Origin of the sequence: Acinetobacter sp. CFCC 10889 (assembly GCF_003268395.1) — a bacterium.
GTDB lineage: Bacteria > Pseudomonadota > Gammaproteobacteria > Pseudomonadales > Moraxellaceae > Acinetobacter.
In genome coordinates this window covers 1-56991 of the sequence record NZ_LQXQ01000017.1, presented here as the reverse complement: position 1 = coordinate 56991, position 56991 = coordinate 1, and the positions used below count along the sequence as shown (strand labels likewise).

63 protein-coding genes and 4 pseudogenes (1 of these 67 only partly in view) are annotated in these 56991 nt (G+C 39.1%); 27 read left to right on the top strand and 40 right to left on the bottom strand.

What is annotated here, in order from left to right; genetic code table 11:
- The 5 genes and pseudogenes from leuA to AVJ19_RS08400 form a co-directional block, all read left to right on the top strand.
- On the top strand, positions 1-1661 hold the 3' portion of the coding sequence (gene leuA, locus AVJ19_RS08420; protein WP_087552384.1) for a 2-isopropylmalate synthase. The gene continues 37 nt to the left of window position 1, outside the view; only the last 1661 of its 1698 coding nucleotides appear in the window; the start codon falls outside the window, past its left edge; the stop codon is at positions 1659-1661.
- 112 nt (positions 1662-1773) lie between these two features.
- A pseudogene (gene metX, locus AVJ19_RS08415) lies at positions 1774-2932 on the top strand (homoserine O-succinyltransferase MetX).
- Positions 2932-3525, top strand: coding sequence for a methionine biosynthesis protein MetW (gene metW, locus AVJ19_RS08410; protein ID WP_111859301.1), 594 nt, complete (start codon positions 2932-2934; stop codon positions 3523-3525). The pseudogene metX and the gene metW overlap by 1 nt, the downstream one beginning before the upstream one ends.
- Complete coding sequence (locus AVJ19_RS08405; protein ID WP_111859300.1) at positions 3522-4115, top strand: tetratricopeptide repeat protein; 594 nt, start codon at positions 3522-3524, stop codon at positions 4113-4115. Before metW ends, AVJ19_RS08405 begins: the two co-directional genes overlap by 4 nt.
- A 217-nt stretch (positions 4116-4332) precedes the next feature.
- On the top strand, positions 4333-5517 hold the full coding sequence (locus AVJ19_RS08400; RefSeq protein WP_111859299.1) for a zinc-binding dehydrogenase: 1185 nt from the start codon (positions 4333-4335) through the stop codon (positions 5515-5517).
- A gap of 114 nt (positions 5518-5631) precedes the next feature.
- Here the strand turns inward: AVJ19_RS08400 and AVJ19_RS08395 are convergent, their stop codons facing one another.
- A complete protein-coding gene (locus AVJ19_RS08395) occupies positions 5632-5868 on the bottom strand; it encodes a hypothetical protein (RefSeq protein ID WP_111859298.1) in 237 nt (78 codons plus the stop codon).
- 284 nt (positions 5869-6152) lie between these two features.
- On the opposite strand from AVJ19_RS08395, the gene rdgB reads away from it, so the two are divergent.
- A complete protein-coding gene (gene rdgB / locus AVJ19_RS08390; protein ID WP_111859297.1) occupies positions 6153-6779 on the top strand; it encodes an RdgB/HAM1 family non-canonical purine NTP pyrophosphatase in 627 nt (208 codons plus the stop codon).
- Positions 6780-6907: 128 nt separating this feature from the next.
- Here rdgB and AVJ19_RS08385 read toward each other — a convergent pair whose 3' ends face one another.
- Positions 6908-7783 carry a permease gene (locus AVJ19_RS08385; protein WP_111859322.1) on the bottom strand — a complete coding sequence of 292 codons (876 nt, stop codon included), beginning with the start codon at positions 7781-7783 and terminating at the stop codon, positions 6908-6910.
- Positions 7784-7955: 172 nt separating this feature from the next.
- On the opposite strand from AVJ19_RS08385, the gene tatA reads away from it, so the two are divergent.
- From tatA to AVJ19_RS08365, 4 genes are all read left to right on the top strand, one after another.
- Positions 7956-8174, top strand: a complete 219-nt coding sequence (gene tatA, locus AVJ19_RS08380; protein ID WP_111859296.1) for a Sec-independent protein translocase subunit TatA — start codon at positions 7956-7958, stop codon at positions 8172-8174.
- A 16-nt stretch (positions 8175-8190) separates the two neighbouring features.
- Complete coding sequence (gene tatB / locus AVJ19_RS08375) at positions 8191-8658, top strand: Sec-independent protein translocase protein TatB (RefSeq protein WP_111859295.1); 468 nt, start codon at positions 8191-8193, stop codon at positions 8656-8658.
- The gene (gene tatC / locus AVJ19_RS08370) at positions 8655-9437 is read left to right on the top strand and encodes a twin-arginine translocase subunit TatC (RefSeq protein ID WP_111859294.1); all 783 of its coding nucleotides are present in this window, start codon (positions 8655-8657) and stop codon (positions 9435-9437) included. The genes tatB and tatC overlap by 4 nt, the downstream gene beginning before the upstream one ends.
- A gap of 149 nt (positions 9438-9586) precedes the next feature.
- Positions 9587-11776, top strand: a complete 2190-nt coding sequence (locus AVJ19_RS08365) for a PhoX family protein (RefSeq protein ID WP_111859293.1) — start codon at positions 9587-9589, stop codon at positions 11774-11776.
- A 57-nt stretch (positions 11777-11833) separates the two neighbouring features.
- Here the strand turns inward: AVJ19_RS08365 and AVJ19_RS08360 are convergent, their stop codons facing one another.
- The gene (locus tag AVJ19_RS08360) at positions 11834-12616 is read right to left on the bottom strand and encodes an NRDE family protein (RefSeq protein WP_111859292.1); all 783 of its coding nucleotides are present in this window, start codon (positions 12614-12616) and stop codon (positions 11834-11836) included.
- Positions 12617-12721: 105 nt separating this feature from the next.
- On the opposite strand from AVJ19_RS08360, the gene lgt reads away from it, so the two are divergent.
- Positions 12722-13540: a prolipoprotein diacylglyceryl transferase gene (gene lgt / locus AVJ19_RS08355; protein ID WP_111859291.1), complete on the top strand. Its 819-nt coding sequence runs from the start codon at positions 12722-12724 to the stop codon at positions 13538-13540.
- Between the two features lie 60 nt (positions 13541-13600).
- Here lgt and AVJ19_RS08350 read toward each other — a convergent pair whose 3' ends face one another.
- The gene (locus AVJ19_RS08350; protein ID WP_111859290.1) at positions 13601-14431 is read right to left on the bottom strand and encodes a YwqG family protein; all 831 of its coding nucleotides are present in this window, start codon (positions 14429-14431) and stop codon (positions 13601-13603) included.
- A 100-nt stretch (positions 14432-14531) separates the two neighbouring features.
- Here AVJ19_RS08350 and AVJ19_RS08345 point away from each other — a divergent pair, with 100 nt between their 5' ends.
- Entirely contained in the window at positions 14532-14915 is a 384-nt protein-coding gene (locus AVJ19_RS08345; RefSeq protein WP_111859289.1) for a hypothetical protein, read from the top strand.
- A gap of 2 nt (positions 14916-14917) precedes the next feature.
- On the top strand, positions 14918-15289 hold the full coding sequence (locus AVJ19_RS08340; RefSeq protein WP_111859288.1) for a hypothetical protein: 372 nt from the start codon (positions 14918-14920) through the stop codon (positions 15287-15289).
- 77 nt (positions 15290-15366) lie between these two features.
- Here AVJ19_RS08340 and AVJ19_RS08335 read toward each other — a convergent pair whose 3' ends face one another.
- On the bottom strand, positions 15367-15915 hold the full coding sequence (locus AVJ19_RS08335) for a hypothetical protein (protein ID WP_111859287.1): 549 nt from the start codon (positions 15913-15915) through the stop codon (positions 15367-15369).
- 333 nt (positions 15916-16248) lie between these two features.
- A pseudogene (locus tag AVJ19_RS08330) lies at positions 16249-17057 on the bottom strand (YwqG family protein).
- A 146-nt stretch (positions 17058-17203) separates the two neighbouring features.
- Here AVJ19_RS08330 and thyA point away from each other — a divergent pair.
- From thyA to msrA, 5 genes are all read left to right on the top strand, one after another.
- Positions 17204-18046: a thymidylate synthase gene (gene thyA / locus AVJ19_RS08325; protein ID WP_111859286.1), complete on the top strand. Its 843-nt coding sequence runs from the start codon at positions 17204-17206 to the stop codon at positions 18044-18046.
- A 109-nt stretch (positions 18047-18155) separates the two neighbouring features.
- On the top strand, positions 18156-18668 hold the full coding sequence (locus AVJ19_RS08320; RefSeq protein WP_111859285.1) for a dihydrofolate reductase: 513 nt from the start codon (positions 18156-18158) through the stop codon (positions 18666-18668).
- Between the two features lie 28 nt (positions 18669-18696).
- The gene (locus AVJ19_RS08315; RefSeq protein WP_171334182.1) at positions 18697-19764 is read left to right on the top strand and encodes a DUF4105 domain-containing protein; all 1068 of its coding nucleotides are present in this window, start codon (positions 18697-18699) and stop codon (positions 19762-19764) included.
- A gap of 94 nt (positions 19765-19858) precedes the next feature.
- A complete protein-coding gene (locus AVJ19_RS08310) occupies positions 19859-20284 on the top strand; it encodes an META domain-containing protein (RefSeq protein WP_111859284.1) in 426 nt (141 codons plus the stop codon).
- 101 nt (positions 20285-20385) lie between these two features.
- Complete coding sequence (gene msrA / locus AVJ19_RS08305) at positions 20386-20907, top strand: peptide-methionine (S)-S-oxide reductase MsrA (RefSeq protein ID WP_111859283.1); 522 nt, start codon at positions 20386-20388, stop codon at positions 20905-20907.
- A 71-nt stretch (positions 20908-20978) separates the two neighbouring features.
- Here the strand turns inward: msrA and AVJ19_RS08300 are convergent, their stop codons facing one another.
- The 6 genes from AVJ19_RS08300 to AVJ19_RS08280 form a co-directional block, all read right to left on the bottom strand.
- Entirely contained in the window at positions 20979-21383 is a 405-nt protein-coding gene (locus tag AVJ19_RS08300) for an ExbD/TolR family protein (RefSeq protein ID WP_111859282.1), read from the bottom strand.
- Positions 21383-22003, bottom strand: coding sequence for a MotA/TolQ/ExbB proton channel family protein (locus tag AVJ19_RS08295; RefSeq protein ID WP_111859281.1), 621 nt, complete (start codon positions 22001-22003; stop codon positions 21383-21385). Before AVJ19_RS08295 ends, AVJ19_RS08300 begins: the two co-directional genes overlap by 1 nt.
- 33 nt (positions 22004-22036) lie before the next feature.
- Entirely contained in the window at positions 22037-22411 is a 375-nt protein-coding gene (locus tag AVJ19_RS22515) for an energy transducer TonB (RefSeq protein WP_228203323.1), read from the bottom strand.
- Positions 22363-22866: a hypothetical protein gene (locus AVJ19_RS22510; protein ID WP_228203322.1), complete on the bottom strand. Its 504-nt coding sequence runs from the start codon at positions 22864-22866 to the stop codon at positions 22363-22365. The genes AVJ19_RS22515 and AVJ19_RS22510 overlap by 49 nt, the downstream gene beginning before the upstream one ends.
- Before the next feature lie 213 nt (positions 22867-23079).
- Positions 23080-23946: a formyltetrahydrofolate deformylase gene (purU, locus tag AVJ19_RS08285; RefSeq protein WP_111859280.1), complete on the bottom strand. Its 867-nt coding sequence runs from the start codon at positions 23944-23946 to the stop codon at positions 23080-23082.
- Positions 23947-24031: 85 nt separating this feature from the next.
- A complete protein-coding gene (locus AVJ19_RS08280) occupies positions 24032-24724 on the bottom strand; it encodes a TetR/AcrR family transcriptional regulator (RefSeq protein ID WP_111859279.1) in 693 nt (230 codons plus the stop codon).
- 112 nt (positions 24725-24836) lie between these two features.
- Between AVJ19_RS08280 and AVJ19_RS08275 the strand changes: the two genes are divergently transcribed.
- The 5 genes from AVJ19_RS08275 (at position 24837) to AVJ19_RS08255 (ending at position 29137) form a co-directional block, all read left to right on the top strand.
- Positions 24837-26285 carry a coniferyl aldehyde dehydrogenase gene (locus tag AVJ19_RS08275; RefSeq protein WP_111859278.1) on the top strand — a complete coding sequence of 483 codons (1449 nt, stop codon included), beginning with the start codon at positions 24837-24839 and terminating at the stop codon, positions 26283-26285.
- 165 nt (positions 26286-26450) lie between these two features.
- Entirely contained in the window at positions 26451-26687 is a 237-nt protein-coding gene (gene rpmB / locus AVJ19_RS08270) for a 50S ribosomal protein L28 (RefSeq protein WP_000048256.1), read from the top strand.
- 12 nt (positions 26688-26699) lie between these two features.
- Positions 26700-26855 (top strand): 50S ribosomal protein L33, encoded by a 156-nt coding sequence (gene rpmG / locus AVJ19_RS08265; RefSeq protein ID WP_003654787.1) that lies wholly within the window; start codon positions 26700-26702, stop codon positions 26853-26855.
- A 159-nt stretch (positions 26856-27014) separates the two neighbouring features.
- Positions 27015-28733: a cation:proton antiporter gene (locus tag AVJ19_RS08260; RefSeq protein ID WP_111859277.1), complete on the top strand. Its 1719-nt coding sequence runs from the start codon at positions 27015-27017 to the stop codon at positions 28731-28733.
- A 161-nt stretch (positions 28734-28894) separates the two neighbouring features.
- Positions 28895-29137, top strand: coding sequence for a hypothetical protein (locus tag AVJ19_RS08255; protein ID WP_111859276.1), 243 nt, complete (start codon positions 28895-28897; stop codon positions 29135-29137).
- 62 nt (positions 29138-29199) lie between these two features.
- Here AVJ19_RS08255 and AVJ19_RS08250 read toward each other — a convergent pair whose 3' ends face one another.
- The 8 genes from AVJ19_RS08250 to AVJ19_RS08215 all read right to left on the bottom strand — a co-directional run bounded on the left by AVJ19_RS08250 (position 29200) and on the right by AVJ19_RS08215 (position 35073).
- Positions 29200-29478, bottom strand: coding sequence for a hypothetical protein (locus AVJ19_RS08250; RefSeq protein WP_111859320.1), 279 nt, complete (start codon positions 29476-29478; stop codon positions 29200-29202).
- Between the two features lie 113 nt (positions 29479-29591).
- Complete coding sequence (locus AVJ19_RS08245; protein WP_111859275.1) at positions 29592-30095, bottom strand: DUF6586 family protein; 504 nt, start codon at positions 30093-30095, stop codon at positions 29592-29594.
- Between the two features lie 75 nt (positions 30096-30170).
- Positions 30171-30533 carry an ASCH domain-containing protein gene (locus AVJ19_RS08240; RefSeq protein ID WP_111859319.1) on the bottom strand — a complete coding sequence of 121 codons (363 nt, stop codon included), beginning with the start codon at positions 30531-30533 and terminating at the stop codon, positions 30171-30173.
- Positions 30534-30601: 68 nt separating this feature from the next.
- Positions 30602-30853 carry an RNA recognition motif domain-containing protein gene (locus AVJ19_RS08235; protein WP_111859274.1) on the bottom strand — a complete coding sequence of 84 codons (252 nt, stop codon included), beginning with the start codon at positions 30851-30853 and terminating at the stop codon, positions 30602-30604.
- 29 nt (positions 30854-30882) lie between these two features.
- Positions 30883-32874 (bottom strand): ATP-dependent helicase, encoded by a 1992-nt coding sequence (locus AVJ19_RS08230; protein WP_111859273.1) that lies wholly within the window; start codon positions 32872-32874, stop codon positions 30883-30885.
- Between the two features lie 107 nt (positions 32875-32981).
- Complete coding sequence (locus AVJ19_RS08225) at positions 32982-33494, bottom strand: hypothetical protein (RefSeq protein ID WP_111859272.1); 513 nt, start codon at positions 33492-33494, stop codon at positions 32982-32984.
- Positions 33495-33560: 66 nt separating this feature from the next.
- Complete coding sequence (locus AVJ19_RS08220; protein WP_111859271.1) at positions 33561-34706, bottom strand: glycerate kinase; 1146 nt, start codon at positions 34704-34706, stop codon at positions 33561-33563.
- An 88-nt stretch (positions 34707-34794) separates the two neighbouring features.
- Positions 34795-35073, bottom strand: coding sequence for a hypothetical protein (locus tag AVJ19_RS08215; RefSeq protein ID WP_111859270.1), 279 nt, complete (start codon positions 35071-35073; stop codon positions 34795-34797).
- Between AVJ19_RS08215 and AVJ19_RS08210 the strand changes: the two genes are divergently transcribed.
- Positions 35072-35521, top strand: coding sequence for a carboxymuconolactone decarboxylase family protein (locus AVJ19_RS08210; RefSeq protein ID WP_111859269.1), 450 nt, complete (start codon positions 35072-35074; stop codon positions 35519-35521). The genes AVJ19_RS08215 and AVJ19_RS08210 overlap by 2 nt on opposite strands.
- Positions 35522-35625: 104 nt before the next feature.
- Here AVJ19_RS08210 and AVJ19_RS08205 read toward each other — a convergent pair whose 3' ends face one another.
- The 7 genes from AVJ19_RS08205 to AVJ19_RS08175 form a co-directional block, all read right to left on the bottom strand.
- On the bottom strand, positions 35626-36189 hold the full coding sequence (locus AVJ19_RS08205) for an HdeD family acid-resistance protein (protein ID WP_068973691.1): 564 nt from the start codon (positions 36187-36189) through the stop codon (positions 35626-35628).
- A gap of 130 nt (positions 36190-36319) precedes the next feature.
- Positions 36320-37078, bottom strand: a complete 759-nt coding sequence (locus tag AVJ19_RS08200; RefSeq protein ID WP_111859268.1) for a hypothetical protein — start codon at positions 37076-37078, stop codon at positions 36320-36322.
- A 143-nt stretch (positions 37079-37221) separates the two neighbouring features.
- Positions 37222-37674: an NUDIX hydrolase gene (locus tag AVJ19_RS08195; protein ID WP_111859267.1), complete on the bottom strand. Its 453-nt coding sequence runs from the start codon at positions 37672-37674 to the stop codon at positions 37222-37224.
- Between the two features lie 94 nt (positions 37675-37768).
- Entirely contained in the window at positions 37769-38809 is a 1041-nt protein-coding gene (locus AVJ19_RS08190) for a DNA cytosine methyltransferase (RefSeq protein ID WP_111859266.1), read from the bottom strand.
- Between the two features lie 3 nt (positions 38810-38812).
- Positions 38813-39667 carry an NgoPII family restriction endonuclease gene (locus AVJ19_RS08185; protein WP_111859265.1) on the bottom strand — a complete coding sequence of 285 codons (855 nt, stop codon included), beginning with the start codon at positions 39665-39667 and terminating at the stop codon, positions 38813-38815.
- 4 nt (positions 39668-39671) lie between these two features.
- Positions 39672-42314, bottom strand: coding sequence for a type I DNA topoisomerase (gene topA, locus AVJ19_RS08180; protein WP_111859264.1), 2643 nt, complete (start codon positions 42312-42314; stop codon positions 39672-39674).
- Positions 42315-42342: 28 nt separating this feature from the next.
- On the bottom strand, positions 42343-42792 hold the full coding sequence (locus AVJ19_RS08175) for an ammonium transporter (RefSeq protein WP_111859263.1): 450 nt from the start codon (positions 42790-42792) through the stop codon (positions 42343-42345).
- 343 nt (positions 42793-43135) lie between these two features.
- On the opposite strand from AVJ19_RS08175, the gene AVJ19_RS08170 reads away from it, so the two are divergent.
- Positions 43136-44038, top strand: coding sequence for a peptidase (locus tag AVJ19_RS08170; protein WP_111859262.1), 903 nt, complete (start codon positions 43136-43138; stop codon positions 44036-44038).
- 24 nt (positions 44039-44062) lie between these two features.
- Here the strand turns inward: AVJ19_RS08170 and AVJ19_RS08165 are convergent, their stop codons facing one another.
- Together AVJ19_RS08165 and AVJ19_RS08160 are read right to left on the bottom strand one after the other, a co-directional pair.
- Positions 44063-45070 carry a hypothetical protein gene (locus tag AVJ19_RS08165; protein ID WP_111859261.1) on the bottom strand — a complete coding sequence of 336 codons (1008 nt, stop codon included), beginning with the start codon at positions 45068-45070 and terminating at the stop codon, positions 44063-44065.
- Positions 45071-45188: 118 nt separating this feature from the next.
- Positions 45189-45434 carry a SlyX family protein gene (locus tag AVJ19_RS08160; protein ID WP_111859260.1) on the bottom strand — a complete coding sequence of 82 codons (246 nt, stop codon included), beginning with the start codon at positions 45432-45434 and terminating at the stop codon, positions 45189-45191.
- Positions 45435-45470: 36 nt separating this feature from the next.
- On the opposite strand from AVJ19_RS08160, the pseudogene AVJ19_RS08155 reads away from it, so the two are divergent.
- Both AVJ19_RS08155 and AVJ19_RS08150 read left to right on the top strand, forming a co-directional pair.
- Positions 45471-47374, top strand: a pseudogene (locus tag AVJ19_RS08155) (ATP-binding cassette domain-containing protein).
- Positions 47375-47694: 320 nt separating this feature from the next.
- Positions 47695-49302, top strand: a complete 1608-nt coding sequence (locus AVJ19_RS08150; protein WP_111859259.1) for a purine-cytosine permease family protein — start codon at positions 47695-47697, stop codon at positions 49300-49302.
- Positions 49303-49418: 116 nt separating this feature from the next.
- On the opposite strand, the gene AVJ19_RS08145 is transcribed toward AVJ19_RS08150, so the two are convergent.
- The 11 genes and pseudogenes from AVJ19_RS08145 to AVJ19_RS08095 form a co-directional block, all read right to left on the bottom strand.
- Positions 49419-50027, bottom strand: coding sequence for a HupE/UreJ family protein (locus AVJ19_RS08145; protein ID WP_228203321.1), 609 nt, complete (start codon positions 50025-50027; stop codon positions 49419-49421).
- Positions 50028-50037: 10 nt separating this feature from the next.
- Positions 50038-50652: an urease accessory protein UreG gene (gene ureG, locus AVJ19_RS08140; protein ID WP_111859258.1), complete on the bottom strand. Its 615-nt coding sequence runs from the start codon at positions 50650-50652 to the stop codon at positions 50038-50040.
- Positions 50653-50756: 104 nt separating this feature from the next.
- Complete coding sequence (locus AVJ19_RS08135) at positions 50757-51422, bottom strand: urease accessory protein UreF (RefSeq protein ID WP_111859257.1); 666 nt, start codon at positions 51420-51422, stop codon at positions 50757-50759.
- A complete protein-coding gene (gene ureE / locus AVJ19_RS08130) occupies positions 51409-51921 on the bottom strand; it encodes an urease accessory protein UreE (protein ID WP_111859256.1) in 513 nt (170 codons plus the stop codon). Before ureE ends, AVJ19_RS08135 begins: the two co-directional genes overlap by 14 nt.
- A 27-nt stretch (positions 51922-51948) precedes the next feature.
- Positions 51949-52527 carry a histidine phosphatase family protein gene (locus tag AVJ19_RS08125; protein ID WP_111859255.1) on the bottom strand — a complete coding sequence of 193 codons (579 nt, stop codon included), beginning with the start codon at positions 52525-52527 and terminating at the stop codon, positions 51949-51951.
- A gap of 15 nt (positions 52528-52542) precedes the next feature.
- Positions 52543-54243, bottom strand: coding sequence for an urease subunit alpha (ureC, locus tag AVJ19_RS08120; RefSeq protein WP_111859254.1), 1701 nt, complete (start codon positions 54241-54243; stop codon positions 52543-52545).
- Between the two features lie 11 nt (positions 54244-54254).
- A complete protein-coding gene (locus AVJ19_RS08115) occupies positions 54255-54593 on the bottom strand; it encodes an urease subunit beta (protein ID WP_111859253.1) in 339 nt (112 codons plus the stop codon).
- 9 nt (positions 54594-54602) lie between these two features.
- Positions 54603-54905 carry an urease subunit gamma gene (gene ureA / locus AVJ19_RS08110; RefSeq protein ID WP_111859252.1) on the bottom strand — a complete coding sequence of 101 codons (303 nt, stop codon included), beginning with the start codon at positions 54903-54905 and terminating at the stop codon, positions 54603-54605.
- A gap of 47 nt (positions 54906-54952) precedes the next feature.
- Positions 54953-55579 (bottom strand): hypothetical protein, encoded by a 627-nt coding sequence (locus AVJ19_RS08105; RefSeq protein ID WP_162626567.1) that lies wholly within the window; start codon positions 55577-55579, stop codon positions 54953-54955.
- A 90-nt stretch (positions 55580-55669) separates the two neighbouring features.
- On the bottom strand, positions 55670-56545 hold the full coding sequence (locus AVJ19_RS08100) for an urease accessory protein UreD (protein WP_111859250.1): 876 nt from the start codon (positions 56543-56545) through the stop codon (positions 55670-55672).
- 80 nt (positions 56546-56625) lie between these two features.
- A pseudogene (locus AVJ19_RS08095) lies at positions 56626-56991 on the bottom strand (acyltransferase); the annotation flags it as partial.

The window sequence follows — 56991 nt, the reverse complement described above, 5'->3', positions numbered from 1 at the left end:
TGTACCAACGTGTAGACTTGCCTGACCGTCAATGGCCAAACAACGAAATCAATAAAGCGCCGATTTGGATGAGCACGGATCTTCGTGATGGTAACCAAGCGATTTTTGAACCGATGAACATTGAACAAAAATTCAAAATGTTCCAAATGTTGGTGAAAATTGGCTTTAAACATATTGAAATTGGCTTTCCATCTGCATCACAAGTGGATTTTGATTTCACTCGTAAATTGATCGAAGAAGGTCATATTCCTGATGATGTTTATATCGAAGTTTTGGTTCAAGCACGTGATCATTTGATTGCACGTACTTTTGAATCTTTACAAGGTGCAAAACGCGCGATTGTACATATCTACAACTCAAACTCGCCAACCTTCCGTCAGAAAGTGTTGAATGTTGATGTTGCAGGTGCAAAACAATTGGCAATCAATGCTGCAACCAAAGTCAAAGAATATGCAGCAAAACAGCCTGAAACAGATTTTATTTTCCAATACAGCCCTGAATGCTTTACTGCAACTGAATTAGAAGTTGCGAAAGATGTGTGTGATGCTGTGACTGAAATTTGGGAAGCATCACCTGAAAATAAAGTGATTTTAAACTTGCCTGCAACCGTTGAAGTTTCTGGTCCTCACGTTTATGCCGACCAAATCGAATGGATGCACCGTAACATCCAACGTCGTGATGGCGTGATCATTTCAGTTCATTGTCATAATGACCGTGGTTGTGGTATCGCAGCATCTGAATTGGCAATCATGGCAGGTGCAGACCGTGTTGAAGGTTGTGTGTTTGGGAATGGTGAACGTACAGGTAACGTCGACGTTGCTGCGATTGCGTTGAACATGTATACCCAAGGTGTACCATGTGAATTGGATTTCTCAAATATCAATGAAATCATTGCCACTGTTGAAGAATGCACAGGCTTGCCTGTACATCCACGTCATCCGTATGCAGGTGATTTGGTCTTCACAGCATTCTCAGGTTCACACCAAGATGCGATTAAAAAAGGTTTCGAGTTCCAAAAGAACGAAGAAATGTGGGATATGCCTTATTTACCAATCGACCCACGTGATTTAGGTCGTGACTACGATGCAGTGATTCGTGTTAACTCACAATCAGGTAAAGGCGGTATTGCGTACTTGTTGGAATCGAACTACAACGTGGTATTACCTCGTCGTTTACAAGTTGAATTCTCGCAAGTGGTTCAACAAGTGGCTGATGATGAAGGTGTAGAAGTCACTGCACAACAAATTTGGACATTGTTCAAAGACACTTATGTTGCTGCCAAAGATGCGCATTATTCAGCGAAGAACTATCGTTTGTCGGATGAAAATGGCAACCAAGTGATTGAACTTGATATTGAAGTGAATGGTGAAACTCAGCATTTACGAGGCGAAGGTAACGGTCCTATCTCTGCAATCTTGAATGCACTTCAATTGCCGATTGATGTCTTGAACTATGAAGAACGCAGTATTAGCTCAGGTGCACATGCAAAAGCTTTGGCATTGATCGAATTACAAGTTCAAGGCAAAGGCAAGTCTGCATTCGGCGCAGGGGTTCATGACAACATTGTCACCTCATCTATTGAAGCGATTATTGCAGCAACCAACCGCTTGATTGATCAAGGTGTACTTAGCACAGACCAAGTAATTGCGGCAGCTGTATAAGCTGAAACTATATCAGCCATATCAATTAAAAGACTTTAGAAAGGATGCCCCAAGTGGTATCCTTTCTTTTATTCATCTATCCTCTTTTTATATTTCAAGGCGAATTATTCCTGTGTCCTTTCCTGCTGACTCGGTGGGTCTTGTTACCCCGCAAAAGTTTGAATTTGAAGAACCTTTAGAACTTGAATGTGGTCGTGTATTACCACTTCGAAATCATGGTCGAAACGTATGGTGAACTGAATGCAGATAAATCGAATGCTATTTTAATTTGTCATGCCCTATCAGGTCATCATCACGCTGCGGGTTATCATCATGAAGATGATAAAAAAGCAGGTTGGTGGGATGCATGCATTGGTCCAAATAAAGCCATTGATACCTCAAAGTTTTTTGTTGTTGCATTGAATAATATTGGTGGTTGTAGTGGTTCTACAGGACCAACTTCGCCAAATCCTGAAAATGAAAATCGTCCTTATGGACCAGATTTTCCTTTAGTTACTGTACGAGATTGGGTCAAAACCCAAGCAATGCTGTCTGATCGTTTAGGAATTGATGTTTGGTATTCAATTATTGGCGGTTCATTGGGTGGTATGCAGGCTTTGCAATGGTCGGTGGATTATCCAGATCGTTTACAAAAATGTGTGATTATTGCTTCTGCACCAAAACTTTCTGCACAAAATATTGCTTTTAACGAGGTGGCACGTCAGTCGATTCTGTCTGATCCTGATTTTCACGATGGACGTTATCTGGAAAATGACAGCTACCCAAAACGTGGTTTAATTTTGGCACGAATGGTTGGTCATATTACCTATCTGTCTGAAGAAGCGATGAAGCAAAAATTTGGTCGTGACTTAAAGTCTGGCAAATTTATGTATGGTTTCGATGTCGAATTCCAAGTTGAAAGTTATTTACGTTATCAAGGTGAACAATTCAGTCGTAACTTTGATGCCAATACCTATCTGATCATGACCAAAGCCTTGGACTACTTCGATCCATCTCGTGAGTATGGACAGTCACTCACCAAAGCCTTATCCAATACCAAATGCCGTTTTATGGTGGTGTCATTCACCACAGACTGGCGTTTTAGCCCACAACGTTCACAAGAAATCGTGGATGCTTTAGTATCAACGCATAAACCCGTTAGTTATTTAGACATTGATGCAGAACAAGGTCATGACTCATTCTTGTTCCCTATTCCTTTATATGTCAAATCATTACGTGCATTTTTAGGTGGTGAACAACATCTTCAAGCAACACCGAAGGAGATTGTATAATGCGTATTGACCATCAACTTGCTGAAAAATGGATTCAACCCGATTCACGTGTCCTCGACTTAGGTTGTGGCGATGGTGAGTTACTTGCACACATGAGTAAAAAACATAATATTCGTGCATACGGACTCGAAATTGATCAAGAAAAGATTGCAATTGCGGTCAGTAGAGGGTTAAATATTATCCAACAAGATTTAAATCTTGGTTTAGGTCGTTTTGCAGATCAGTCTTTTGACTACGTGGTCATGGCTCAAGCATTACAAGCCGTGGATGCACCCGATGTGCTATTGCGCGATATGGTGCGTGTGGGGAAACAAGCAATTATTACTTTTCCTAACTTTGCGCATTGGAAGACACGTTCTTTCCTTGCCTTAAAAGGGATGATGCCTGTTTCAAATGCATTACCGTATATGTGGTACAATACGCCAAATATCCACCTATGCACCTTTCGTGACTTTGAAGCACTGTGTGCTGAAAATCATATTCGTATTATTAATCGACTCGCTGTAAATGGGAACCAACAAGGGAGCTTACTGAGTAAGTCGATCCCAAATTTGTTCGGCGAAGTCGCAATTTATCGAGTGAGCGCTCTATGAAAAAATTATTATTAGGCAGTACATTATTTTTTGGGCTGCTGAGTTTTCAAGCCCATGCGGACTATATCCCGCAACAACAAAAATCAACTGCTGCACTCGCTGCACAGTATGCACAAATGAATGTAGCTGACTTAAGCAAAGCAGCTAAAGCAGGACAACCTGCTGCACAATTCTATCTTGCGACACGTTACCAATCAGGTAATGGCGTTGCTAAAGATTTAAAAGAGGCTTTTAGTTTATTTAAATCTGCGGCTGATCAAGGCATTTCTGCGGCACAACTGAATGTGGGCCGTATGTATGCAGACGGGATCGGAGTATCTAAAAATGAAGCATCTGCTCGTCAATATTTTGAAAAAGCAGCAAGTCATGGCGATAACCGTGCAAGCTTCAATCTAGCTGTGATGGAAGAACAAAAGAAAAATTACATCGGTGCTTATCAGTGGTATGAACTTTCTACCCGTGATGGCATGTTAGACAATAAAGTCATTAACATGTCTGAAACTAAAAAAACTGCATTGGCTGCCAACTTAACACCTGAACAAATCCGTACTGCACGTGATCGTGCTGACCGTTGGATTCAAACCCAATAATTTTTATTTTTGATTTGAGATTATATGAAGGAAGCACCATAAGGTGCTTTTTTTATGATTGCTACAAATTACAGTAAATTTCTAAATCGATCAGTCAATTTATTTTCTTACATCTTTCGCAAATCAGAAGTGTATTACTAACATTCAGGTCATATTTTTATACAATAATAACTGCGATTATCAAAATATATTCAAAACAACAATTAAGGATGATTTGATGAAATCAGTAGTCTGTCAAAATGCCGAATTAACAATAGAAAGCCTAGCACCACTTGTACCATCCAAAGGACAAGTTTTACTTGAAGTCATCCGTTGTGGAATCTGTGGTAGCGATTTACACATGCAGCATAACTGCGACCATATGCATAATTTGGCTGCAAAAGTTGGCTTTCAAGGCTTAGCTAGAAACTCAGATAAATTTGTTATGGGGCATGAATTTTGTGGCAAAATTTTAGATTATGGTCCAAAGACGCGTAAAAAATTTAAAACCGATACCCTTGTCTGTGCCATGCCTTTATTGCAATTGGATGAATTAGGCTATCAATCTACAGGACTGTCACCGAATGCATCGGGTGGCTATGCAGAACAAATTCTAGTTCAATCCAGCCTGATGTTTGAAGTTCCCAATGGTCTTGATGCAGACAATGCAGCTATGACTGAACCGATGGCTGTTGCTTTGCATGCTGTCCGACGCAGTCGAATCAAAAATAGTGAACCCGCTATTGTGATCGGATGTGGTCCTGTAGGGCTCGGTATTATTTTAATGCTCAAGGCGGCAGGCGTGAAAAAAGTCATTGCCAGTGACTACTCAGCCAATCGTCGTAAACTGGCTGAACGTTGTGGTGCTGATGTGGTGATTGATCCTGCACAAAACTCCCCTTTTGAAAATTGGAAAGAGCTTGGATTGTTGGGTGATGCTGGTGCTGCACTGAATATGGGGATGGACATTTTTACCAAAGTACAAGCCACAGGTATGCCTTGGTGGCATGCTTGGCGTGTCGCAGATAAACTGGGAGCTTTACCAAAACGTCCTGTTATTTTTGAATGTGTCGGTGTCCCTGGTATCTTGCAATATATTATTGATGGTGCTCCATTATTTTCCAAAATCGTGGGTGTGGGTGTCTGTATGCAAAGTGATCGTATTGAACCTGCATTGGCAATCAACAAAGAAATCGAAATGCAATTTGTTTTGGGCTATACCCCACTCGAATTTCGCGATGCTTTACACATGATTGCCGAAGGGAAAATTGACTGTTCGCCACTGATTACAGGCATCGTGGGCTTAGATGGTGTAACCAATGCATTCTCCGCACTGCGTGACCCAGAAAAACATGCCAAAATTTTAATTAATCCTCAACAGCAAGGATCAGAAATTCTGACCAAATCATCCACATCAATATGAGAATAAACATCTACATAATTAAATTTTTTATAATCAAGATCAAAGCATAAGTTGATGCTTTGATCATCGCCCCAATTTATCCAGTGCTATAAGATAAAGTGTATTAAACCATCATCAGATCAGTCGAATCTGCTCTAAAATCACGCCAAAATTGGGATTATCTGCATAATGAGCATTACGGTCTTCAATTTTATGAATCAGACTGTTCTTCTCTTCCTCATTAACGATTAACTGAATAATGGCTCTCGTGCGTTCCTGCAAATCATGCTCAGAAATACTGTCACTGCAAGCCAATTCAATCAATAAACATTCGGCAATGGTGATTACATAGGATTGTGTTGGATTTACCATATAGCACCTACAATTCATGGACTTATTTATATCCTAACTTTTTTGTCTATCTTTAGTAATCTCATTTTCGACCAAAGGTTAAATATTGATTTATTTATTGACATGAATTGATATTTTAATAATCACTAATAATATTATGTATTTAAATTGATCAATAATATCTGCAAACAAGGTCATTCAAAAATCATGTGTGCATTGGTCAATATCAGGTGACCACCGAATTGCAGGTCGCTCTGTTGACCAAAATCGACTAACATATACTTTTTTAAAACAGAGCAAAAATCATGTCTGCACAAGATTGGTTATCCCAAGGAACATTGGTACTCGCAAGCAATAACAAAGGCAAAATTGCTGAATTTGAAAAAATGTTTGCTGAGTTAAAACTGCCTGTCGAGGTTGTTCCACAAGGAAAACTTAATATTGAAGATGCGATCGAAGATGGTTTAAGCTTTGTTGAAAATGCCATTATCAAAGCACGCCATGCCTCTAAAATTTCAGGAAAACCTGCGATTGCAGATGACTCAGGGATTTGTGTCCCTGTTTTAGGTGGTGCGCCTGGCATCTATTCTGCACGCTATGCAGGTGAACACGGCGATGATGCTGCAAATAATGCAAAACTGCTGGAAAATTTAAAACCTTTACGCAAAGATGATCAACCGATCCAAGGCATGTTTGTTTGTGTATTGGCTTTGGTACAACATGCCGAAGATCCATTACCACAAATTTTCCAAGGCATTTGGCAAGGTGAAGTTTTGGAGGCTCCACGTGGAGCGAATGGCTTTGGTTATGATCCTTTATTTTGGCTGCCTGAACTCAACATTTCGAGTGCTGAAATGAGCAAAGATGAAAAAAATAAAATCAGTCATCGTGGACAAGCGATGCAATTATTTAAAGCGAGTTTAGAGAAGTAAAATCCTTACATGTCCCCTCCTTTTTCAAAGGTGAGAAACATCGTTTCGCAAGAGGGAGAGGTAATTTCGCTGAAATACCTCCTCTCTCAAATACAAAAGAGAAACTGATTTCAGTCATTGAAGCATCACTAAAATAAATGCACCACTCCCCCATAAATCACACAAACCACCACACTGACAATCGTGCCTGAAGCAATATATTTCGCTGAAACACCTGTACCTTGATAATGGGTTTCCAAAGCCACGATATTGGCAGCAGGCGGTAAACAGAACAATAAAAACATCACACCAATATAGGTATTAATATTCGGAAGTGGCAGCAGAACATAAGCCAATCCACACAAAATCAAACCACAGAACATTTTCAATACTGCAAGTTTGGCACTGGTTTGTATGTCTGCCCAATGGACTTTGGTTTTCCGTAGCCACATGCCCAAAACACACATGCCTGCAAAACTCATACTCCATTTTGCCAAGGTATAAACCCATTCCACGAGTTGTGCATTTTGAAAATGTTGCACATCAAAACAACGTAAAACACCTGCAACAATCAAGGCAATTACAGGTGGAGATTGCAGCATTTTTTTAAATAAATATAACTTTGGCTGCGGTTCCGAACTGACTGAAGTAACCGCCCAAGAATTACCGAAAATAGATACACCAATATACAAAGGAATCATCGCCATACTATGCTCAGTTCCAAAGATAGCAATGGCAATCGGAAAACCTAACCAAGCCATATTGGTATAGCTGAAACACAATGCAGCCAAGCGATCTTTAGACAGTTGCAGATAAACAAAGAACAGAATAAAACAGGAGAAAAAAGCAAATAAAATTAAAGTGATGCTGCCCGATTTATAAAATACCATATTGTAAATAATCACAATCGGGATAAAAATTCGTGCTAGACATAAAGATAATAATGGTTTGAGTTGCGCTGAAAATTGATCATTTGCCAGTATCAAACCACAAATAAAGGATAAAACTGGAAATAACAACGCCATCATCGCACACTCGATTCTCAAATCATGACTATAGTAGCACTTTAAAAATTGATGCATTTAAGCAATTGAAACTATTGGTGAGCAGTTCCTTGTCTTTAAATTGAAATATAGATGTCACTTTTTTGTCACAGATACCTGTTGAGATAAGCCCTAATGAAACAGGAGATTTATCATGGCTGGATTATCGATTTGGCACGTACTGATTTTTGCAATTGTGGTACTTTTATTATTCGGTACATCAAAACTTAAAAACTTAGGTAAAGATGTCGGTGGGGCGGTAAAAGACTTCAAAAAATCAATTAAAGATGATGACACAACAACTGCACTCAATGAACCTCGTACCTTAGAACATCAAAATACCAATGATGTGAACTCGACCATAAAAAACTGATACGGGAAGGTAGATCATGCTCGATGTTGGTTTTTCTGAATTACTGGTCTTTGGCATTATTGCTTTATTGGTCTTAGGTCCTGAGAAGCTCCCTGTCGCTGCACGTTTTGTAGGGAAATGGTATGCCAAAATCAAACGTACTGTCAGTAATGTACAGAATGACATTGATCGTGAACTTCGTCTTTCTGAATTGCGTGAGCAAATGCAGCTTGAAATGCAACGCATTCAAGAGCTTGAACAAAAAATGCAAGCGCAAATGCATGAGCTGCAACAAAACAAACTTGCTGAAGAAAAACAAAACAATGCAGCAAGCGCAAGCATTGCACCTAAATCCAGCAACATCACGTACCATTTTATGCAAGCATCAATTCCAACAGTATATCTTTCCCGTATTTGGCTGAAAAAGTTAGCAACATCCGTACATTCAGTTCAACGAGTTAAGCCACTTACGGTTGAAACAAAGCACTTAGAGGTTGCGGTATGAACAGCTCTTTTACCCCACAAGTTCACTCCGCTGAGCCCAATCCACAACCTGAATTAGAATCAATGCCGATCACCAAACATTTGATCGAATTAAGACGGCATTTGTTTAAAATTATCGGGGTGTTAATCGTACTGTTTTTTTGTTTACTGCCTTTTGCCAACAAAACCTATATTGCTTTGTCGGAACCATTAAGAGCACAGTTACCTGTCACATCAACCATGATCGCCACGGATGTCACAGCAACATTTATGGCACCATTTAAACTCAACTTTTTTATTGCTCTAATGTTGGCAATGCCTTTTATTATTTATCAAATTTGGGCTTTTGTGAAACCAGCGCTGTATGCCAAAGAGAAAACCTTGGCACTTCCCTTACTGATCGCAAGCATCAGTTTGTTTTATGCTGGCATTGCCTTTGCCTATTTTATTGCCCTCCCCTCAATTTTGCATTTTTTTATCAGTGTTTCACCAGAAACAGTAGCACCGATGACCGATATCAACAGCTATTTGGCTTTTTGTTTAAAGTTATTTTTGGTCTTTGGGCTGACTTTTGAAATACCAATTATTACCTTATTGCTCATTTTGATCGGGGTCGTCTCTACACAAGATCTTGTGGATAAACGTCGTTATATTATTGTGGGCTGTTTCTTTATTTCTATGTTTATCACACCACCTGATGCTATTTCGATGATTATGCTTGCGATTCCAATGTGGTTGCTGTTTGAACTCGGCTTATTATTTGGCAAAATTCTGGAAAAAAGACGCCTGAACGCAAGCTAAACTCTAAAACAGAAAATCATGCTGCTTCTTTCACAATTTTGACATTTTTTATTCATTAGACTGTCACCTGACTGTCAAAGCTCCGTCATATTTATTCTCTAAGTTAATAACAACTTTTATCACCATTGATTAACTTTAGGGAACCTTCCATGACCGAGCTGACGCCATATCATGAAGATCAAGAACTTGATAATAATACTTCTGACAACATCCATTTTCGTGACATTTTAGAACAACATATTACCCGTCGTAGCTTAATTGCAAAAACTGCTAGTGGTGCTGCTGCATTGGCTTTAGCCTCTACTCTCACAGGCTGTGGCGATGACAAAGACTCAGAAACAAATGTTACCCCTCCTACACCAACACCTGTTGACCCAAATAAAAAACCTGAAAAATTAACCTTCAAACCTGTCGCTAAAAATCTGAATGACATCGTGACTGTACCTGAAGGTTATGAAGCTACTGTGCTATATGCTATGGGTGACTCTATTAACCCTGCATATCCTGAATGGAATGATAATGCGGTTCCATCAGGTCCAAGCTTTCAATATCGTTCAGGTGACTGCCACGATGGCATGAGCTATTTTGGTTTAAATAAAACCAATAAAAACTATGACCCAAGCATTTCAGAAAGTGGTTTATTGGTCATGAACCACGAATATATCAACCCAACATTTTTACATCCAAAAGGACCAACAAAAACGGCTGATGGTCGTCGTCCTGAAGATGAAGTGATCCGTGAAGTCAATGCACACGGTGTTTCAATCATTGAATTGAAAAAAGACAAAACTACACAAAAAGTTGAAATTGTTAAAAACTCGATTTTCAATCGTCGTATTACAGCATCAACGGTGATGGATTTTGCAGGTGTGGTTGCAGGCTCTGACTTACTGGCAACCAAATATTCATCGGCAGGCAAACAAACTCGTGGTACCCACAATAACTGTGGTAATGGTTATACGCCATGGGGCACTTATCTAACCACTGAAGAAAATTATATTGGTTACTTCGTCCGTGCTAAAGGTGATGATGAAAAGCGTACCCCTGCAGAAATTATCGCATTAAAACGTTATGGCTTAAAAGATGGTGCAAGCTCACGTTATCAATGGGAAACTGCGGTTGGAACGCTGGAAAGCCAAGACCTTTATGATCGTTGGAATGCTTCTGTAACCGCATCTACGGCTGCACAGGACTATCGTAATGGTGCTAATACCTTTGGTTGGATTGTGGAAATCGATCCATTTAGTAATTTATCGAATCCTGTAAAACGTACTTCTCTTGGTCGTTTTGCCCACGAAGACTGTCGTGCAAGCCGTTTGATCGAAGGTGAAAATCTTGCGTTCTATATGGGTGATGACTCTCGTGGTGAGTATATTTATAAGTTTGTATCCGATGCCAAATGGTCTGCAAAAGACATCAATGGCGGCTACAAAGCAGGTGATAAATATATGAACTCAGGCAAATTATATGTTGCCAAATTTAATGCAGATGGAACAGGTCAATGGATTGAATTGGCATATGGTAAAAATGGTTTAGATGCCGCAAACAAAGTCTATCCATTTAAATCACAAGCTGAAGTAACTACCTTTGCTCGTCTTGCTGGTGATGCAGTGGGGGCGACCAAAATGGACCGTCCAGAATGGGTTGCTGTCAACCCTGAAAATGGTGAAGTTTATGTGACACTGACCAACAACTCAAACCGTGGTACAACACATCCACTAGATGCTGCGAATCCTCGTAACTACGAAGATCCTGAGGGCGGAAAAGGTAATGTGAATGGTCATATTATTCGCTTCCATGAAAAAGATAACAAAACCACTGCTGAAACATTTACATGGGATATTTACCTATTTGGTGCTGAAGCGAAGATGGCGAGTAACATTAACCTGTCAGGGCTGAATGACAATAATGACCTGTCTTCTCCAGATGGTATGTGGTTTGACCCACGTGGTGTGTTATGGATTCAAACTGATGATGGCGCATATACAGATACCACCAACTGTATGATGCTTGCTGCACTACCAGGTAAAGTCGGTGATGGTACCAAAGCAACCACATCTTCAGGTCAGGAAACCATTGTCGGGGCGAAAATGACTGATGATAATTTACGCCGTTTCCTTACAGGACCTACAGAATGTGAGATTACTGGTGTGACCATGACTCCAGACCACAAAGCGATCTTTATCAACGTACAACATCCAGGTGAAGACTCTGCAAGCTATGACAAACCAACAAGTCATTGGCCAGCAACACAAAAGGATGCTAGCAACAAAACTGCACGTCCACGTTCTGCAACTGTGGTCATTACCCGTAAAGATGGCGGTACGATTGCAGGCTAAATCTGCAAGCTACTGATCATTTATAAAAGCCACATGTATTTCGGTACATGTGGTTTTCTATTTGCAAATCAGTCTATTCACTTTCACTACATCCCCAACTTTTTCGCCCTGTTGAGTTTTCTCAAACCATTGAATTTTATCATTGTGAACAGTTAAGAAATTGGAACAACGGGTACCATATACAGGGCTTTGAATAAAGGTCGAAGACAATAAATGCTCCATTTCAGTATTGATGCCTGTATTTGGTAATAAATCTGGAATAATTTTGCGCTCATCTTGCAAAATATCCCACGCAGCATGCTCTAAGTCCTGCTCAGGTGTCGATGACAATTGCAACATCGGTAAAAACTCTTGAGTAAAACGTTTACGCAAATGTTTGGTCTTTTCCCAATCTTCACTGAGTAAACCATTAGACACCACAAAAACACCTTTGGCTAAGACCTGAGGAGCTTCACCACGATTACTCATATATACCGCTTGATTTTGATCTCCAATAAATAGGTTAAATCCTGCATAGTCACATTGCTGTTTTTCTAAGTCTTGTGCAAAACGAATCGGAGTTTGTGTTGACGCTAAAAATGCTTGAATCAAATGCCCTCGTGAGGTGGGATAAGTATTTTTATCATGACCATCCCGATGGTTGGTGACAATCGCCCAACGTCCCTGCTCCGTCACCCCCATCCATGTGCCACCTGATTGTAAATCTTGCCCTGCAATAATTGGACTATTTTCCCAATGATGCAGTTGTGAAGTAGGGCGATGATAAAATTCATCTCGATTTGAAATCAAACATAATGGCATATCTTCAAGGACTTGCCATGCCAAAGCCACAATACACATATTTTTATTCCATTTTGTATTACTTTAAGTTTACACATTGAATGTACAACATTTTTCATATCTTTCAGCTAAAATCTGTGCAAAACAGAATACAAAGGAATTTTGATGCTGACCTACCCAAATATCGATCCAGTCGCAATCGCACTGGGTCCACTGAAAGTACATTGGTATGGAGTCATGTATCTACTGGCATTTTTATGTGCTTGGGGACTGGCAACCTATCGCGCAAAACAACGTACCAACTGGAATTCAGAAATGGTTTCCGACCTTGTATTTTATGGGGCTTTAGGTGTCGTACTTGGTGGACGTATTGGTTACGTATTATTTTATGAGTTCGACAAATTTATTGCTGATCCAATCTGGTTATTTAAAGTCTGGACAGGCGGCATGAGCTTTCATGGTGGCTTCCTCGGTGTCATGGTTGCGATGTTGTTATGGTGTCATAAATACAAAAAGACATGGTTTGAAACTTTGGACTTTATCGCACCCTGTGTACCCACAGGTTTAATGTTTGGTCGTTTTGGTAATTTTATCGGTGGTGAATTGTATGGTCGCCAAGTATCTGATCCAAACTTTGCATTGGGCATGATTTTCCCAACTGACCCGTTACACTTAGTTCGCCACCCATCACAGCTCTATCAAGCCCTGTGTGAGGGTTTATTACTCTTTATCATCTTATGGTGGTTTAGTTCAAAACCTCGCCCACGTTATGCTGTTTCAGCGATTTTCTTAATGGGTTATGGCTGTGCTCGCTTCTTTATGGAATTCTTCCGTGAACCTGACGCAGACCAAGGTTATATCTTATTTGGCTGGATGACCAAAGGACAAATTTTATCATTCCCAATGATTTTGATTGGCTTATGGATGATTTGGTATGCCTATCAAAAGAAAATCTTTGATTGGGGACCACAGAAAAACACCTAATGATTTAAAAACTAAAAACCACTCAAAGCGAATATTTAAATCAAATATTCGCTTTTTTCTTTAATGACACGCCCACAAAAACACAACTTTAGAGAAATCGCATTGTTTAAGATCATCGGGGTGAATATACCATTGTGCAATACCACTATCACACCACTCCAAACCTTCATCTGTATCTAACTGCATTAACAACAGATGATCTTCGATGCCAAATTCAGTTCGGTGATCTGTGGAATGTAGATAATTTGCATAACCACCTATTCGATGCCCACCCTCACTTTGAAAATCCTCAGTATAAGGCATTTGATAATGCTGATAGGCATGTAAAATATCCTCATAATTCGAACTGACATATACCTCTTGACGGTTAAAAAGTAGTGGTGCAAAACGGTAGTCAAAAAAGGTCATATATTGTTGAGCTTTGTTAAATGCTAAAGCACTCCCATCCACCCATAATTGTGCCTCATCCTCAGAAATTTCCGAAAAATTTCTCAGTGTTTCACGAGTTTTAAGTAAGGATTCATCTTCATTCACCTCTGGAAAATACAGCACACGATGATTCAACTGTACATGTTCAAGGCTCTCATCCATGCCCAAATCCCACGCTTTCATATTGAGATAGAACTGCACAATTCCCTTTTCAGGAAAACCATCCAACTGAGGAATTTCTGAAAAATTAATTTGCGCCAAAAATTGCAAAGGTTCATTACTCACCTGAGAGCAAGGATATTCACTCTCCAAAGGAAAATAAGGATACATCCCCAAATTACTTTGCCATAAATGCACATGACTTTTTTCTTCCCGATCAAATTCGACACATGTCTGTAAGGTTGATTCGATGGTTTTGATTAAAGGGCGAAATTGTTCTGGTAATTGTGCTATTTTTGACATTTCTCTATTCCATCTTATTTTGGATGACTACGTAACTAAAACTCTTCTTTTCAACAAGTTCATTTATACTAAAAACATCCTTTGAACATACACACATATTATGCTTGAATTTTGGTTTGATCCACAAACACCTGTCTTTAAAAAATTTCTGATCTTGATTGTGATCGCCATTGCCACTGTATTGCTCTATCGCATGCAACCTTTGGCATATACAGCGATCTTAATGTTTGTTGCAACGGGAGTAATTTTTCTCATCTGTCGTTATTGTAAAATACATTTTGCAGCAAAAAATCCCACAGGTATTGTGTATCGCATACTGACATGGATTCCAATCGCACTGTTATTGGCATTGATCTTTAAAAATATGAATCAAGGAGAAATTTTAATTCCGGGTGCTCAAGGCATTGGCTTTATGGCATTGGCAGTGTGTTTATTTTCACCCTTGTCATTACTTCATCAAAATAAACCAACACAAGCGCCTTAACCATGCTAGATTTTTGGTATTCCGAACGCTGCACACGACAAGTTAAATTAATCGTCAGCATCATGCTATGTATAGCAATTTATTATTGTTCAAGTATTGCCAAACTTAGTCCATTATTTGTCGCAATCAGTTTAGCAATAGGCATTGCTTTACATGTGTTAAAACAGCTCAGTTTGAAAATATTGGCATCCAGCATTCAGGTTAAACTTTTGAAAATATTGACTGCGCTATTCCCTATTTTCGCTTTGGCAATCATGACATGGTTTCTACCAAAGCAAGACCTGATTTACCTGATCTTGCAATGTTTTGGCTTTATGGCACTTGGCTTCATTCTCATTGCAAATTATGAAAATCGTGCCAAACGTACGGATTAAAAAGGAAGATTTTCCCGAATAAGCTTCCTTTTTAATCTAGCCATTTTCATCTAAAAATGTCTTTGAAATCAAGATGATTAAGCTTGTAAACGATAATATTTATAAGTCACATCGCCTTTGTAAACATCATAGCTACGTTGTTTAAAGTCCGAAACCCATTCCGTACCTGTATAACCTGCAATATGCCCATAACGATGTTTACGGGTACGATCGATAATATAAATATCACCTTCTTGCGGATTATCAAAAGCGGGTTGAATTTGCTTATAACCGATTTCTTCGAGCGTTCCGCCCCAATCTGCTGCAGCAACAGGATGATTGGTAAATTTAGCACCTGCCGTTTGCAAAGCGATACGAATACTTCGTGCACAACGTGCTGAACTGGTACGTGCAGAAATACTGTCTAATTTATTAATAAATTTATCAATATCAATTTGAAATGCATTGCTCAATGAAAACTGATTGGCTTGTGCAACTTTCAATTTATTTTTTTGAATAATTGCTGTTGGGTCAAAATCCTCTTGCTGAGGATAGAAAGAACCATGTTCAAGTTGAAAAATAAACTGACTCGCAGTATGGCTTGCGTGTACATCTGATACGGGTTGAGTATTTAAATCGACGATCATTGCTCAACCTCATCCTTGTTTCTTTGAACCTGTCCTACCATAAAAAGACCAATACACTCATGAAAGAAGCAGTGATACTAGCCATAGATTCTTAAAAAGTGGTTAATGTAAATGTAATAAAATTTGTGAATGTAAATGAGAATAGTTTAAGTTGCTCTTTCTACGCTCCTTTTTCGGAAATATTTTCTATATCAATTTTAAATATATTATTATCATTTTTTATGCAATAAAAACTTATTGTGAAACATATCACAAAATAGACCTATCCCTTAATAGGTCTATTGAGCTGCATTCCCTCAACCTGATCTCCCTCATACCATTGAGTTTAGATCATTAAGAACAATCCCAGTTATACATTACTTTGGAAAAATCACGCTTTTTCAAATCATCAGGATGAATGAAGAAATTGGCAACACCACAATCTCCCCATAAAATTTCGACATCTTCCTGTCCCGAACTATCAAGCTGAAATAGCAAAACATAGTCTTTAAAACGCTCATCATTACCACGAGGATCATCTTGTGTGAAGTAAGGATAACCGCCTAAATGATGACCACTCGCACTAAATGTCTCATCATACTGATCATAGATTTCTTCTTCATCCACCTGTTCACCCTCTAAGCCATAAGGATCAAAGATGGTCTCAGCAAAAGCATGATCACCTATTGAAATATAACGTTCATCTGCCACAAACTGTACAGCATACTGCCCTGTCACAGGGTTCATGTCCTGATCCAAATCTTGTATCGGAAATTCCTGCAACAATTGTGCAACATCTTGTGTAACTTGTTCATGAAAAATGATACGGAAATTATTTTGATTTTGTGGCTCATCAAAATCTAAACCCCATAAATCATCTTCAATATCAATAAAAAATTGCAAAATACCTGCACTTGGATACACCGTATTTTCAGGTAATTCAGCAAAATTAATCTGTGCCAATAAAACTAAAGCTCGACTTTCTTCATTCTGTGGATAGTCTAGACTTAAAGGAAAATACGGATCACCACCCACTTTACTTTGCCATACAGTCAAATCCTCAGCAGGTGTTAAATTTAACTCAATCACAGACTTTTTTGTTGCCAAATCTGTGGCTTATATTGTTGAATAAATTCAGGAAGCGTGTTCCAGCTGATCTCCATTGTTTTTCTCTCTTGTTATCACTATTAAAATAAAAACAACTTTAGTATAAACTGCTCAGTTAAGCAAAAGTATGACACGCTCAACGCAAAACGCCATGAAATGTCGCTGAACATTTCAAAGCGCACGAGCCTAATCTGGAATCAATATGAAAGCGTATTTAGACCTTCTACAACACATCCTCGACAATGGTGGCGACAAAGGCGACCGTACAGGCACAGGAACACGTTCTGTATTTGGTCATCAAATGCGTTTTGACCTATCTAAAGGCTTTCCACTACTCACCACCAAAAAAGTCCATTTCCGTTCGATTGTGATTGAACTGTTATGGTTTCTTAAAGGTGATACCAATGTTCAATATTTAAAGGACAATAAAGTATCGATTTGGGATGAATGGTCGACTGCTGAACAAACTGCACGTTTTGGTCGTCCTGAAGGTGAGCTTGGTCCTGTCTATGGTCATCAATGGCGTAACTTTGGTGCAACCAAAAAAGCCGATGGTTTGTATGAAAATGATGGTTTTGATCAAATCAAATGGTTGATCAATGAAATCAAAACCAATCCAAACTCTCGTCGCTTAATCGTGTCTGGTTGGAATCCGAATGAAGCGGGTAATGTTGCATTGCCACCGTGTCATACCTTGTTCCAGTTCTTTGTACAAAATGGCAAATTATCTTGTCAGCTCTACCAACGCAGTGCCGATGTATTTCTCGGTGTGCCGTTTAATATCGCAAGCTATGCCCTGCTCACACACATGATCGCGCAAGTGTGTGGCTTAGGTGTGGGGGACTTCGTTTGGACAGGTGGCGATACACATTTATATGCCAACCATTTTGAACAAGCACAATTACAATTGAGCCGTGAACCATTGCCTTTATGTCAATTAAAACTCAATCCTGAAATTACAGACATTTTCGATTTTAAATTTGAAGATATTGAAATTGTAGGTTATGAATCACATCCTGCAATTAAAGCACCTGTAGCAGTTTGATTTTAAAATAATGTATTGATAAATTCCCTTCCTCCTTCTAGCAGTTACTTCCTCTAAAAAGATGAGCTGCATTACTGTGTAAGTGGAAGGGATTAAAAATGAGTTTACTATGACATTTAAAAATTTAGAAGTTGTACATGTCGTTGCAATGGATCAGCAACATTGTATTGGCAAAGGTAATGATCTTCCTTGGCATATTTCAGCCGACCTAAAACACTTCAAAGAAATCACCCAAGGCGGTGTAGTGGTAATGGGACGTAAAACCCTTGAATCAATGGGACGTACCCTGCCAAAACGTGTCAATTGGGTGATTACCCGTGATCAAAATTGGTCATTTGATGGTGTAAAAACAGCACACAGTATTGAAGATGCTTTAGAACAAGCCATTCCCGATGTATTGGCTTCAGAAAAACCTGATACGATTTTTATCATTGGTGGTGGTGAAATTTTTAAACAAACCATTCACATGGCAGATCGTTTAGAACTTACCCATGTTGAACTCGATGTACAAGGTGATGCACATTATCCTGCGATTCCTGCTGAATTTAAAAAAGTCGCATCTGAATCACATATTGATGACAAAACAGCTATTGCTTTTGAGTTCGCAACTTATCGAAAATAAGCATTAATTCAAATCATGACTTTGAAATATGCAAGAATTCCAAAAAAAATCAATTTTTCATCGCTTTGGAATGGGATTACTCCATTCCATTTTTAGCCTTTTTGTGGTCATTTCTTCTCTTTGGCTATGCGGTGTCATTTGGTTTCAAGAACCTTTGGGGATGCTATTTAGTCGTGTTCTTATCGGAATTTGGATTGTATTTTCACTCAGTATTTTAGGCATTTATATTCGACAAAATATTTTTAGCCGATTTAAAGATATTCTCATTTATGTGGTGGCTTTTTTACTGAGTTTACTGTGGTATTTTAATATTCCTGCCAAACAAGATCGTGACTGGAATCCTGAAGTAGATCGCTTATTTACCTATAAAAAACAAGGGGATATTGTCACTATTCAGAACGTTCGAAATTTTGATTGGAAAACTGAAGATCAGTACGATGCTCACTGGGACACACGAAGTTATAACTTAAATAACATCACAGGGGTCAATATCATTACCTCTTATTGGATGGGTCCACAAATTGCGCATACTTTAGTGAGTTTTGATTTTTCGGACCAAAAACCCTTGGTCTTTTCGATTGAAATCCGTAAGGAAAAAACCGAAAGTTTTTCAGCAATTGGTGGATTTTTCCGTAAATACGAACTAAGTCTGATTGCCGCAGATGAAAAAGATTTGATTTATACACGTAGCAATGCACGTAATGAACAGGTGTATTTTTTCCCAATCAATATGCAAAAAGCTGAAACTCGTGCTTTATTCGAAGAATATTTGAGTAAAACCGATGAGTTAGCACAACAACCAAAATGGTATAACACCCTAACCAGCAACTGTACCACTTTGGTTTTTGACATGATCCAAGCCATTTCACCAAAAGAATTACCGATTGATTATCGCTTGCTGGCATCAGGTTATTTACCAAATTATCTCTATGACTTGGGGGCTTTGGACTCTCAGTGGAATATGAAGCAATGGTATCAGCATGCGCATGTCAACCCACGTACAGATCAGTTTAAACATTTTAAATATCAAAGTAGTGAGAACTATTCCAAAGTCATTCGTGCAGGCTTAGTAAAAACCGTCACAAAGGGTTCATAATTCAGCAATTTTTTAACGCTTAGATACATTGTCAAGCTAGTGATTTGCATGATTTTTTGTTTATATAGAGGCAATCTATATTTTTGAGAACATCATGCTAAAAAATCTGTTATGGGTTGGTCTTGTATCTGCAACAATCGTAGGCTGTTCAACCACACAGTCCCTACAACAACAAGAAAACTTAGCATTATTGCAAAATAAAACTTGGGTCATGACCCATATCGGTGCAACTGAATTTGCAAAAAAAGCCGAGACACCCATCATTCAATTTGGCAGTGATTTACGTATCAGTGGCTCAGATGGTTGTAACCGTGTCATGGGCAATTATGCAGTCAAAGATCACCGTTTAAACCTCGGTGAAATCGCTTCAACTAAAATGCTCTGTCAAAATAATATGGATGTTGTTGCAAAATACAATACTGCCCTAAAGCAAGTCATGGGCTATCAAGTCTATAATCAAACCTTAAAGTTATTGGATAAACATGGCAATGTTGTTCTGCAATACCACACTGCGCCATAATTTTGGACATATTCAAACAGCATCAAAATTTGCATTGTTAGGTTTTTGTGCTGTTTCATTTTTCTTTTTGATCTAGAAAATAAAATAGAAAGGAGATCGTGATGCAACAAGCATTATTGGGTGGTGGGTGCTTTTGGTGTACTGAAGCCGTATTTTTACAGCTGAAGGGCGTAGAAAAAGTCATCAGTGGTTATGCAGGTGGCGATACCATAAATCCAACGTATGAGCAGATCTGCACAGGTAATACCAATCATGCAGAAGTGATTTTGATTGATTTCGATGAGCAGCAAATCAGTTTTAAACAATTACTGAATGTTTTTTTCACCACTCACGATCCAACAACACTGAACCGTCAAGGCAATGATATCGGTACACAATATCGCTCAGTGATTTACTATTTTAATGATGAGCAAAAAGTACAAGCTGAAGCTTATATTGCAGAATTAACAGCGCAAGATTTAGATATTGTCATAGCGCTTTCTCCTGTGCCAACGTTCTACCCTGCTGAAGATTATCACCAGAATTATTATGCAAAAAATCCTTCACAAGGTTATTGTAACTTTGCGATTCCACCCAAGTTAATGAAACTACAAAGTCAGTTTAAAGATTTACTTAAAGCCTAATTTATCTTCATCAGCAATAAAAAAGCGACCTTTGAAAGATCGCTTTTTTATATTTTACGCTATTTAAAGACTTAATTATCACTCATAAAGGCAAGATCGTTCAGTCCGGCTTCACTGGCACGAGACATGACTTGAGCAACAGTATCATAACGTGAATCTTGGTCTGCTCTCAATTGAACCGCAGGTTTTACAGGTTTTGCAGCTTCTTCTTGGAAACGTTTTTCCAACTCTGGTAAACCAATCACTTGATCATTCCAAGCCACTTCACCTTCTTTGTTAATGCTGATGGTGATCGCTTCTGGCGGCGGTTCAATAATTTCCGCAGTGGTTTTTGGTAAGGTTAATGGTATTGATGGGTTAGCAACGGTTGCAGTCACCAAAAAGATGATCATCAATACCAACATAATGTCGATGAGTGGAATGAGATTCATCTCATTCATGCCAGCATCGTTGTCTTCACCCAATTGAAAAGCCATTAAGCTTGACCTCCAACTAAACCTTTTTGTGTTGCTTGGTTTTCAACTTTCGCAGTTGAATCTTGTTGCAACATAGTATCAATCAATAAACCGTGTGCTTGATCTTGTAATTCATTTGACAATGTACGGTTGAAACGTACACAAATGTTATATGCCAATACCGCAGGAATCGCAACAGCCAAACCTAAACCTGTCATGATCAATGCTTCACCTACAGGTGTTGCCACTTGTGCTAAACCTGCTTGACCACTTTTACCGACAGCAACAAGGGCATGGAAAATCCCCCAAACTGTACCAAACAAACCTACAAATGGTGCAATTGATGCGATCGTACCTAAAACTGAAACACCTTTTTCAGCATTTGATTTTTCAACTGAGATTTGACGCAACAAAGCTTGTTCTGCAACGGCTTTACGTTGATCAAAACCCAAAGGAGCAAGTTTTGCTTTCAGCTGATTGACTGCTTGCGCAAGATGCGCTTGTGCTTGTTGTTTAAGCTGACGTGTACCCATTAAACGTAAAATGAATACTGTCCATGTGGCAATCGACATTGCCAATAACACGAAATACAGTGTTTTACTGACTGCATCCGCATGTTGCCAATAAACTGAAAAGTTCATACTCGAACTCCTGATAAGGTTAGCCGGTTAAATTTATTGTCCAGAGGTTTTCAAACTTACAGGTAAATCTGCAATCATTGCACGTCCATCATTGGATGGATTCATTCTTGCAGCACGTACAGCACTACGCACTTCACGATCAAGGCTAGGTAAGCCACTTGATTTTAGGACAGTGACGTTGGTGATTTTACCTGTAGGATTGATTTCAATACGAACAACTAAAGATCTGTCTTGATTTTTCAGTAAGTCATCATCGAACTCAAACGATGGTGCTTTTTTCCAAGAAATTTCGCCTGCACTCAACTTACGCGGTTGCTGTGCTTCTTGTTGGCGACGTTGTTGCTCTTGACGCTGTTGCTCTAAACGTTGTTGCTCTTGGCGTTGCTGTTCCTGACGCTGTTGTTCCAACGTTGTTGCTCTTGGCGTTGTTGTTCTTGACGCTGTTGCTCTAAGCGTTGCTGTTCTTGTTGGCGCTGCTCTTGCTCACGTTTAATTTTTTCATGATCAATCTTAGGTTCTTCCTGTTGGATCGCTTTCTTTTCTACCACAGGTTTTTTCTGGGTAATCAGCTTTGGTTTTTCAACAGGCGGTGGTGGAGCTTTTTTCTCAACCACAGGCTTTGGCTCAACCTTCGGTTTTACTGGAGGTGGAGGCGGCGGCGGTGGAACAACCTGCTCTTCTTTGATTTTAACAAATTTGACTTGAATCGGTTTCTTTTCGATGGGTTTTAATTCAGGCGTTTTTAGATGACTCAATGCCCATAATGCGCCCATATGCCCTACAAGAACGGCAATTACAGCAACAATGACCTTTTGCTTCATCGAGTTAGGTGCCTGCATATTTGAAGTGGAAGATTGACTCATACGAATCTAAATACCTAAATCTGAGAAAATCTATACACAAGATAGCTTGTTTAGATTGAACTCATCGGATAGAACAATGAAAGTGCGCTAATAATAAATGAGAAGTGTTTTCATTTGCAACTACTTTTTGGTTGCTTTTTAACGTTTTATAAATCAAAAATAAAAAAAGGATGCCTATTTGCATCCTTTTCCCACTTAAAAAATAGCTATATCTTATTGAAATACAACGGTCTTATTACCATCAACAATAATGCGATCTTCTAAATGCCATTTTACTGCACGAGCTAAGACATTACGTTCTACATCTTGTCCAAGCTCACGCAATTGTTCAACTGTAAAATCATGGCTCACACGCTCTACATCTTGCTCAATGATCGGACCTTGATCAAGGTCAGCAGTCACATAGTGTGCTGTTGCACCTATCAATTTCACGCCTTTCTCATGTGCTTGTTTATATGGATTTGCACCCACAAAAGCAGGTAAGAATGAATGGTGAATATTGATAATTTTCATTTCCCATTTTTGCACAAATTCTTCATCTAAGATCTGCATATAACGAGCAAGCACCAACAAATCATTGCCTTGCATTAATTCATCGATTTGAGCATAAGCTTCACGTTTGTTCTCTTTATTCACAGGAACAACATGGAATGGAATACCAAAATTTTCTACCGCTTCTTTTAAGTCGGGATGATTTGACACAACTTGGGTAATTTCACACGGTAAACCACCACGTGCATGACGCCATAAAAGCTCAAGCAAAGCATGATCAACTTTCGACACCAAGATTCCGACTTTTTTAACATCACTGACCAATGCCAAACGCCAATGCATTTCATAACGTTCTGCAACATTTGCTGAAAAAGTCTGTAACAAAGTTTCACGACGACTTTGTAGATTCTCAAGTTCAAACTCAACACGCATGAAGTAACGTCCGCCCTGAGCTTCAGTTGCATATTGATCAAGCGCAGTAATATTTGCGCCTTGATGATACAAAAAGCTCGATACAGCTTGCACGATCCCCGGTTTATCTTCACAAGTAATCAGGAGACGTGCTGTGTTGGCAGTGGTCATGTTCATGTTAATAGGTATCACTTATACGTTAATTTGAAAACAGCCGAATATTCTAACGCTTTTTACACAGCTTTCAATCATCGAACGCAATTCAATCATGTTTTAACGTCGATAAACTGGCAAATAATTCGGAAGACCCAAAACTTTCAAGCAAGCGTTCATAAGTTTCACGGCTCTCTCCACGCAAATATGGACCTTCTAAAAACACCATTTGACGTAATGCTTGCCACATCCATTTTTCATCCAAATGATTGGAATTACTTAGATGTCCAGACATATATAAAAAATTCGTCCAGTTGGTCAGCACGATCCAAATATTAATAATCAAAGCTTCAATCTCAGATGCTGTCATTTGCATCAACCCAGCATCAACAAAGGCATGATAAATTTTTTGCCCTTGCTGCATGACTTTACCTGCAAAACGTGGATAAATTTTTCTAAAGTCATCATTATTTTCAATCAAATGATAAACATCACGATGTAAGAAGCGATATTCCCAAAGTTGACTACTCAAAACTTGGAAATAACGGATTTTATCATTTGCATTGACTATCCGGTCATCGGGCAATGCAAGCATCTCAAGCGTTTCTTTTTGATAGCACTCCATCAGCTCCTTGATGATCTCTTGTTTGTTACGAAAATGGTAATACAAATTACCAGGACTGATCCCAAGCTCAGCCGCAATATGGTTTGTGGTGATTGAACGCTCACCACGCTCATTAAAAAGTTGCAAGCTAATTTGCAAAATTCGATCTTTGGTTTTTACCGGTTTGGTGTGCGACATCCTAATACCATATTTCAGTGTTAGCTTAGACTAACATATAAAGTAACTTGACTAATTAGAGCTTTTACTCTAAAAATTATCATAAATCAGCTCCTCTCTAAAGGTGTTCGAGATGAACAGTCAAACAAAAACAAATCCAATGACTTCTTATTCCCCTGAAGTTCAACATTTACATGATACGCTTGCGCAACAGCAACGAGCTTATCAACGCTATCCAGTACCTACTGCAAAAGAGCGTATTGAGCGTTTAGCACGTCTTAAAAAAGTGTTACTAAAATATCAAGATCAAATTGCAGAAGCAATCAATCAAGATTATGGCAACCGATCCATCACAGAAACTAAAATTGGTGAATTGGTGACCTGTTTAGAGCAAATTAAATATTATAGTAAGCATTTAACCGCATGGATGAAACCTTCTAAACGCCATGTTGGCATCATGCATCAACCCTCTAAAGCATGGGTACAGTATCAACCGCTTGGTGTGATTGGGATTATTGCGCCGTGGAATTACCCATTGGTACTTTCTGTTGGTCCACTGATCTGCGCGCTAGCCGCTGGCAACCATGCCATGATCAAAATTTCAAGTTCATCTATGAACTTTGGTTATGTCTTAGAAAACGCCCTTGCAGAAGCTTTTCCACGTGAACTCGTTGCAGTCATTACAGGCGGTGGTGTAATTTCCGATGCCTTTAGCCATTTGGCTTTTGACAAAATGATTTTCACTGGCTCAACCAATGTTGGCAAAACGGTTATGGCAGCAGCCTCAGAAAACTTAGTGCCTGTGATCTTAGAACTGGGGGGTAAATCCCCTGCAATTGTTCATCCATCTACAGAAATGAAAGATGTCGCACAACGTTTGGCATTTGGTAAATTATGGAATTCAGGTCAGACCTGTGTTGCGCCTGATCACTTATTCTTACCAAAAGGCAAAACTGCTGAATTTGTAGAACAATACAAAGCTATCGTGACAGGTATGTATCCCAACATTGCCAATAACCAAGACTACACCTCGATTATTAATGATAAACAATATCGACGTGTACAAGGCTATTTAGAAGATGCTCAAGCACAAGGTGCTGAACTCATTGAAATCAATCCTAAAAATGAAGATCTCAGTCAAGCACGTAAAATTGCACCGACTTTAGTGACAGGTGTCACGACTGACATGGATATCATGAAAAATGAAATCTTTGGTCCAGTACTACCGATCATGGAATATGATCAAATCGATGATGTCATCGACTTTATTAATAGCCGTCCACGCCCACTTGCATTATACTATTTCGACTTTGACGATGCGCGAGCACAATATGTCGCTCAGCGTACTCATTCAGGGCACTTCGGTCAAAATGCGTTATTGACCCATGTTGCACAAGATGACTTACCTTTTGGGGGCATTGGTGCATCAGGGATGGGGAAATATCATGGTCCAGAAGGTTTTTTCAGTTTATCGCATGAACGTTCAATGATGTCTATGCCTAAACTCTTTAGTGTAAAATTCATCCTACCGCCATTTGGTGGAGCTGTTCATAAAATTTTAGAGAAAACTTTTATCCGCTAACTGATCAAGGCATGATCTATCGTCAAAGATCATGCAGTGTTTTCATCAATTCCGCTTGTCTTTTAAGCGGAATTTTGGTATAAAACGCCCCTTGAAAGAATTCAATCCGTTTTATTTTGACTGGCCATACAGATTTGCTGTTGGCTAAATCAATGGAGTTACACCATGTCTAAGGTTTGCCAAGTTACCGGCAAGCGTCCAGTCGTTGGTAACAACGTCTCACACGCCAACAACAAAACTAAACGCCGGTTCGAGCCGAACCTGCACCACCACCGTTTCTGGTTAGAAAGCGAAAAACGTTTCGTACGTCTTCGTTTAACCACTAAAGGTATGCGTATTATCGACAAATTGGGCATTGAAAAGGTTGTTGCTGACCTTCGTGCTCAAGGTCAAAAGATCTAAGGAGTCTGAACCATGCGTGATAAAATTCGCCTAGTTTCTACTGCTGGTACAGGTTATTTCTATACCACAACTAAGAACAAACGTACTATGCCGGAAAAAATGGAAATCAAAAAATTTGATCCAAAAATCCGTCAACACGTAATCTTCAAAGAAGCTAAAATTAAATAATTTTAGTTTTCTAAAAAACACGACCCTTTTGGGTCGTTTTTTTTGCCTTTTTTTTACTCATATTGTTAAAATTCTCACAGTTTTGCTTTTGGCACCCTTTGTGCTTTGTTTGTACATTGCGATGCCTTATAAATTTCTCCACCGTTTAAGGAGTATTGAGTGCCACATGATGTAGATTTGATTATTTTACTTGCAGTTGGTTTTGGTATAGCGCTCATCTTTGGCTATATCGCTGCTCGTTTGCGCTTACCCCCATTGATCGGCTACTTAATTGCCGGAATTATTATTAGCCCCAATACACCAGGTATCGTGGGCGATATTACCCTCGCTAATCAACTTGCAGAACTCGGTGTGATGTTCCTCATGTTTGGCGTGGGGATGCATTTTTCTTTAAATGATTTGATCCAAGTACGGCGTATTGCATTACCCGGTGCGATTTTACAAATTACTGTTGCCACTATTTTAGGCATGATCGTGTCACACTTTTGGGGCTGGTCTTGGGGTTCTGCACTCGTCTTTGGTTTAAGCCTGTCCTGTGCCAGTACGGTTGTCCTCCTTAAAGCATTAGGCGATAAAGGTCTTCTCGATTCCGTCAACGGTAAAATTGCTGTAGGTTGGCTCTTGGTTGAAGACCTTGTGATGGTTTTGGTTTTAGTTTTACTGCCTGCAACCGCAGTATTACTCGGTGGTCAAGCACTTGCTGGACATGACAGTGATCAAAATATTTGGCTAACTTTAGGGATTACCCTACTCAAAGTTTCAGGCTTTATTGCCTTTATGCTGATTGTAGGTAAGCGACTTGTACCGATGATCATGCAATATGTGGCTCGTTTAGGCTCTAGAGAGCTTTTCACACTCACAGTCGTTGCCGCTGCTGTTTCTATTGCATATGGCTCATACGCGATCTTTGGCGTATCTATGGCGCTTGGTGCATTCTTTGCGGGCATGGTGGTAAAAGAGTCAGACTTTAGCCATCGTGCTGAAGAGGAAACGCTTCCTTTACGTGAAATTTTCTCGATTTTATTCTTCGTTTCTGTCGGGATGTTGTTCGACCCACGCATTATTGTGGAACAACCACTCCATATTCTCGCTGTTATTGCCATCATTATGATTGGTAAAACCATTGCAGCGATGGCACTGGTGTTATTTTTCCGCTATCCACTCAATACAGCGTTGACAGTTGGTGCAAGTTTGGCACAGATTGGGGAATTTTCATTTATTTTAGCGACACTTGGTTTGTCTTTAGGTTTACTCACACCTGAAGCACAAAACTTAATTTTAGCAGGGGCTTTATTTTCCATCACACTGAATTCATTTTTATTCTCTGCAATCGAACCTGTACAAAACTGGATTCGTGAACGTTCACATTTGGCACGTTTACTCGAACGTAGTGGCGACCCTCTTGCCATGTTGCCTGATGAGGTTTCGCAAGATTATTTGCGTGATCAAGTGGTAATCGTCGGTCATGGTGAAGTTGGGCGTAGACTGACCAAAACTTTAATGGATGATGGTATTAAGGTTGTCATCGCTGAGGAAAATCGTGAAATTGTGGAAAATCTGCGTGAAAAAGGCATTGCTGCGGTTTCGGGTCGTGCGACAGAACCGAGTGTATTGATTCAAGCACATATCCAACATGCTCGACTATTGGTCCTCTCCCCGATGGATATTTTAGATATTCATAAAATTGTCGACACGGCAAAATTGCTCAATCCACAAATACAAGTCTTGGTTTGTGCGGAAAGTAAGGAAGAAGCTGAAGTCATTCGTAGAGATCAAATTGGTGAAGTGTATTATGCAAAAGAAGAAATGGCGAAAAATATGAGTAATCATATTTTAAATCAGATCCAAATTGCACATCATCATGAACCAACACATTGATTCATTGATCATTCCAAACAGACTCGCAAATATGCTAGTCTGTTTTGCTTTATAGAGCGATTTAAAAAGAAGCAATATTAACAATTGGACAAGATGTGCTTTTCATTAAAAAATTTAAGCATAATTTATTGAAATACATAAAAGACAAATAAGAGGACTACATGTTTCTATTTTATTTTGGGTTACTTATTTTGCTGATCGCCTCAATTGGCTTTCTCATTGCTGCATTCAAAGAAAGTATTTGGTGGGGTATTGGTTGTTTATTACTTTCTCCAGTGTCATTGATTTTTCTCATCATGCATTGGAATGTAGCTAAAAATCCATTTTTCCTACAATTGATTGGCTTGGCGATCATGTTTGTCGGTGGATACTTTTTTGCACCACAGCCTTTACCTACACATTAAAACTCTAGATTTAAATATAAAAAAACGCACTTCAAAGTGCGTTTTTTATTGAAAATAAGCATTTAACTCATATATTTTGGTTGCTCATCTAGCACTTCTGCATTGAGTTGATTCACTTGATTTTCCATCAATGCGTACAATGCCGCTTGAATCATATGCTGTGCAATCGCAGGCGTTTGATCCCCTAATAATGCTTTTACTTCGTCATTAAACTGAATCGTGACCAAGGGTTCTTGTTCTGAACCTGCATTGCGTAGCGCCAACTCTCCACCTTCAAGCTGCACCAACTCTAAAATCGCTTCTTGATTTCCAAATAACTCTTTTAACTGTTCAATCGACATATCAATCACCCTCCATGCTCAACATGGGGCAAAATGCTGAATGCATTTTGCATCTTGTAACTATTGTATATAGTCATTCACTATCAAATTTCAAGTAAAACCAATCAAAAAGATCAGAATTCCACCATTTCATTGCGAAAACCATCAATCAGTTGCGTTAAATCTCGGTGCCATTCTCTTAAAATCTTCGTATCAGGCAACCATGCTTGTGGGGTTTGTGTCACTTTGATAATGAGATTCGATGATGTTTCATCTTCAGGTTCTGGCGCACTCGGCTCAGGTGCATACTGACATGAACGATATGCACGTTTAAGTTCAGCAATAAAACCACTTTTTGCTAATTGTTGCATCACCACGACTTCAGGAGAAACCTGTCCTTTTTCTGCCATGTGTTCTTCAATGGATTTAAGGGTTGGTGCAAAGTCATTGAGGCGATAGTAGCGTACCAACTCCTGCAAAAATGCCAAAACAGCACCATGTAAATGAAAAACTGCTGCTTCACGCTGTGCCTGTGCTTGTTGTACATTTTCAGACTGCTCTGCTTGCATACAAGAAAGTCGAGCAAAATACAATTTTTGATTGGTGCGGTCTGCATGAAAGCGAGCAACTCGTGACATGATTTTTATTTCCTGATTTTGGCAACATTTACCTGACTAAGATTAAACTTTCTTGGTATAAATGCACAACAAAATTTATAAATGATCAATATCAATGCAATAGATTTTACGCTTTGCAGGCACATCCAAAGGCTGTGTAATGGGGCGAACATTATGGATCACCCAAGCAAAATAGCCTTCCGCCCAATAGTTCGCACACGCTGCGGCAAATTCATCCTCTCGCCAAGGATGAACTGATTCAATATCAACAATGGCAACAGCTTTGCCCATTTCTTCTGTATATTCAGCACTTAAAAATTGCAAATTTTCAACAATGATTAAATCTTTCAGGGGTAATTGTTCAGGCGTCCATGAACGTATTTCCAAAGTTTTTAAGCCTTGTGCAATTTTCAATCCATTTGGTGCAACGATAGAGAGAGCAGAATACCTTTTTTTCATATATTCCCAATTCAACATTTTCAAACATAAAAAAGGAGCCATTTCAGCTCCTCTTTTACTCAGTATATTTAAGCTTGTGGCTTATCTTCCGCAGCTTTGACACGAATACCCGCACCTTTTACTTTTAAAGTATTTAAGCCTTTGATCGCCTTGATCGCTTCACGTGGATTTGGCATTTCGATAAAACCAAAGCCTTTCGACTTTTTGGTTTCAGCATCCATCACCACAACCGCAGACTCAACTGTGCCATAAGGTTTAAACAATTCAAGCAATTCTGCTTCTGTGACTGAACGCTCTAAGTTACGTACTAAAATTTTCATGGTCAAACCTACTTTATCTTCGCTATAGTTTAATCCAGATCAATGCCAAAATCTAAATTAATCCGCTTACGTGCGATCAAAGCACTTTTTACCGTTTGTTCACGCTGACGATAATGGGTTTCAGTGGTGCATAAATTCCGAGTTAAATCATTAAGAAAATAGCTTTCCACTTTACGACCTTTTTCATCAGTTTGAGTATGCGCCCAAAAACTTAAATTTTGTTTGGTTAATATCAACTCATTTTGCGCACGGGTTAACGCCACATACAACACACGGCGTTCTTCTTCCACTTCATCAAAATTACCTTGTGCACGTGCGTGTGGATATTGCCCTGCTGAAACATTCGCCACATAACAGACTTTTTGCTCAGTTCCTTTTGCGGAGTGAATGGTAATCAACGTCACCACATCGTCTTGTGACTGACGCTCTATTTCAGAAATAGACACAGGATCAAGTACATATTCTTCTAAAAACTCACTCAGTTGTGAATGTTTAGAAGCCAGTTGTTTCACAAGATCGAAATCACCCACTCGTTTATGCCAATCTTTCTTGGCATAATTTTCTTCAAGTTGATTGAGAATGGCTTCGACACCGAGTTTGACGCAAGCTTCTACTTCGGTTTTGAGTACTGACATTTGCTTCATAATCAGCAGAGTATTGTCAGGAATTCGCCCAAACTTTTCTAATTTCTCAAATAGTTTATCAAGGTCGGATTCAAGTAAAAGTTGCTGTGCAAGCTTACTTGCACCGACATCACCGACACCATTCCACAGAGTTAAAAAGCGCATCCACGCAATATCATCCATTGGATTGGCAATCACACGGAGTAAACTCAGCAAGTCTTTAACATGCGCTGTTTCAAGCAGTTTCATCCCACCAATAAAACGATATGGCACATTGGCTTGGATAAATGCTGCTTCGATATGACGTGCAGCAAAGGCTGAACGCACTAACACCATGTGGTCATTCCATGCAGCAGCTTCAAGCAAATGCCGTTCTTTGATGTCGATGGCAATCCATTTCGCTTCATCAAATTCATTGGGAAAGACGTGCATTTTCGGTTTAATGCCATCGCCACGATAGGCTTCTAATTTTTTATCATAGTGAATTTCGCTTTGATCAAGCAACCAATTAGACAGATCTAAAATTTCTTGGGTGGAACGATAATTTTTTTCGAGTTTGAAAATTTCTGCATCAGGCACACGCTCTTTGAAATGGTGAATATTTTCAAAGTCCGCACCACGAAATCCATAAATCGACTGTGCATCATCCCCCACACAGAACAATGAAGTTTTATCTTTCAGTGGTTCCAGAATTGCCCATTGCAATGGATTGGTATCCTGCATTTCATCCACGAGCATGTGTTGACACAACCCTGCCACATAATCAGCCAAGCCCTCAGACTGCGCCAAACCTGAAGCCACCACAGCCAAAATATCGTCATAATCCAGAAAATAACGAGTACGTTTTCGGCTTTCGTACTCTTTCATAATCTCAGCAATTTGATCTTTATATTCTAAAAATTCAGGCAATTGTTTTTCTAAAGCCAAACTGAGTTTTTGGCGGGTATTGCGCGCGAATGAATAGAGGTCGCAAAGCTGTTGTGGCTTCGGCAATGCATTTGGATTTTTCTTATCATCTTTGCCACGGATTAAGCGGAATAACATCAGTTGATCATCACGATCAATAATTGAAAATTGTTCTAATCCAAAGGCTTTTGGCACACGGCGCAAGAGGTACATACAAAAGGTATGGAATGTTGAAGCGCGTAAACCTTTGGCTTGATCACCCAAAGCGAGTTCCACACGTGCGACAATTTCACTTGCTGAACGACGAGTAAATGTCAGAATTTGGATTTGATTGGCAGGCACACCTTGATCAATCAAGTACGCTGCTCGTGCCACGATGGTTTTGGTTTTGCCACAACCTGCCCCTGCAAGTACTAAACTGTGTTTTGTTTCAGTCGTAGCAGCTTGTTTTTGTTGAGGGTTTAATTCATTGATCAGGTTGGCTAAACTCATATTTACTCATCGTGTTATGGATGGGTGTAGTTTAGCAGACTCTATTAGACAGTAAGACTATAAATAAACGACATTACTTGTAATTAAAGATTATCAAAATCATACTATTAAATATTTGTTAAACATTTTTTATAATCAACATCTTCTACAGCACTTTCCAATCTCGTCCTCTCAACTTGTAGTGATGATAAATTTGAGAACTTCGGATTAGCTTTTTGATGAATATATAAAGCTAAACTTAACTCTAAATTAGGACACAAAATTTCATCAATTTTTGATTTTATTTCAGCTAACTTTAAATTATCACGTTTAAGTTTATCTTTATATTCATTTCTAATTTCTAAGGTTTTTCCTTTTTCCGCTATAGCTTTATCTGTTGAAACAACGACCTTCTGCATTGCCAAATCAAGCTTATAACCCATTAAATCCACACTTAAACCATAATTTTCATGAGTAATTAATTCATGATTTTTTTGTGCAAACTCAAGTTTACTCGCAACCCAGTTTCGCTCATCATTTACTTTCTTAACTACAATTTTTTCAATATCATCAGGTAGCGCAAATGTTTGAGTAGCAATCAATCCACATAATAACACTATAATTTTTTTTATATTTAACATATAAATTACCAAGGCTCCCTAATTTATAAAATCATTCTAATTTAGATAATAAAATAATCAATTAAATTAAATACATTTTTCTTTATTAATCAACCTCACCACACTCTCACAGCACCTTTCCAAATTCTTCTCACCATTTTTTAAAGCTGTAGTTAAATCACAAGCCCCATCCACAATCCCAAAAATCGCAGTAAATCCCTCATCATACAATTCTTCAACACCTTCACCGACATAGCCTGCAAAAGCGATCACAGGCTTATTCAAACGCTTCGCCACTTGCGCCACACCAAACGGGGTTTTACCAAACTTGGTTTGAAAATCTATGCCACCCTCACCTGTAAAGACATAATCTGCTTGAGCAATTTTTTCAGCAAGCTGAGTTTCTTCGATCACGATTTCCACGCCTGAACGAATACTTGCACCTGCAAAAGCCATCAGTCCAAAACCCAAACCACCTGCTGCCCCTGCTCCTGCTATATTTTGTTTTTCAATGTTTAAAGTAGATTCAACCAAATCAGCAAACTGCTTTAAGTTCTGATCTAAAGTTTTGACCATTTCAGGGTTTGCACCTTTCTGTGGTGCAAACACATAAGACGCACCATTTTCGCCACACAAAGGATTATTCACATCACTCGCAATGATAATCTCAGTCTGTTTTAAACGCGCATCCAATTCCGAAAGATCAATGCTTTGAATCTGATCAAGCTGACCACCGCCCAATGCAACGGATTGACCATATTCATCCAAAAACTTTGCCCCTAAAGCCTGCGCCATGCCTGCACCTGCATCATTGGTCACACTACCACCCAAACCAATAATGATTTTCGATACACCCAAGTCCAATGCAGCTTTAATCATTTCTCCTGTACCCAAAGTTGAAGTGAGTAATGGATTGCGTTGCGACTTTTCGATCAGATGAATACCATTGGCAAGTGCCATTTCGATCACAGCCGTTTGATCATTTTCAATCAAACCGAAATAGGCTTGGACTTTTTTCTGTGTAAATGGTCCTGAAACTTCGATGTAAACTTTGCGCCCATTTCGTGCAGAAACCAAAGCATCAACTGTTCCCTCTCCACCATCTGCCATCGGTACATGGATAATCTTTGCATCAGGTATAACTTTTTCGATACCACGTTGCATAGCCAAGCAGGCTTGTTCAGCGGTCATACTTTCTTTAAATGAATCAGGGGCAAGGATAAAAGTCGTCATGTTCCATCATGTAAGTTGTTGGTCTAAGCCTATTATTAACATGATTTTTTCAATCAATTGGCTTATTTTATATCTTTTTATAATTTGCTTATTTTTGTTTCACTTTTTTATCCTCACTACGAAAATATAGCCAAATAAAGAACAGCAAAAGTGCTACGACTATTGCCAAAATAATGCTAACTCCTGAATCTATTTGAATTCCATCTGCTTTTAACTCATTGATCATAAAATATAAAACTGATCCAATCGCGGTAAGCGTAAATGAAATTTTATAAGCTTTATTCATCATTTTTATAAAATCTAAACAGTGTTTGAAAATTTTAGCGATAAAATAAAGTATACCCAATAATGAAAGTGTAAATCCCATGTCACGTGTCAATCTCGGTAAAACCGCACCTGAACTGTATAAAACAGTGCTTGAACTTGAAAATTTATCCGTGCAAAAAGTGAAACAAGCAGGTTTAGATCTTGGTTTTTCACATCTGTTAAAGCTACGTGCCTCACAAATTAACCAATGTTCTTTTTGTGTACGTATGCATACTCAGGACGCAATCAAGGCAGGTGAGTCTGTAGATCGAATTGCTTTGATCAGTGCATGGCGAGAAAGTCAGTATTTTTCAGATAAAGAACGTGCTGCCTTAGTGTTGATTGAAGAAATCACATTGATTGCACAACAGCATTTTCCTGATGAAGCCTATGCAGCCGCAAAAGAAGTATTGAATGATGACGAAATTACGGCGATTGAATGGATTGCAATTGTCATTAATACGTGGAATCGTATTGCCATTTCAAGCCAATATAAAGTGGCGCCTTGAGCAAAATAATACAATCTTGAATTTTAAATAAACTTAAATTTTTCAAAGCTAAAACAAAAATGCCCAACATATTGATTGGACATTTTTATTCATTTAAAAAATAATCAATGACTTGCAGGTGGTATCTGCTTAATTGCTGCTGCAAAAGTCAGATAATTGACACCTTGGAATAAAATATCTACACCAAGAAATAATCCTAAAACCCAAAACGGAGCATCAGGCGAAGCTAAAATAATTGCACCTGTCGCCAAAGTCAGTAAACCCGAAAATAATGTCCACCCCCAACCTGACATCGGTTTCAACATAAAGGCATTAAAAACTCGAATAAAACCGCCAATTAATAAAGCTATCGCAAGCAGATTGGTCAACACCACAGCCGTAGTAATCGGAGATTTAAACGCATAATAACCAGCGATCAAATACAATATTCCGAACAATGCCCAAAGCCAACGAAAGCCGCCATCAAAGATTTTAAAAGCAGCAATTAAATGAATCACCCCACCGATCATCATCAGGACACCAAACAAGACGACAACTGTTAATGTTGCCATACCCAATGAGGCAAGTAGTACCAAGCCAAAGATGACCAAGACCGCACCCAACAACAAATACCATTTCCGATTTTCATGCAATTGATGACGGACTATATCATTTCCCACAGTACGCATATTTGTTCTCTTGGTTGTTATTGATTCATTTGATTTTTAATCCGATTCAATTTTTTGTCTGTATAAGATATGCATCTGACATGTGGATAGATTCTATCTTATCCACAGTTCTGAGCATCATGAATACTTCTTATTTAATCCACCCAATTTCTTGTGCTGTTAAGTCACTCATCATAGTGTCTTGCAAACTATTTGGAATTTTACTTTTGCTTGCAGAAATTGGTACATAGCCCCCCATAATTTCAGCATATTGCTGTGGATATAAAGGTTTTTGTGCAGGATGTGCATAGCCTAATGGGAAAATGGGCTGACCTGTCATTAAATCATATTTATCTTTTGCACCAAAAGTATGTAATAACTCATGTACCAAAACCACTTTATTTTGGTCACTTTGCTTTTGTGAAGCAAAAAGATTCACTGTACCAATACGACCACGTTCCAAAGCAGTGGAATGTTTCACTTGTTTGGTCAATTTAGGATCGTAATAATTTAAATAAAGTGTGACAGCAGGTGCACCATCACCACTTTGATGTTGTTTCCATGCATAAAAACGGAACTTTAAACTCCAAAGCATACTCCTTAAAGCACTACTCTTTTCAGAAACTTGTGGTGGTAATTGTTTTAACTCACGTCCAAGTTGGAAATACAATTGAATCGGCTGTCCTCTAAATTGTTGCGATTGCTGTTGTAAATATTGTTGAGAATCACCCAGACTATCTATCGAAAGTTGCTGAATATACTTTTCAGTCGCAGCTTGCCCATCCGCATTGATTGGATGTAATAACACCACGATTGGTTTTGTCCAATCCTGATTCATGTCTCGCCATGCATTGACTACAACGACCAATAAAATCGCCAACAAAATAACGACTCGGATTTTTTTCCACATATTTATTTTATTCCAAATTAGCCGTGCAAAGTTAAATGACAATATTGAATCCAATCACGATTCTCGAATCTACAAATTTTCAAATATCCAACAACAACTTCCAGTCTGTCTGAAAATACAATGTTTTTGAATTCTCTTTTCAGTTATTTTAAAGCTATTTCCAACAAACTTTCAGGCTTATTTTCTACAAAATTTTCCCAAACAAAATCATATAGTTTTCTTTGATTTGAAAATACCACCAATGCTTTTGCATCAGCCAAATTACACCAACGATATTCGGTATGTTCATCATTTAAAACAACAGTTTGCTCATCACTACAAATCCCCACAAAAGCAGGAATCATTTCAATCACATTCAAACTCGCTTCATAAAATTGTTCAATATAATCAGCACTAAAAAGTTGCTTGACTTGAATCTGCGTTTCTTCCTGTATTTCTCGGAGAATAGCTTGAGTTGCTGTTTCATTGGCTTCAACTTTTCCTGCCACATGACACCAAAAATCACCTTTCACTCGTTTCATCAACAAAATTTTCATTTCACCATCCACTTTAGAAAGTAAAATACTAGATACAATAATGGAACGGATCGGAATCATGTTAAATCTCTGTTTATATAAAATTTTAGAGCATAAAAAATGCTAACCGAAGTTAGCATTTTTTTATTCAAAAATTTCAGTAAATTTATGATCATTACGCACAAATTTTTTCACTTTTTTTTGAATATAAACCACTTTTTTCATCTAAATATTGCTTTATTTGTTTTGCAACAACATAAGCTAAATGTACTGGAACAGCATTTCCAATCATTTTATAAGCATTCTGGAGAGCGTCATAAATAAACTCAAAATCATCAGGAAAACCTTGAATCCTTGCACATTCTCGAATAGATAAACGGCGATATTGTTCTTCTTTCCCAAAAGAAAACTCAAACTTATTCTCTTCTATTTTAATCATCTTAGGCGCTTGAGGATGTTGTGGCGCTTGCCTACCGCTTGCCTGTATAGTGAATGATGGCTCATCCCAACCACGCACACGATTTCGACTCATATAAATGGTTGAATAACTACCTGTAAAATATTCATGATTAAGAATCTTACAAGCATTACCATTCGTTTTATTCTTATCTAAGGCGGGAATAGCCAAGTCCTTAATATCATCAATCACTTGACGTAAATGCTGTTTTTGTTCTGTAGCTATAGGCTCAGGAAACTGAAAATTAGTAATATTTAAGTCATGTCGGAAGCCAATATAAAACACACGCTTACGTGTCTGTGCCACCCCGAAATCATAAGCGTCTAGCATTTTAATAAATACGTGATAGCCAGACTGTTCAAACATATCAATAATATTTTGAACAGCTTCATTATGCCTTTGAGCTAACATACCAGATACATTTTCAGCAACAAAAAATTTGGGTTGTTTTGCTTTTAAAATACGAATGTAATCAAAGAATAATTGACCACGTGCATCATCTATACCACGTAATGCACCTGCCTCACTCCAACTTTGACAAGGAGGCCCGCCAATAATTCCATCACAATCATTAGGGAAATCATCTTCAGAAAACTGACGAATATCTCCTTTTAATAAGTGTGCATTATGGTTTTTTTCATAAGTCGCCCAAATCGTTTTATCATATTCATTAGCAACTGAAATTTCAAAGCCAGCTTTCTGAAAACCTAAATCCATACCGCCTGCCCCTGAGAACAAACTAATAATCTTTGGTTTCATTAACTAAACTCCTGAAATAAAAAAGCTGATAAGTTTAGCAGATTTAAATTGAGCTGGATTATTTGGATTTCTAATTTGTACATTTTCTATGGTTGCATTTGGTGTATCTTCAATTAATTCAATCAATTGTGATGCATTTTCAAACATTGACCATTTATCATCATTAATAATAGCCATAAAGTTAAATTGATGGTTTAAATTACGCTGATAAATTAAAGAAAAAACTTTGAAAGGATTTTGAATCCCCCACATCCCTCTAACCCGTAAATATGTAATACCTAAAGGATCTATTTTATTAATTTTCCCCAATTCTTTGGTTGGTGTAAATTCAATACCCTCAATAGTTTCTACACCTGACTTGATCCGCTCTCTAACAGCATTATATATTTCTTCATCTGCTGCATAATCAATACCATATACAAAAGATAAAGCCTGTAATTGATCTTTTTCAACAACACCAACCGCATATAACATATCTTTTTGTGTCCACATCTCTGCAGTTCTACAATATGATGTCAGCATTGGATTGTTATTTTTCAACACAGCTTTCGGATAACTTGAGTTTAAAGCTAGATCAGAATTTTTGGTTTCAATTTTTTTAACTTCAATCGCATCTCCTCCTCGCAGCATCGCATCAGGAGGATTGCTCGTATTACCAATATATGAGAAATGCGTATTAATAGCATCTGCTCGTTCTTGTTCTGTTAAGTTATATCCATTAATAAACAAGTCCTGTATATATCGCTCTAGCGCATCCCCCATACTATTCGCACGATTACGACCAATATAGCTTTGTTGTAAATTGATAATTGGATGACGAATTAAATTCATCATCGCATCAATAACATTCGCAGACATGTATCTAAGCCTCAACCCATTTCCCTTCTTGATATACCAACGACCATTTGGTTTGTTTACCTTCAGCTGTTTCAGAACCAATATATTGTGATTGGTTTTTACGGCTAAATTTCACCAAGGTTGGATTCCCTTCAGGATCTTGATCAGGTGCTTGCAAGATAAATTGATATTTCGGGTCAATTTGATCTGCAACAGTACGAAGCTCTGCCACTTTTGGTGCACGGGTTTCACGGATTTTCGGGAACTTACTTGCAGCCAGGAACAAACCTGCTGCACCATCACGCAAGACAAAATAATCGTCATGCTTGGTTGAACGTAAATGTTCCATTTTGATTGGATCTACACGTGGTGGCGCAGGTTGACCATTTTTCAAAACTTTGCGGGTATTATCACAGCTCATACAAGCAAAATAAGGACCAAAACGACCTGTTTTCAACTGCATCTCACCATCACATTTGTCACATGGAATGGTTGGACCATCATAACCCTTGATTTTGAACTCACCTTCTTCAAGCTCATAACCATTACAGTCAGGATTATTACCACAAATATGGAGTTTGCGACCACCGTCGATCACATAACTGTCCATTGCAGTACCACAAACAGGACAACGTTTTTTCGACATCAAATCTGCGGTTTCAGCACCATCATCATCAGACAAAGCAGCAAGTGATTCGACAGGCGTTAAGTTCAATGTACCTTTACAGCGTTCTTTTGGTGGCAAGTTATATCCTGAACACCCTAAGAATACGCCTGTTGTTCCTGTACGGATCTGCATTGGGCGTTCGCATTCTTTACAATGCACCGCTTCCACTTCAACAGGCAGATTACGGCGCATGCCATTCTCACCCTGTGCAGTGGTCAGACGCTTCTTAAAGTCGCCATAAAAACTGTCGAGTAATTCTTTCCAATTACGTTCGCCATCAGCAACTTTATCGAGCTGCCCTTCCAAGTCTGCGGTGAATGCATAATTCATCAGATTGTTAAAACTTTCGTCCAAACGATCTGTGACGATTTCACCCATTTTTTCAGCATAAAGACGGCGATTATCGAGTTTGACATAACCACGATCTTGAATGGTCGAAATAATCGCAGCATAAGTCGAAGGACGACCAATGCCTTTTTTCTCTAATTCTTTGACCAATGAGGCTTCGGTAAAACGTGCAGGTGGTTTGGTAAAGTGCTGTGATGGATCAAGTTTTTCTAACTTAAGCACTTCACCGACTTTCACCGCAGGCAGTAAAACATCATCATCCGATTTGTTTTGACCACGCACTTTGGTAAAACCATCAAAAACCAAGGTACGACCTTTGGCTTTAAGTTCCACGCCATTGGCATCAACAAGAATGGTGGAAGATAAATATTCCGCAGGCGTCATCTGACATGCGACAAATTGACGCCAAATCAAATCATATAAACGCTGTGCATCACGTTCCGCACCTGCCAATTGATCACCTTTCAGTGCCACATTGGATGGACGAATCGCTTCATGCGCTTCTTGTGCACCTGCTTTATTACCATAACGATTGGCTTTTGCAGGCAGGTATTTCGTCCCAAACTCAGATTCGATATGCGTGCGTACCATATTGACAGCATCATCACTCAAAAATGTTGAGTCGGTACGCATATAGGTGATATAACCCGCTTCATACAAACGCTGCGCAAGCATCATGGTTTTCTTTACAGAAAAACCTAGGCGTGTACTTGCAGCTTGTTGCAAAGTCGAAGTGATATAGGGTGCGCTTGGATTAACCTTGGTCGGCTTATCTTCACGGGTTGAAACTTTATATTCAGCATCATTTAAAATTTTCAATAACGCATCGGTTTGCGCTTTATTTTGTAATTTTAAAGTTTTGCCACCTTGCTTTACCGCTTCAAGGCGAATGTCATCTTTTTTCGATTTGGTATCTGCAAAAACTTGCCAATATTCTTCAGGAATAAACGCACGGATTTCACGTTCACGTTCAACCACAAGTTTGACCGCAACAGACTGCACTCGTCCTGCTGAAAGACCACGGGCAATTTTTTCCCATAACAGTGGTGACACCATAAAGCCCACTACACGGTCTAAAAAGCGGCGTGCTTGTTGTGCATTCACTCGGTTTAAATCAAGGCGTGTCGGCTGTTTAAACGCATCCTGAATGGCATTTTTGGTGATTTCGTTAAAGACCACACGATGATAACGACTGTCATCACCACCGATCACTTCACGTAAATGCCAAGCAATCGCTTCCCCTTCTCTATCCAAATCCGTTGCGAGATAGATTTCATCTGCATCTTTGGCAAGTTTTTTCAGTTCAGCAACCACATGTTCTTTACCTGGCAGCACTTCATACTGTGCTTTCCAATCATGTTCTGGGTCAACACCCATACGATTGACCAATGCCGTCTGTGCTTTTTCAGCCTTCTGTTCATCTGTCAGTTTAGTTCGTGTTGCAGGTTTTTTTTCTGTCGATTTACTTGAGCCACCTGTAGGCAAGTCACGCACATGACCAACCGATGACTTCACAATATAATCTGAGCCTAAATATTTATTGATGGTTTTCGCTTTTGCAGGCGACTCCACAATCACTAAGGCACGTTTCTTGCCTGCATTGGGAGTTTCTGCAGTTGTGCTTTTGGTTGTGGACCGAGGAGCTTTCGCCATAATGAACCGTTTATCCTATTCTTTTAAGTTAAATTTCAGCCAAGGAAAGTAAATATGCTTTCATATCTTCTAGCTGTGTTGCTCGTAAGTCAGATTCTTCATCCCAATACAGCCCCACACAGTTAGCTTGCATATCAATAGCATAAATCCCTTTTAATGCAATGGGAAAATCATTAAATTTCGCATCGCCTTGCAAAGGTTTTAGCTTTTGATCTTCTACACGTGCACGCATCAAAGGCAAACGTGCTTCAGGAATCAATACACTATAGTACGCCACCATACTGGCACGGCTTTCTGTTGCCATTGGCACTTTTGTCCAATCAGGTGCTGCCACCAAACGTGGATGTAATCCCATTTTACGGGCTTTCTCTCGCATAATGCCTAATGCTTTTTCTCTCGGGCTCACTCGAAGTCCAAAAATTGAACCCATTACAAAAACAATAACAATAACTGCTACCCAAAGACCCGTGTTTTCCATAGCTCACCTTTTTATTCCTATATTAGAGTTGCATAAGCTGAATATAAAACGCAAGATCAAAATTTTATTTGTCGTTGAAAAATTGGATACCATTAGATTTATCTCATTTATTTTAAATGATTTAATAGTTTTATGATCAATACTTCAAGTTCAAACAGAACTTCCAAACTTTGATCAAATCATATGATTTTACATTCAAGTCAAACCTAGCTTGAATCTAACTTGGTACAACAAGATTTAAATTTTAATGCAAAGAAGCTACAAAACTGTATCCATCATGACATTGTTATACCTTACAGTTGTTGGCAATATATAACTTTGCCTTTTCGAATGAATAATAAAAATGAACACAAAATTATTGGTTAAAATAAGCAATATCATTGGCTTAGTTTCTATTATTTTATTGGTGTATTGGGTATTTAGCTTTGTACTCATTCAAGTTTTTGGTTTAAAAGTCTTTCGACAGCATATGACTGAAACTTTTCTGTTTAGTATTTTAGGTATTCTTGCCTTGATGGGTGGCGCTTTAATTCTCAATATCATGTTAAATCTGACACGTATTGCAGAGCGTGGACAAGAAGTGACAACGGGTAAAAATACCAAGAAAATAATGTATAGCCTATTTGCAGTTTTTCCTATTATTGCCTGTATTTTATTTGGTGGAAATTATCTTAGTGCTAAGAAAAAACAAGAAATTTTTGTACAGTCTGCTGAAAATATGATTGCAACACAAGCTGCTCGTTTGCAACAACTCAGCCAATATCAGTTTTCTATACCTTATATCCAAAAAGCCACCCAAAATATTGAATTTTTAGGCTTACTTGATCGTTCTTTTAGCGAAGTTGAAGTCATTGTGCCTGATCAAATTCAAAAAAATCCGATCTATTTAAGTTTTAATCAATACAATAAACTCAGTTCAAGTGACGTGAATTTAACACAACAGCAAGTCACAGCACTGAACCAAACCAATCAAGCAGGATTAGATCAAGTATTTGAAATTCATGAAGTTCTAAATGCTGCAAATTCCACTTGGGAAAAACGTAGTGCTGACAAGAAAAACTATGTAAAACAATTAAATTTGGCTGAAAAAGAATATTTAAATCAAGTCTTTCAGCACAATTCAAAACAAATCCGTTTTGAAGCAAAAAATGGAAGCTATGAATTGTTTTATCCTTATCAGTATAAAAATAAAACCATTGTGCTGTATTTTACGGATCGCCAATCTTATGGAAAACTAGGCAGTTAATGCCTAGTTTTTAATAGCTTCAATCTAGTTTAAATACATCTCATGACTATAAATCACATCGTGACCATTCCAATAAATATAACCTTTTTCAATTAATTCTTTCAGTAATAAACGTACATCTGACTTTGGAAACATTTTTTCCAACAAATCTCTCAATTCATAAATATCTTTCGGTTTATCTGTTTTTAAAGCATTTAATTTTTGGATCACTTCCCATTGAACTTGATCAATTTGTTCAAAGTTTTTATTTAAAGACTCCATTTCAGATGCTTTATTTTGTTGTTTTTCTAGCTCAGAAATCACCTGCTTTGCGCCCGCACTGAGCTTTTCTAAAACAGCATCTATTTCTAAAACTTTATGTTCAGGAACGACATTTTTTTGATCCAAATCAAGCTTTGACCATTGTTTTAGTAATTTTTTACGAAACCAAATTTGCTTATCTTCTTTTTTGACTATTTTTAAATTAATCAACATCCCCAATAGCTGTTGCGCTTTTTCAGGCATGATCTGCAAGCAATTTGCAATGGAGTTTTTTAACTTTTCAACCGTATTTGGCTTACCTGTCATTTTCGCCACAGCATCACAATACTTTTTAATTAATTGTAAAGCAGGTTTATTTTGAATGGTTTCAATACTTGGCATCACATGCTTCGATACTTTTGCTGTATTTTCTGTTTCAACTTGAATCAAATGGCAACTCAACTCAGAACTCAGCAACATATCTATGAGCATTTGACAACTTGGCATTGCAGAAACCACTTCAATATGCGTATCTTGCTCAAGCAATGCGAGAAGTTGCCCTACAACCACTGCATATTCATATTCTTTTTCAGTGGTTTCAGGTACATCCAAAATGATAATTTGCCCACTCGCAATCAAACTTGCTAACTCTGTTAAATCATCGAGTGCAAATTCAATTTTCCCTGCGCAATTAAACAGATATAAAGCCGAATAATGCTCCACAACATCCCTTAACATTTTTAATGTTGGCATATTATTTTCAATATCAAGAAGTACGACTTTATTCTGCATGATTAAATTTTAACAACGAGATTGGAAGACTGCATTACACCGAGCTTTTGCACAAAGGTCAAATATATTTCACTGCTATCTACAGATTAAAAGCTTAGAAATAACGTGAATAAGCACATTAATAATGCGGTGGACGATTGGTCATGGGATCAAAAGCAGCAATCCCTTCAGATAAATCTGAAGATTCGATACGTTGATAGATGAGCTGCATTTGTTTCTTTAAATCGGCAATTTCAGCATTTTGACGTGCAACTTGCGCATTTAATTGTTCGACTAAATCATCTAAAAATGTAATTCGCACTTGCAAATCTTCTATGGGTGCGGACAATGACGCTTGATCATCAAAATTTTTCTGTTTAGTCACTTTTTAGTCCTCACTGTGGGATGTTTAGGAAACATTATGGCCTATATTACTTTAAGGGATGTCCAACTTGCGTTTGGCGGACCTTTCCTGCTCGATGGCGCGAATTTCAGTTTAGAACGCGGTGAACGGGTCTGTTTGATTGGCCGTAATGGTGAAGGTAAGTCTACTTTACTTAAACTGATTGAGGGAAGTTTATTGCCCGATGCAGGCGAAGTTGCACTGCAAAATGGCATCACCATTGCCATGTTGGCGCAAGATGTACCGATGGATTCGGGCAAAGTTGCTGACATCGTGGCAGATGGTGCAGGCGAAGCTGCTGCTGTCTTGAAAGCATATCATGAAGCAAGCGATGCGTGTGTATTGGGTGATATGGATGCCTGTGATCGCATGGGAAATCTACAACATAAAATGGATCAGCTTGATGGTTGGTCGCTTGAAACCAAGGTCAATGCGATTTTAAGCAAAATGGGCCTAGATCCTGAAGCAGATTTGGCAGATTTATCAGGTGGACGTAAACGTCGTGTGTTATTGGCACGTGCTCTGCTCACACAACCTGATGTGTTATTACTTGATGAACCGACGAACCATTTGGACGTTGAAAGTATTGAATGGTTAGAAAAATTCTTACTTGATCAAAATAATTTAACACTGCTTTTCATTTCGCATGACCGTTCATTTGTAGACAGCATTGCAACCCGCATCGTGGAGTTGGACCGTGGGATTTTGCGTAGCTACGAAGGTAACTATTCACGTTATTTAGAGCTGAAAGCACAGCAAATGGAAGCTGAAGAAAAGCAAAATGCGCTATTTGATAAACGCTTGGCAGAAGAAGAGGTGTGGATTCGTCAAGGCATCAAAGCACGTCGTACTCGTAATGAAGGTCGTGTACGTGCCTTAAAAGCCTTGCGTGAAGAATCTAAGGCTCGCCGTTCGCAACAAGGCAAAGTCAGCATGGCAACACAAGAAGCCAACCGTTCAGGTAAATTGGTCTTTGATATTGAGCATTTACAAGTCACTTTTGGTGATAATGCACCGATTATCAAAGACTTCTCTGCTTTAGTGCTGCGTGGCGATCGTATTGGCTTAGTCGGTGACAATGGTGTTGGTAAAACCACGTTGATCAAAGCCATTTTAGGTGAGCTTGAACATGGCGGTTCGGTGAAAACAGGAACACAGCTCGAAATTGCCTATTTTGACCAATTGCGTAATGCGCTAGATCTTGAAAAATCAGTAAAAGATAACGTATCTGAAGGTTCAGATTTTGTTGATGTGAATGGTGGTCGTCGTCATATTTACAGTTATTTACAAGACTTCCTGTTCTCGCCTGAACGTGCACGTACACCTGTGAAAGCGTTGTCAGGCGGTGAACGTAACCGTATTTTATTGGCAAAACTTTTACTCAAACCATCGAACCTGATCGTGATGGACGAGCCAACAATGACTTGGATATGGTGACTTTAGAACTGCTTGAGGAAATGTTGGGTGGCTATAAAGGTACATTGCTGCTCATTTCGCATGACCGTGCCTTTATGGACAATGTCGTGACCTCAACTTGGGTTTTTGATGGTAAAGGCAACATTGATGAATACATCGGTGGCTATCAAGATTATTTGGAGCAACGTCCTGACCAAACTGCTGTTGGCTTAAAAAGCGATGCAAAAAAAGCGGCTGCAAAAGCTGAAGCAACTGCTGCCGCTGCAGCACCTAAAAAAGTTAAACTCAGCTATAAAGACCAACGTGCTTTAGAGCAGTTACCTGCTGAAATGGAAGCATTGGAAAAAGAACAAGCTGAGATTAATGACATTCTTGCTGATGGTTCTTTATTTGTTTCTGATGCGGATCAAGCCATGAAACTTTCAAATCGTTTGACTGAAATTGATGATTTGTTATTGGAAAAATTAGAGCGTTGGGAAGAACTTGAGGAAATGAGTAAGGGTTAATTACAACTTTTACTTGAATCAAAACTCCGCCTTTGTGCGGAGTTTTTTTAATTGCAGCATTTTGTGTGTCATTTTAATGCTGTTGAAAAATGATACTGCATCAATATGATTCACCCTACATGATGTATATTTTCAATGGCGCTCATTTTTCTATTTCATGCAAACTTTGAAGCCTGTAAAGCATGTGAATATCCATTCAAACATATAATAATATCCTAAAAATCAAACTTCTATTTTTAAGTTTTTATTCATAATTAATTTTGGCATCTATTTTGCAAAACACCTGACAAACACAAAATTAAAAAATAGGAGTGTTTGCGATGCATAATTCATCTACTACAGATAACTTTGAGGATAAAACCTCCTCAGCTGCCAATGAAACATTGGAAGACTATACATTACGTTATGCACCACACAGTTTTCGCCGTTGGAGTCCTAAAGTTGTTGCCATCACAGCATTGGGTGGCATTGCCTATTTGGCAGATTTTTCAATTGGGGCAAGTATTGGTATGGCGTATGGTACAACCAATGCCATCTATTCGATTTTATTCGCAGCAATCATTATTTTCCTGACAGGGATTCCTCTTGCCTATTATGCGGCACGTTATAATATTGACTTAGATTTGATTACACGTGGCGCAGGCTTTGGTTACATCGGCTCAGTCTTAACAAGTATTATTTTTGCAAGTTTTACCTTTATTTTCTTTGCGCTTGAAGGCGCAATTATGGCTCAAGGCTTATTGCTTGGTTTAGGGATTCCGCTTTGGATTGGCTATTTAGTCTCTACCCTCATGGTCATTCCCCTCGTCATTTATGGCATGAAAGCACTGACAAAATTACAAGTGTGGACAACCCCGATTTGGTTGATCCTCATGATTGGACCTGTTGCCTATTTAATTTACCAAGAACCAAGTTTAGTGACTTCTTTTGCAAGCTACACAGGCAATGGCGGTTATGCACCTTTGGACATGGCTGCAATCATGCTTGGTGCAGGGATTTGTTTATCCTTAATTATGCAAATCGGTGAACAAATTGATTACTTGCGTTTCATGCCTGCCAAAACCAAAGAAAATAGCAAATCTTGGTGGATTGCAGTGATTTCAGCAGGTCCGGGTTGGGTGGTTTTGGGTGCAATCAAGCAAATTATTGGTGCATTCTTAGGTTTTTACTTATTAACAAAAATTCCGGGTGTGAACTCAACTGAACCTGTACAACAATTCAATGCTGCATTCCACGATATGTTACCGGGTTGGTTGGCATTGTCTTTGGCGGTTATTTTGGTGGTCATTTCACAAATTAAAATCAATGTGACCAATGCCTACTCAGGTTCGTTAGCATGGACAAGTGCTTATACTCGTATCAGCAAGCATTATCCGGGTCGTATTGTCTTTGTGATTGTCAATCTTGCAATCGCCCTCGCCTTGATGGAAGGCAATATGTTTGCAGCGCTTGGTAAGATTTTAGGCTTTTATTCTAACTTTGCCATCGCGTGGGTTGTAGTTGTTGCCACAGACATTTCGATCAATAAGTTTCTCCTCAAACTTTCTCCTAAAGAACCTGAATATCGCCGTGATATGTTGTACAACATCAACCCTGTGGGCATGGTGTCTTTCCTTGCCGCAGCAGGTCTGTCGATCGCAGCATTCTTTGGATTATTCGGTGAATTCTTTGCTGCGTATTCACCGATCATTGCCTTAGTGGTTGCTTTTGTTCTCACGCCAATCATGGGCTTACTGACTAAAGGAAAATACTATATCAAGTCGGATAATGATGGCATCAAAGAGCCCCGTTATGATGCGGAAGGTACGCCCGTTGCAACGGTTTACCATTGTGTATCTTGTAATGAAAACTATGAACGTCCTGACATTATGTATTCGCATCAACATAAAGGCGTGATCTGTTCGTTGTGTAAAACCATGGAAAAGTAAAATAATTAAAATAGTTGATAAAAAAATAAGGCTTCGTTTGAAGCCTTATTTTTTATCTAACAATCAGAAATTAAAAATCCCACATTTTCATTCAGGATTTTTACAGCAGTTAAAGATCAAGCCAAACCAATCAACGCAATGAATGCAGCCAATCCACCAACAATTTTTTTACCATGAGGAATATATTCAACAATGAATTTTCCAAACAACAAACCTGCAACATAAATCAACGACATCGCAGTAACCATGCCCAAAGCCAAACTCAAGAAATGTCCTGATTGTCCAAGTTCAGCACCATGCGCAACACCATGAAAAGTCACAAGCATTGCAGTTGCCACAGGTAAAATCATTTTCGATTTTGAGCAAAGCGCCACAGCCACCGCAATCAATGAAGCCACAATGCCATATTCAGCAACGCTTTCAGGGATTAAATGTGCTGTCCCGATGGCAAAGCCTGCCACCAAAGCTACAGCCATCGACAGCAAACCTGCAAACTGCCAACGCTTCAGCGCAGAATAGAACAATACCCCCAATGCCACAGCCATCATCATGTGATCAAGCCCTGTAAATGGATGGATAAACCCTGCTTCAAAACCTGAATGTGTATGTGCATGATCATGCCCAACATGTGCCAAAGCCAACATCGGCGAACTTGCCAAGAGAATCACGGTCAGCTTGTGTAAGCCTTGCTTGATTGCGATTTTACGCATATTTATTTTTTGCATTTTTAAATCCTCAAGCTTTAAATAAACCTTGTTTTTCAATAAATAAAATAATCTCAGCCAAACCATCTTCCGTTTTCATATTGGAAAATATAAAGGGTTTTTCGCCACGCATCCGCTTAGCATCCTGATCCATCACATCAAGATTTGCCCCAACCATTGGCGCTAAATCGGTTTTGTTAATGATCAATAAATCCGATTTGGTAATGCCCGGTCCACCTTTACGAGGAATCTTTTCACCACCTGCCACATCAATCACATACAGCGTCAAATCTGACAATTCAGGGCTAAACGTTGCTGCCAAATTATCGCCACCACTTTCGATAATAATCAGTTCCAAACCCTCAAACTTTTCACATAAATCATCAATCGCAGCGAGGTTAATTGAAGCATCTTCACGAATCGCAGTATGCGGGCAACCGCCTGTTTCCACCCCGACAATACGCTCAGGTGACATGGCTTCATTGCGGGTTAAAAAATTGGAATCTTCTTTGGTGTAAATATCATTGGTGACCACTGCCATATTGTATTTATCACGTAATGCACGACATAAATTTAAGGTCAATGCCGTTTTACCTGAGCCTACAGGTCCACCAATTCCGACACGTAATGGGCTGCGTTCTGACATGATTATTTTCCTTTTATTCGTTACTTCAATACTAAAGATTGAATGTGTTCATTTAAAACATTGTTGAAAATCTGAGAGAGTTTTATGATCTTTTTCATCTTGATTTAAGATCGAAATAACCGTGAATATTGTGTTTCATGTTGCATACTGAGCATGGCGTACTGTGGCAAACTGCTGCTCATTTCGTCATCATGCACAGCCATTGCACGTTGAATCGCTTCGGGTATTAAGCCATGTAAATGCCATAAAATCCGTTGTCCACTCATTTGCCCAAGTGGAACGGTTTTCACTGCACCCAAAACCTGATTTTCAAGTAAGGAAAAACTATAAGCAGTCAGTACATCCGCTTCTTTTAAGCCCAAACGACCACAAAGCTGTGCATATACAGGGACAAAACCAAACTGTTTTTTCACTTCCACAGGCTGAATTAAAACCTCTTTAATCCACGCATTTAAGGAAAATGCCAACTGCTGTGACTCCGCCAAGAGCTCTTTACTTTCCCGACTTGCCCGATAGATTTCCGCCCAATATAAAAATGTATGTTCATCTGCAAAATGCTGCATTAATCGTTTTAAAATGGGTAATTCAAAGCGTACCAAGACCATTTCCAAGACTTCTTCAAAATAGGCTTTGCTTGAGCTTTCATCATGAATGAAGCCTTTTTCAATCGCACTTTCCACACCTTGCGAATAGCAATACGCCCCCACAGGCAAAGCAGTTGAAGATAAAGTTAATAATTTGAGTAAATCCACCGCATTAGTGATCGGCATGGGCATGAATCGCTGTGATCGGGCTAAAAGGCTTGGTTTCTGCTTTGGATAAGCGTTCGTGACTATGGCTGTGCTGTGCATAAGCGCCACTTTCAGGTTCAAAAGGATGCTCAGTTTCTGTCACGGTTAAGCCTAAACCCACCACCATTTCTGCAAGTACATGATCAGGCTCAAAATATAAAGCTGTCGGTGTCAGCATCAATGGCACATGACGATTACCCAAGTGATACGCCGCTTTGAGTAAATCAAATGCAGACGGTGCAGTGACTTGCATCACTCGTTCTGCTTTGGCATCAATTCTAAGAATTTCGCCTTGCTCAGTGGCAATAAGTGCACCACTGCGCAGAATCCCTGTACGAGGTAAATCCACTCCAACATCGTCACCATTGTTCAAAGTGGCACGAAAGCGACTTTTTTGGCGAGTATCAAAACTTAAAGCAATAGTTTCAAATAACGTACCTGCTTCAATCTGCTCTAGGCGTTGGGTAAAGATTTTCATCCTTTATCCTTTTTCTTTATAAATCATTTAATAAGTAAAAAACTCAGTATTTTTAATCGGTTGATTGAGCATATTGTGGCGAAACTGTTGCATAAGCTGTGCTGAAACTGCTTGGTGATTTTCGCTTAGCATTTTAAACAGTTGTAAAAATTGACCATGGCTAAACACCATCAAGTTTTGCTCCGTATAGCGTTGTTTTTCTCGATCAAGAAATGTAAATAACGCCTCAACTCGTAAATACAGGTCACGAAAAGATTCCGCATCCGTGGCATCGACATAGTCCACATCCAAATTTTGCCAATAGGCATCGACCCACGGTTTGCGTTGTTGCAAAGTCGTCCCTTTACATTTCAAATCAGATAAATAAGAAAATTCTTCAATCGGCAAAATCTCAGCTTCTAGCCCATCACGCTCCAAAATCGGTTGCGCTGTTTGTAAAGTTCTTAAAAATGGCGAAATAATGACATGATGCGCCTGTGGCAATACTTGTGTCAGTTGTTGTGCTTGCTGATGTCCTAAATCGGTCAACGCAATACTTGCATGTGACTCCGTTTTTCCATCCACATTTCCTACACTCTGTGCATGACGAATCAAATAAATTGCCATTAAAAATCAACTCCATCAAAACAAAAAATACCGTTGCGCCATCGGCAACACATCCGCAGGCTCACAAGTCAAATGCACACCATCGGCACGAACCTCATAAATTTCAGGATCAACCTCCATCACAGGACAGTAAGTATTCAACTTCATATCTGCTTTGGAAATATGACGGGTATTTTTTACAGGAGAAATCAGCTTTTTTAACTGTAACTGTTCAGCCACACCATTTTCAATCGCCACTTGCGATAAAAAAGTAATACAAGTGTTATGTACACCTCGTGCATGTGCACCAAACATCGGACGATAATGCACAGGCTGCGGTGTCGGAATCGAAGCATTAATATCGCCCATCGGTGCAGCAGCGATCATGCCACCTTTGATGATCATGGACGGTTTTACCCCAAAAAATGCAGGTTTCCACAACACCAAATCGGCTAATTTACCTTCTTCAATTGAACCAATTTCATGACTTAAACCATGGGTAATGGCAGGATTAATCGTATATTTGGCAATGTAGCGTTTCACCCGATGATTATCATGATGTGGATGATCACCCTCTAATGCACCACGTTGAACTTTCATTTTATGTGCAGTTTGCCATGTGCGAATAATGACTTCGCCAACTCGCCCCATCGCTTGCGAATCCGATGACATCATGGCAATCGCCCCCAAATCCTGCAAAATATCTTCCGCAGCAATGGTTTCACGGCGAATCCGACTTTCTGCAAATGCTACATCTTCTGCAATCGCAGGATCTAAATGATGACACACCATCAGCATATCCAAATGCTCATCAATGGTATTGACGGTATATGGACGAGTTGGATTGGTCGAGGATGGCAATACATTCGGCTGTCCAATGGCTTTTAAAATATCAGGGGCATGTCCACCGCCTGCACCTTCGGTATGATAAGTGTGAATGGTACGATTTTTAAAGGCTGCCAAGGTTTCTTCTAAAAACCCACTTTCATTTAAGGTATCGGTATGAATCGCCACTTGCACATCATATTCATCAGCAACGGTCAGACAATTATCAATCGCAGCAGGCGTTGAACCCCAATCTTCATGTAATTTTAAACCCACTACACCTGCTCGAATCTGTTCAGCAATCGGTTCAGGTTGACTCAGATTTCCCTTGCCCAAGAGCCCGATATTCATTGGTAAATCATCAATGGCTTGTAACATCGTAGCAATATGCCAAGGTCCGGGGGTGACTGTGGTTGCCGATGTCCCTGCCGCAGGACCTGTGCCGCCACCAATCATCGTGGTTGTTCCCGACATCAGTGCGGTTTCAACTTGTTGTGGACAAATCCAATGAATGTGGGTATCAATTGCCCCTGCGGTTAAAATCTGCCCCTCACCTGCAATCACTTCCGTTGCTGCCCCAAGTGGAATGGTGATATTGGGCTGAATATCAGGATTACCTGCCTTACCTATTTTCCAAATACGTCCATTTTTCAAACCCACATCCGCTTTGATAATGCCCCACCAATCCACAATCAGCGCATTGGTAATCACCGTATCTGCCACCTCATCGGCTAATAGTTGCGACTGTCCCATGCCATCACGAATGACTTTACCACCGCCAAATTTGACTTCTTCACCGTAGGTCGTCAGGTCTTGTTCGACTTGTATAAACAGCTCTGTATCGGCTAAACGGACACGATCCCCAACGGTAGGACCAAACATTTCTGCATAAGCACGGCGTGACATTTTCATAGTGATTGACCTTAATTTTTCTTATTCACAAAACAGGGAGCATCATCCAATTTACCCATGACACGACCTGCAAAACCGTACACTTCACGCTTTCCTGCCAATGCTACAAGTTCAATACTGCGACTTTGCCCCGGCTCAAAACGAATGGCTGTACCTGCTGCAATATTTAAGCGGTAGCCTCGTGTGGCTTCACGGTCAAATTGCAAAGCATCATTGGCTTCATAAAAATGGAAATGTGAACCGATTTGAATTGGACGATCACCGACATTAGCAACGTCAATGCTGAAAGTCTGACGTCCGACATTCATTTCAATATCATCATCTAGCGTTAAAACTTCACCCGGAATCATGTTATTCACCTATAAAATCGGTTGATGCACCGTGACGAGTTTTGAACCATCAGGAAAAGTGGCTTCGACTTGCACTTCAGCAATCATTTCTGCAATGCCATCCATCACATCCTCTCGACTGAGTAAAGTCGTACCATAATGCATGAGTTCACTGACGCTCATACCGTCTCGTGCGCCTTCAAGTAATGCTGCTGAAATATAAGCAATTGATTCGGGATAGTTCAGTTTTAAACCCCGTGCTTTACGGCGTTCTGCCACCAAACCTGCCGTAAATATCAGCATTTTGTCTTTTTCAGTGGGATTAAGTTCCATAGCATTTTCCTGTTTTTCTTATCTATGCAAAAAGCATGCTCATTTCTTTAATCACGCTGATTTAAAATATATTGTTTAAGTTCCATGCCTTGCACACAGGCAGGATCTGACTTTCCATACACACAGCTCATAATCAATGCATCCAAAGCATGATCATAGCTTTCCTCAGAGTCATCATTCTTAATCAACTCAGCGGCATACATTGTGCATCCCCACGGATCATTCCAACGGCATGATTTTTCGAATGTCCGTGTAATGCATTGTTTTCGCTCTACTGTTAATGTATCCATAAAAGTCATTGCGCCTGCTGCTCGATTGGTACATGCTGACGCTACACCTAACTCACAACCTCTTTGAAATAACTGTTCAGCCGCTTGTTTTTGATTATTTTGTTGTAAATTCAATGCTGTAAAATAACAAGCATAACCCTGCTCACTCTCACATTTTTTATAGCATGCCAAAGTATTGTTCCGACAATATGCTGCCGCAACAGTATAATCTTGTGGTGATTTGGCTTTTTTATTGGGTGGCGTATCAGCAGGGCATTTATCTAAATTATTTATAAAGATCGGATTTTTTGACATCAGCTGTTTAATTTCAGAAATGTCATTTTCAGACATTGCCTGACATAACAACGGCATCAAACACAGCAACAATAATATTAATTTTTTCATAACCTTATCTTATTTTTAGTCTATAAATTTTTATCAGTTTATCGATATATTCCTCACATTACTATCGAAGAATAAACCACTTTTTTACAGTTAAGTCCGCCAAATACGAGGAAATTCCTCATCCAAATCAAACCAATAACGTCTGAGTTTGGCACGAATCGCTGCAAAAGCATCATGACATTGTCGAACATCATCACCCAAATAACGTGCGCAAATCACTTCATCCAAACGGGTTAATGTCACATTCATATTCATTCGCATAATGAGTTCACGAATCAAATCAATATACTCATCCAAATACTGACTTGCTCGATATTGCTCAGGTGGAACAGCCCAAAAACTGCCCATCACCGCATGCTGATTCATTCCCAAACATGAACTCAGCCAACGATCACCGCCAACAAAGTACAGGCGATCATTAACCAATAATTGATTATTTTTAAATAACTTAAACTGATTAACATACATGCCTTGTGTGAATTTTTCCTGACGTGCTTGCCGACCAATCACCAACAGATCCCAACCGATAAAACTTGCAGTTTGCTCCAAATGAATCAGCGTTTCTGAATTGGCGCATGCACCATTAAACAGCATGCTCTCTTGTGGTAACCATTCAAAAGTTGCATTTTTTTCAACATGAATATGGATGTGCTGAAAAGCTTGCTTAGCATTGGTTCTGTACCATTTTCCTGCGCCGGGGGTCGTGACCAAAGCATGTGCAGATTCAGCAACATGTATATTGAACGTTAAATGGTCGCCACCTGCGATCCCTGCGGGTGGATGCACAATAATGGCGTGACAAACCCCTGTTTTTTCAGGCCAAAGCATTTTTTGCACCCGAACAGGTCCAAAATGCTTACGATGATGCAAAATAGTGCATTTTTGATCATATTTAAAACCCAATTCTAATTTTGCATACCAAAATGATGCATTTTCAGCAGATTGGGTAAAGTTCAAGGTATTCATTGACACCGAATAGGTTTTATTTTGAGGAATACATTACATCAAGCAAAAAATGCACCAAAACATGACTCCTTGTTTTATATTTATTTTTGCATACGCCATAACTTCTCAGTTGGTTTGACCAACCACACAGACATTTTTCTTAAAAGCTGATCAAAAAAGGCGTGTTGTAAAATCCAACATGTCACAATAGATAGACCGATACACATCAAAATTTCCACAAAAATATGCAGATCCAATTTCAAATAACGTGCGATTCCGATCACCACAAAACCATGTAGCAAATATACAGGCAAGGTATAAGTACCTAATTTTAGCCATCTGTCTTTGAAAAACTGTGTCAGGGATAACAGTGCCAAAATGCCTAAACTTGATAACATTAGACATGCAAGTCGCATGAATATTCCATCAATCATCGCCACTTTAAGCTGTGTATAGCTGACACTGCC

Excerpts from the sequence above, each read along its gene's own strand:
- metW (WP_111859301.1), top strand. The coding sequence starts at position 2,932 with ATGCGTATTGACCATCAACTTGCTGAAAAATGGATTCAACCCGATTCA.
- AVJ19_RS08405 (WP_111859300.1), top strand. The coding sequence starts at position 3,522 with ATGAAAAAATTATTATTAGGCAGTACATTATTTTTTGGGCTGCTGAGT.
- AVJ19_RS08400 (WP_111859299.1), top strand. The coding sequence starts at position 4,333 with ATGAAATCAGTAGTCTGTCAAAATGCCGAATTAACAATAGAAAGCCTA.
- AVJ19_RS08395 (WP_111859298.1), bottom strand. The coding sequence starts at position 5,868 with ATGGTAAATCCAACACAATCCTATGTAATCACCATTGCCGAATGTTTA.
- rdgB (WP_111859297.1), top strand. The coding sequence starts at position 6,153 with ATGTCTGCACAAGATTGGTTATCCCAAGGAACATTGGTACTCGCAAGC.
- AVJ19_RS08385 (WP_111859322.1), bottom strand. The coding sequence starts at position 7,783 with ATGGCGTTGTTATTTCCAGTTTTATCCTTTATTTGTGGTTTGATACTG.
- tatA (WP_111859296.1), top strand. The coding sequence starts at position 7,956 with ATGGCTGGATTATCGATTTGGCACGTACTGATTTTTGCAATTGTGGTA.
- tatB (WP_111859295.1), top strand. The coding sequence starts at position 8,191 with ATGCTCGATGTTGGTTTTTCTGAATTACTGGTCTTTGGCATTATTGCT.
- tatC (WP_111859294.1), top strand. The coding sequence starts at position 8,655 with ATGAACAGCTCTTTTACCCCACAAGTTCACTCCGCTGAGCCCAATCCA.
- AVJ19_RS08365 (WP_111859293.1), top strand. The coding sequence starts at position 9,587 with ATGACCGAGCTGACGCCATATCATGAAGATCAAGAACTTGATAATAAT.
- AVJ19_RS08360 (WP_111859292.1), bottom strand. The coding sequence starts at position 12,616 with ATGTGTATTGTGGCTTTGGCATGGCAAGTCCTTGAAGATATGCCATTA.
- lgt (WP_111859291.1), top strand. The coding sequence starts at position 12,722 with ATGCTGACCTACCCAAATATCGATCCAGTCGCAATCGCACTGGGTCCA.
- AVJ19_RS08350 (WP_111859290.1), bottom strand. The coding sequence starts at position 14,431 with ATGTCAAAAATAGCACAATTACCAGAACAATTTCGCCCTTTAATCAAA.
- AVJ19_RS08345 (WP_111859289.1), top strand. The coding sequence starts at position 14,532 with ATGCTTGAATTTTGGTTTGATCCACAAACACCTGTCTTTAAAAAATTT.
- AVJ19_RS08340 (WP_111859288.1), top strand. The coding sequence starts at position 14,918 with ATGCTAGATTTTTGGTATTCCGAACGCTGCACACGACAAGTTAAATTA.
- AVJ19_RS08335 (WP_111859287.1), bottom strand. The coding sequence starts at position 15,915 with ATGATCGTCGATTTAAATACTCAACCCGTATCAGATGTACACGCAAGC.
- thyA (WP_111859286.1), top strand. The coding sequence starts at position 17,204 with ATGAAAGCGTATTTAGACCTTCTACAACACATCCTCGACAATGGTGGC.
- AVJ19_RS08320 (WP_111859285.1), top strand. The coding sequence starts at position 18,156 with ATGACATTTAAAAATTTAGAAGTTGTACATGTCGTTGCAATGGATCAG.
- AVJ19_RS08315 (WP_171334182.1), top strand. The coding sequence starts at position 18,697 with ATGCAAGAATTCCAAAAAAAATCAATTTTTCATCGCTTTGGAATGGGA.
- AVJ19_RS08310 (WP_111859284.1), top strand. The coding sequence starts at position 19,859 with ATGCTAAAAAATCTGTTATGGGTTGGTCTTGTATCTGCAACAATCGTA.
- msrA (WP_111859283.1), top strand. The coding sequence starts at position 20,386 with ATGCAACAAGCATTATTGGGTGGTGGGTGCTTTTGGTGTACTGAAGCC.
- AVJ19_RS08300 (WP_111859282.1), bottom strand. The coding sequence starts at position 21,383 with ATGGCTTTTCAATTGGGTGAAGACAACGATGCTGGCATGAATGAGATG.
- AVJ19_RS08295 (WP_111859281.1), bottom strand. The coding sequence starts at position 22,003 with ATGAACTTTTCAGTTTATTGGCAACATGCGGATGCAGTCAGTAAAACA.
- AVJ19_RS22510 (WP_228203322.1), bottom strand. The coding sequence starts at position 22,866 with ATGAGTCAATCTTCCACTTCAAATATGCAGGCACCTAACTCGATGAAG.
- purU (WP_111859280.1), bottom strand. The coding sequence starts at position 23,946 with ATGAACATGACCACTGCCAACACAGCACGTCTCCTGATTACTTGTGAA.
- AVJ19_RS08280 (WP_111859279.1), bottom strand. The coding sequence starts at position 24,724 with ATGTCGCACACCAAACCGGTAAAAACCAAAGATCGAATTTTGCAAATT.
- AVJ19_RS08275 (WP_111859278.1), top strand. The coding sequence starts at position 24,837 with ATGAACAGTCAAACAAAAACAAATCCAATGACTTCTTATTCCCCTGAA.
- rpmB (WP_000048256.1), top strand. The coding sequence starts at position 26,451 with ATGTCTAAGGTTTGCCAAGTTACCGGCAAGCGTCCAGTCGTTGGTAAC.
- rpmG (WP_003654787.1), top strand. The coding sequence starts at position 26,700 with ATGCGTGATAAAATTCGCCTAGTTTCTACTGCTGGTACAGGTTATTTC.
- AVJ19_RS08255 (WP_111859276.1), top strand. The coding sequence starts at position 28,895 with ATGTTTCTATTTTATTTTGGGTTACTTATTTTGCTGATCGCCTCAATT.
- AVJ19_RS08250 (WP_111859320.1), bottom strand. The coding sequence starts at position 29,478 with ATGTCGATTGAACAGTTAAAAGAGTTATTTGGAAATCAAGAAGCGATT.
- AVJ19_RS08245 (WP_111859275.1), bottom strand. The coding sequence starts at position 30,095 with ATGTCACGAGTTGCTCGCTTTCATGCAGACCGCACCAATCAAAAATTG.
- AVJ19_RS08240 (WP_111859319.1), bottom strand. The coding sequence starts at position 30,533 with ATGAAAAAAAGGTATTCTGCTCTCTCTATCGTTGCACCAAATGGATTG.
- AVJ19_RS08235 (WP_111859274.1), bottom strand. The coding sequence starts at position 30,853 with ATGAAAATTTTAGTACGTAACTTAGAGCGTTCAGTCACAGAAGCAGAA.
- AVJ19_RS08230 (WP_111859273.1), bottom strand. The coding sequence starts at position 32,874 with ATGAGTTTAGCCAACCTGATCAATGAATTAAACCCTCAACAAAAACAA.
- AVJ19_RS08225 (WP_111859272.1), bottom strand. The coding sequence starts at position 33,494 with ATGTTAAATATAAAAAAAATTATAGTGTTATTATGTGGATTGATTGCT.
- AVJ19_RS08220 (WP_111859271.1), bottom strand. The coding sequence starts at position 34,706 with ATGACGACTTTTATCCTTGCCCCTGATTCATTTAAAGAAAGTATGACC.
- AVJ19_RS08210 (WP_111859269.1), top strand. The coding sequence starts at position 35,072 with ATGTCACGTGTCAATCTCGGTAAAACCGCACCTGAACTGTATAAAACA.
- AVJ19_RS08215 (WP_111859270.1), bottom strand. The coding sequence starts at position 35,073 with ATGGGATTTACACTTTCATTATTGGGTATACTTTATTTTATCGCTAAA.
- AVJ19_RS08205 (WP_068973691.1), bottom strand. The coding sequence starts at position 36,189 with ATGCGTACTGTGGGAAATGATATAGTCCGTCATCAATTGCATGAAAAT.
- AVJ19_RS08200 (WP_111859268.1), bottom strand. The coding sequence starts at position 37,078 with ATGTGGAAAAAAATCCGAGTCGTTATTTTGTTGGCGATTTTATTGGTC.
- AVJ19_RS08195 (WP_111859267.1), bottom strand. The coding sequence starts at position 37,674 with ATGATTCCGATCCGTTCCATTATTGTATCTAGTATTTTACTTTCTAAA.
- AVJ19_RS08190 (WP_111859266.1), bottom strand. The coding sequence starts at position 38,809 with ATGAAACCAAAGATTATTAGTTTGTTCTCAGGGGCAGGCGGTATGGAT.
- AVJ19_RS08185 (WP_111859265.1), bottom strand. The coding sequence starts at position 39,667 with ATGTCTGCGAATGTTATTGATGCGATGATGAATTTAATTCGTCATCCA.
- topA (WP_111859264.1), bottom strand. The coding sequence starts at position 42,314 with ATGGCGAAAGCTCCTCGGTCCACAACCAAAAGCACAACTGCAGAAACT.
- AVJ19_RS08175 (WP_111859263.1), bottom strand. The coding sequence starts at position 42,792 with ATGGAAAACACGGGTCTTTGGGTAGCAGTTATTGTTATTGTTTTTGTA.
- AVJ19_RS08170 (WP_111859262.1), top strand. The coding sequence starts at position 43,136 with ATGAACACAAAATTATTGGTTAAAATAAGCAATATCATTGGCTTAGTT.
- AVJ19_RS08165 (WP_111859261.1), bottom strand. The coding sequence starts at position 45,070 with ATGCAGAATAAAGTCGTACTTCTTGATATTGAAAATAATATGCCAACA.
- AVJ19_RS08150 (WP_111859259.1), top strand. The coding sequence starts at position 47,695 with ATGCATAATTCATCTACTACAGATAACTTTGAGGATAAAACCTCCTCA.
- AVJ19_RS08145 (WP_228203321.1), bottom strand. The coding sequence starts at position 50,027 with ATGCAAAAAATAAATATGCGTAAAATCGCAATCAAGCAAGGCTTACAC.
- ureG (WP_111859258.1), bottom strand. The coding sequence starts at position 50,652 with ATGTCAGAACGCAGCCCATTACGTGTCGGAATTGGTGGACCTGTAGGC.
- AVJ19_RS08135 (WP_111859257.1), bottom strand. The coding sequence starts at position 51,422 with ATGCCGATCACTAATGCGGTGGATTTACTCAAATTATTAACTTTATCT.
- ureE (WP_111859256.1), bottom strand. The coding sequence starts at position 51,921 with ATGAAAATCTTTACCCAACGCCTAGAGCAGATTGAAGCAGGTACGTTA.
- AVJ19_RS08125 (WP_111859255.1), bottom strand. The coding sequence starts at position 52,527 with ATGGCAATTTATTTGATTCGTCATGCACAGAGTGTAGGAAATGTGGAT.
- ureC (WP_111859254.1), bottom strand. The coding sequence starts at position 54,243 with ATGAAAATGTCACGCCGTGCTTATGCAGAAATGTTTGGTCCTACCGTT.
- AVJ19_RS08115 (WP_111859253.1), bottom strand. The coding sequence starts at position 54,593 with ATGATTCCGGGTGAAGTTTTAACGCTAGATGATGATATTGAAATGAAT.
- ureA (WP_111859252.1), bottom strand. The coding sequence starts at position 54,905 with ATGGAACTTAATCCCACTGAAAAAGACAAAATGCTGATATTTACGGCA.
- AVJ19_RS08105 (WP_162626567.1), bottom strand. The coding sequence starts at position 55,579 with ATGAAAAAATTAATATTATTGTTGCTGTGTTTGATGCCGTTGTTATGT.
- AVJ19_RS08100 (WP_111859250.1), bottom strand. The coding sequence starts at position 56,545 with ATGAATACCTTGAACTTTACCCAATCTGCTGAAAATGCATCATTTTGG.